Below are 57,671 nucleotides of genomic sequence, written 5' to 3' on the forward strand. Positions count from 1 at the left end.
TTCCTCAATATGGGCTGCAACTATTTTTTCTCGGAGATCCACTGAATATGCTTTCATGACAGTATTATCTTTATTATTACTAACTGTACCTCATAACTTCGGAAACTGCTGTATAATATTTTAATCTGATAAAATTTCTGATGAATAAAGATTTAGTGTAACTGGAATCTGCTGGACTTGGGAAGATAAAAGGTCTTAACCAAGATGCTTTAAAAATCCTCAATAACCTTTAATAAATTATGATTCATCAAAAACTACCTAATAATTGGCAAGAAAGGGAAAAATTACGTAATAAAGGTCAATTCTGGACACCAGAATGGGTGACAAAAGCAATGGTTGCGTATATAGCACAAGACACAAATTTGATTTTTGATCCTGCTGCTGGTAAAGGGGCTTTTTTAAATGCCTTATTACAAATAAATCCCTCTATTAATTATTATGGAATTGATATAGACGAATATATTTTAAAAGATGAAATTTATCAAAAAAATAATTGCTTTGTAGAATTACGTGATTTCATCAAAAATCCTCCACAGAAAAAGTTTAACGCAATCATAGCTAATCCACCTTACATTAGACATCACCGCATTGATGAAAAGATGAAACAATTTCTCAGAGAGCTTTTTATAAATATTACAGGTTTTACAATTGATGGTAGAGCAGGTTATCATATTTACTTTTTTGTCCAAGCGTTAAATTTACTTAATAAAAATGGAAGACTAGCTTTTATTATGCCTGCTGATACTTGTGAAGGAATTTTTGCCCAAAAACTTTGGCAATGGATTACTAAAAATTATTCTCTTGAATGCGTTGTTACATTTCATGAAAATGCAACACCTTTCCCAAAGGTTGATACCAATGCGATTATCTTTTTTATCAAGAAATCTGAACCTATCCAGACAATTAAATGGATAAAGGCAAATGAAGCTAATGACGAACTTTTTAACTGTGTTAAATATGATTTTCAAGATACAAATTATATCACCCTGGAAATTAATAAGCGAGATTTAAAGGAAGCATTAACAACAGGTTTATCAAGACCAAAACAAAATAATTGTGATGTTAAATATCACCTTAATGACTTTGCAAAAGTAATCCGAGGTATTGCTACAGGAGCAAATGACTTCTTTTTGCTAACAACACAGCAGGTAAAAGAATTGGCAATTCCCCAAGAATTTCTTAAACTTGCAATTGGCCGGACAAAAGATGTAATAGGAGATAAACTAACGATTGAAGATATCAAAAAATTACAAGAAAATAATCGGCCGACAATTTTACTTTCAATAAATAGTGAGAATAATATTCCCGAACCAGTTACTAATTATCTTAAAAAAGGTGAAAAATTAGGTCTTCCTAACCGTCCTTTGCTGAAACAACGTAAATATTGGTATAGAATAGAATATAGAGAAGTGCCACCGATATTATTTGCTTATCTTGGTAGACGAAATTCTAGATTTATTAAAAATGAGGCTGGTGTTGTGCCATTAACAAGTTTTTTGTGCATTTATCCTATTTATTCTGATGAATTATATATTACTAATCTGTGTCAGGCTTTAAATGAGCCTGAGACCATTGAAAATCTCAGACTGGTAGGTAAAAGCTATGGTTCTGGAGCAATCAAAGTTGAGCCTCGTAACCTTGATAAAGTTTCCATACCAGAACATATAGTAGACAAATATAATTTAAACCGACAAAAATCTGAAAGCAAAACTCAGCAACTTGAACTATTGTGATAATTTACTGCCATCAGACTATCAAAAAATCTAAGAGTTTAACACAATTTATACGGTGATACCATTTTTCCAAAGCTCATCCTCACTTAGATCAATATCTTCATTCCACACAATCCCGTAGCCTCCTTGCTCAACCTGAAAGTTCTGGAAAAAAGCAAGTTGACGAAGTGGAGCAAATATCGGAAAGTACAGCACCATTCCTATAATTCAACAAGGTTGGTTACGAGAAACACTAACCCACCCTACGCAATAGCAGCGATAGCGAGCGAAGCGCGGCTGCTTGCAGATCGCTTTTTAGCAGACAAAATAAAGAATATTTTGGGTAGAAATATGAGAAAATAACGGTTGCTGTTTCTCACCATAATTCTTTTTAATTCTTCTTAATCTTGTTCAGAAATCATTTAGGATTCCTATAAGTCATCATTGTAGGTTCACTGAAGACAGAGACTCTAACTTTGGCATGAATATCCTAAAATTAGGATTAAATACCCTAGAGCGAGTCTATGAACGTATAATCTTGGTGGCTTTAGCCACTAAGAGTGTCAAAACCTTTGTCAGTTGTGAGTCATGGTATGCAAAAACAGAGATCGCTATTAGCATTAATTATAGTCTTGGTAATTGCCGCTATTACGGTAATTATCACAATTCCTGTACCCCTGGGACTAGATTTACGGGGCGGTTCCCAGCTTACCATTCAGGTAAAACCAACAGCGGAAATTCCCCAAATTACGGAAAGGGAATTGGAAGCTGTGAAAAAAGTGGTCGAAGGACGAATTAATGGTCTAGGTGTTTCTGAACCTGTAATTCAAACCGTGGGTACAGATAAAATTTTAGTACAATTACCTGGTGTCAATGACCCAGAACAAGCAGAACGAATATTAGGTGGTACAGCGCAGTTAGAGTTCCGTATCCAAAAACCAAATACAGAAGCTCAACTTATAGCTTTACAGGTAACAAAAAACGACCTAAAAATCAAGCGGGAAGAGTTGAAAAAGATTAAAGATCAAGCTGCGATTGATAAAAATAAAGAAGAGTTTGATAAAAATAATCAAGCGGTAGCAGAATTGTTTGAAAGTACCAACCCACCTCTTACTGGTAAATATCTCAAGGATGCCTATGGACAGCCCACTCAAGGCAACAATTGGGACGTGGCCATCCGTTTTGACCAAAAAGGTGGTGAACTCTTTGCAGGGCTGACAAAAGACCTGGCGGGAACTGGTCGCAGTATCGGTATTTTCCTCGATAATGAACTGATTAGTTCACCTACTGTGGGAGTAGAATTTGCTGCTACTGGGATTACAGGCGGTTCTGCGGTAATTACAGGTCGGTTTCAAGCCCAAGAAGCCAATGATTTAGGGGTACAGTTGCGCGGTGGTGCTTTACCTGTTCCTGTGGAAATTGCAGAAAGAAGAACGGTAGGCGCTACTCTAGGAAAAGATAGTATTCAAAGAAGCATATACGCTGGTATTGGTGGTCTGACCTTAGTATTAATATTTATGGTGTTGTACTACAGACTACCAGGAATGATCGCCAATGTATCACTATTAATTTACTCCCTACTCACTTGGGCTGCTTTCTGTTTACTGAGTGTCACCCTCACCTTACCCGGAATTGCGGGTTTTATTCTCAGTATCGGTATGGCTGTTGATGCTAATGTCTTGATTTTTGAACGCACTAGGGAAGAATTACAAGCTGGTAAATCTTTGTATCGTTCTGTAGAATCCGGTTTTTACCGCGCTTTTTCTAGTATCTTAGATAGTAATGTTACTACCTGGATTGCTTGTGCTGCTTTATTTTGGTTGGGTTCAGGACTAGTAAAAGGCTTCGCGCTCACATTAGCTTTAGGTGTAGCGGTAAGTATGTTTACCGCAATTACTTGTAGTCGCACATTGATGTTTTTAGTTATTTCCATTCCCTCTTTGCGGAACACCAAACTTTATGCTCCTAATGTGCCAGTAATAAATAAGACAGGAGTGGCACAATGAGATTAAATATTAACAAAGCACGGGGTACATGGTGGACTATTTCCTGTGTTATTATCCTCAGTGGAATTATTTCCATGGTGATATCTTCTTTAAATCCCAATATTAAAGCCCCTTTGCGTCCTAGTTTGGACTTTATTGGCGGTACAAGGTTGCAATTGGTGCGAGATTGTGGCAAAATTGGTAATTGTGATCAGCCCATAGATATCAATGTTGTGCGAGAGGTGGCTAGATCTCAGGGTCTTGGTGATAGTAGTATCCAATTAATCTCGGAAAATGGCCAGGAAAATGGTATCACTATCCGCACGAAAACACTCCCAGCCGAACAGCGTATCAATCTCCAAAATGCTCTCAGTGAAAAAATTGGCGCTTTCGACCCGCAAAAAAATCAAGATGACTCCGTTGGTGCAACTTTAGGAAAGGAGTTATTTACTTCCGGGGTCTTGGCTTTAATAGTTTCCTTTATAGGAATTACTATCTACATGGCTGTCAGATTTCAATGGGATTACGCTGTATTTGCCATTGTAGCCTTGTTTCACGACATTTTGATTACAACTGGGGTTTTCTCGATTTTAGGCTTGGTTTTCGGCGTTGAAGTAGATAGTCTGTTTATCGTGGCTTTGCTGACTATCACCGGTTTCTCTGTTAATGATACTGTTGTTATTTATGACCGGATTCGAGAAACGATTAAACTTCATCCTGAACAACCAATTGCTGATGTTGTTGATGATGCTGTTAACCAAACTTTAAGTAGGTCCATTAATACTACTTTAACAACTCTACTGACATTAACTGCCATCTTCTTCTTTGGTGGGGAAACACTGCATAATTTTTCTTTAGCCTTAATTGTGGGCTTTATTATGGGAGCTTATTCTAGTATTTTCATTGCTAGTACACTGCTGATCTGGTGGCGAGAACGTAGTCAAAATTACTCAGTCCAAACCCCTATCAGTTCCCCAGAAAGTTAAATTCATTGATCACTTGTTCCTAGTCGGAGACTGGGAACGAGATTAACGAGATTTTGTAGACACAAGTTATACCATTGCTATGGATAAACCTGAAGTACCATTTGAGGGGGAACAATTAGCCTTAGACCCTGATTTTGCTCAACAAATACACAAATTACATCTGCTAACAGTATATGGTAGATGGTTATTTGCTGGCTTTTTGTGGCTAACTATCGCGCCTTTTTGTTTGTGGGATTTACGGACAGAAATTTATTTATTGCAAGAATATTTTACCTGGGTAGGATTACGATACGCGCTGATTTTTCACCCTCTGTCTACTCTTGGTTTAAGCTTCTGTATTGCCATGACAACTTCTGTGTTAGTCTGGCAAAGTCGTAATATCCTTTGGGGATTACCATTAAAAGAACAGGAACATTTACAAAAGCAAGTTTATCACATTCGTCAACAAGGATCTACACATCCTCTATGGAAGTGGGTTTGTAAGTGAGTAGGTAATAGGTAATAGGTAATAGGTAATAGTAATGAAAGGGAGTTTTTTTAATTTTTAATTGAAATGTTGCATATACATATACAGCCTTAGTAATTTTTTGGAAAATATGTCATAACAGAAGCAAACATATTGTGATAATTGGATAATCATAGATGAAATATTCTCAAATTCAATTTAGTCAAAGTCTTGGTGATATTGATATTTGTAAACTTCAAGAATTGTTTGATATTGCTGCTTTTTGGGCAAAAGGACGAAATATAAAAGATTTGGCTATAGCTATTGCTAACAGTGAACCTGTTATTTCCGTGTGGGATAAAGAATTATTAATTGGCTTTGCTAGAGCGACCTCTGATGGCATCTATCGCGCTACAATTTGGGATGTTGTCATTCATCCAGATTATCAAGGTAATGGACTAGGGAGCAAGTTAATAGAAACCGTTTTAAATCATCCCCGAATGCAAAAAGTAGAGCGTGTATACTTAATGACTACTCACCAACAAAAATTTTATGAAAAGATTGGTTTTCAGGTGAATAAAACAACGACAATGGTTTTATAAAATCTTGACAATTACCACCTACGCAAAATACCTCTCAAACTTTCTTGTCTTCCTGTTCTTTACTCCTTTGTGGTTTATTATTCCCTAACTTATGCGTAAGTCCTCAGAATCTTGATAAATTAAACGATTTAAACCATGAATAATCATCCTTATGCCTGGATAAACGAATCTCTGTCCACTATTCACCAGGCTGACTGGTATCGTTCCGTAGAAACTATTCACAGCCGTCCTGGTGCAACAGTGTTATTATCTGGGCAAGAAGTGATTAATTTTGCTAGTAATGATTACTTAGGACTAGCAGGTGATCAACGTTTACAAACAGCCGCTATTAATGCTATTCAAGAATTTGGCACTGGTAGTACAGGTTCTAGATTACTCAGTGGCCATCGAGAATTACACAGAGAATTAGAACGGGAAATAGCATCTAGCAAACAAACCCAAGACGCATTAGTATTTAGCTCCGGTTATTTGGCAAATCTAGGTACAATTGCGGCTATAGTCGGTAAAAGAGACTTAATTTTAGCTGATCAATTTAACCATTCCAGCCTCAAAAAAGGGGCAATTCTCAGCGGTGCAACGGTGATTGAATATCCGCACAGTGGGATGGCAGCACTATTGCAAAATTTACAGCAATATCGAAAAAATTACCGACGCTGTTTAATAGTTACTGATAGCGTTTTTAGCATGGATGGTGATTTATGTCAATTACCCCAACTACTAGATTTAGCGACAGAATTTAGTTGTATGCTACTGCTAGACGAAGCTCATGCTACGGGAGTCATGGGTAAAACTGGTGCTGGGTGTGTAGAACATTTCGGATGTATAGGTAGAGAATTAATTCAAATTGGCACATTAAGTAAAGCTTTGGGGAGTTTGGGCGGCTATGTAGCCGGTAGCAGCGCCCTAATTGACTTTTTACGCAATCGCGCCCCTAGTTGGATTTATACCACTGCCCTTTCTCCCGCAGACACAGCCGCAGCCTTAGCGGCCATGAAAATAGTCCAACAAGAACCACAAAGGCGATCGCAATTGTGGCAAAATGTCAACTATTTAAAACAATTAATTGAAGATAATTTACCTAAATTAAAACTATTACCAACGGAATCAGCGATATTATGTTTTCAATTACCCAATGCAGCCGCAGCATTAACAGCAGGAAAGCTAATGCAAGCATCAGGAATTTTCGCCCCGGCCATTCGTCCTCCCACAGTGAGTACAAGTCGGATTAGAATATCTATGATGGCTACCCATGAGTTAGCACATATTCAGAAATTGGTAGAAGTGATCAAAACCATGGAACAATTAGCGTCAAAATATTGACCCCAAAGCCGTATCATATCTGAGTTTGTAGTTCATCAAATTGACGAAAAATCTGTAAATTTATATCACAGTTTTTGAACATCATCAACCCAAAGGAGAAAATAGTCAGGATAATTCAGAAACTACCATATCAAAAGTATTATCTACTATTAATTCCCCCGCAGCTTTAGAGCAAGCCATAAACGATATTATCACTAATTTAACCAAAACGGATAAAAAAAATCAGTTGATATTAGGATATTAAGCAGTAAATTTTTTCAACAATATGGTAAACCCATAACCGAGCAAATCAAACAATTACAAATTACTGGTAGTTTTGTTAAATTTTTACAATCTTGCAATTCTTTACAAATGCAGCAAGTAGGTAAAAAATGGCAAGTGAGTGTTAAAAAATAAATTTTTAATTTTACTTTTATTACCTTCATGTGGGTTAGGAATAATTACAGTCACACCCCCCCGTCGCATTTGTGGACATCTCCCACCAGCATAAGGAGTTTCAAAACCCAACTTACGCAAACCCTTGATCAAATAATTTGGACTAAGCGGGAAGGGTTTATTAGTAAAAATAAAGTGGTTATTGATATTGCTACTTGAGAAAAATCACACATCGCGCTAGTCTTCATTAGCGTCAACTGTAAAACTCAAACCATGACAAACCACCCCCAAATACCCCCCTGCACCTGGAAACGTCCCATTGGCCTAGGCTGGGATAAGCCCTACACCGTCCGTTATCCTAGTAATATAGATGATGGTCCCTGGCACGGAATGCCCCTTGGTGGCTTTGGTGCGGGGTGTATAGGCCGTTCCTCACGGGGAGACTTTAACCTGTGGCACATTGACGGAGGAGAACATACTTTCAAAACTGTTCCCGCTTGTCAATTTAGTATTTTTGAATCTGGCCAAGCCTACGCATTATCTACCCAACCTCCAGAAGATGATACACTACAATCTTGGCAATGGTATCCACCTTCCTCTGTGGACCAAGAGGGGTTAGGGGTGGGGGTGAAGTCAGGAACTTATCATGCACTTTATCCTCGCAGTTGGTTTGTTTATGAAAATGTCTTCAAAACTCAATTAACCTGTGAGCAATTTTCCCCAATTTGGGCAGATAATTATCAAGAAACTAGTTATCCTGTGGCGGTTTTTTTGTGGAAAGCGCACAACCCCACAAATGCACCAATCACTATTAGCATCATGCTAACTTGGGAAAATATGGTCGGTTGGTTTACTAATACTTTAAAATCTCCCGAAGTGCAAGTTAGAGATGATGGTAGTCCTGTTTATGAATATCAGCCAGCTTGGGGAAAAAGTCAAGGAAATTATAATTGTTTAGCAGAAGATGATCAATATTTTGGTTGTGTTTTCGGTCAAGTTTCTGATCATCAAACTGTTCAAGAAGGAGACGGAACTTGGTGTATTGCAACTGCAAAAAATTACCCGAAAAATAACCAGGTTGAAATATTTTATCATTCCCGTTTTAATTGTTTAGGTAATGGTGCTGATATTTGGCAAAGTTTCTCGGAAAATGGTTCTTTACCTAATTATATAGATGAAACTCCCGCAGATGAAAATTCTAGATTAGGCGCTGCAATTGCGGTGCGTTTGACTTTACAACCAGGAGAAACTTTAGAAGTTCCCTTTGTCCTCAGTTGGGATTTCCCGGTAACAGAATTTGCCGCAGGAGTGAACTATTTCCGCAGATATACAGACTTTTTTGGGTGTAATGGTGAGAATGCTTGGCAAATTGCTACTACTGCTTTTAAATCATATCATAATTGGCGATCGCTCATTCAAAATTGGCAAAATCCTATTTTAGAAAGACCAGATTTACCCAACTGGTTTAAAATGGCTTTGTTCAACGAACTCTATGATTTAACTAGTGGAGGAACTCTTTGGAATGCAGCCTCAGACATTGATCCCGTTGGTCAGTTTGCTGTGTTAGAATGTTTAGATTACCGTTGGTATGAAAGTCTAGATGTGCGGTTATATGGTTCTTTTGGTTTATTGATGTTATTTCCTGAACTGGAAAAATCAGTAATTCGCGCCTTTGCTAGAGCAATTCCCCAAAGTGATGATACAACTAGAATTATCGGTTATTATCTGACAATTAAATCCCAAAGTCCCCTGGCAGTTCGTAAAGTCGCAGGTGCGACACCTCACGATTTAGGCGCTCCCAATGAACACGTTTGGGAAAAAACCAATTACACTAGTTATCAAGATTGCAATCTTTGGAAAGATTTGGGTTGTGACTTTGTTTTACAGGTATATCGAGATTTTTTGTTGACAGGTGCTAATGATCTTGACTTTTTAGCAGATTGTTGGGATGCTATTGTGCAAACTCTCGATTATGTGAAAAAATTTGATCTAGATGGGGACAGTATACCGGAAAATTCTGGCGCACCTGACCAAACTTTTGATGATTGGCGCTTAAATGGTGTTAGTGCCTATTGTGGTGGTTTGTGGTTAGCTGCTTTGGAAGCTGCTATTGCTATCTCTAGGATTTTAACGAACCACAGAGGCACAGAGGTCACGGAGGTGGAGGTGCAAGGGTCAATTTATCAAGGTTGGTTAAATCAATCAAAGTCAGTATACCAAGAAAAGCTTTGGAATGGCAAGTATTACCGTTTAGATAGTGAAAGTGGTTCTGATGTGGTTATGGCTGATCAATTGTGTGGGCAATTTTACGCTCGTTTATTGAGTTTACCAGATATTGTCCCCAGCGATCGCGCTTTGTCTGCTCTGAAAACTGTCTATGATTCCTGTTTTCTCAAGTTCCAAAATGGTAAGTTTGGTGCTGCTAATGGTGTTCTTCCCAATGGTTTACCAGAAAATCCTCATTCTACACACCCTCTGGAGGTTTGGACTGGAATTAATTTTGGTCTAGCAGCCTTCTTAGTGCAAATGGACATGAAAAATGAAGCAATGCGCTTAACTGAGGCTGTGGTGAGGCAAATTTACGACAATGGTTTGCAATTTCGCACCCCGGAAGCTATCACCGCTAATGCTACTTTCCGCGCTAGTACCTATCTCCGCGCTATGGCTATTTGGGGAATTTATTTGCTGATGTGTTAATTTTAGTGTTTTTAGGACTTACGCACAATTCACGGAATTAGAAACCACGCAGACCCAAAGGAAACTAATAAAACAGAGTTTTTCGGAGATTTTGCGTAAGTCCTGATACTCTAATTCGTTGAAGCTCTTTTATTTTCCTGTTATTTCCGGAATTTAGTGAAAAAATCAGTAATGGTAAGAGTTAAGGAATTTTAATCTGAAAACCTATGTTGGAAAATCTGTCTCTTTTCCCTAATTAAATCAGGGTTTGCTCAAAAGATCTCAAACCTTTATCTTCTCTCCTACTCTAGTGTGTCCTCTGTCCTCCTGGGTTCTTTTCAAGTATAATTTTCTTGATTTTCACTCCCAAAGCCACTGAAAAATCAGAAATCAGTAATTGTGTTTTACAGAGTTTGTGCCTATAATGGCTCATTCGAGCGATGATCTGTCAAAGTACATTTTTTACCCAGGTTCGCAAAAAATAATCACCAATTCCCTACTTTATTTCGGGTTATGGGAGATAAAAAGATTGAAGTTATCTACTTAAAAAAACTCTCTCCTCTAGTTGGAAATAAATTCAGAATTTATCAGTAGACTTCAATTATCTAAAAATATACCTAGTTGCACGTTAGATAAATAAGGCTAGGACAGCAGCAGCTTTATCAATCTATTTGGTCAGGTTGGCCAGGTTCAAATGCAGCTGGTGTCTATGACTCCCATTTTCAGTTATAAGTTCCCGGTTAGTTTCAAGATCATGAAAATTTTGATCTTGATTTAGCTTTTACTGAGTGCAGCGTATATCACCCTGCAATTCTTGTCCCGTGACTGAAAAATTTATAGAAACTTCAACAGCCTTGGGAGTTACACCTTAACCTCTTCATTGTTATTTGTCAAGCAATTACCTCATAAATTTTTGGGGAATTTGCCAAAAATATCTCAGTTAGTAATTCATTTTGTGGGCTGAAAAGTAGCACTTTATACAGTAAATTACACAAAATTTAATTTCTTAAAAATTATTTAGCCATAGGATCTCAGTCATGACTCTATACCGATGTATTCACATCGTCTAGAATAATCAGTGGTAGCTGACAATCAATAATGATAGTTATTTTTCCGAAATCAGCTTAATTAATATTACTGTAGTCTTAGTTGTACTCATAATTTCTATATATAATTAGGAAACTGATTCTTTAATCAAAGAGCAATATTGTCTAATAAATAAATAGCTATCAACCAAGAAACAAGTTAATAGTTAAATGTTCATGTTGTACAGTTTTTGCTATACACATTTAGCTCAAATGTATTCTTTGTATATAAGTAAACACATTGGTAATTTGAGTAAATATCCAAAACCAGGGGATTAACAATTAAATATATCGCCAATTATTGAATTATTTTTTAGTTCGTATTTAGTCCTATATCGATCAAAATTTATCATAACAAAATAACGCAAACTCCTTATAAGATAAGGTTTATAGCTCATAAAATTGTGTTACATATATCGGATATTTTTGAATAAAAATTATTTTTTTATCAAAACATAGCCTGAACTACTAATTATATACTAGGAGCATATCTGAATGTAATTGATATTTTTTTTGCATTGTACAACGATAATAACAGCTACTATTGAGATTAAAGTGGGGGGTGACACCCCTCATTTTTTCCCCAGCAGGGTCGAAACTTAAACCTGCACAAGAGATAGGTAAATCTCTAGATAACTTGAGTAAAGTTAACTTAAATTTTGCCAGTTTGGCAGATGACATTAGCGACAAAAAATAGTATAAATAAAAATGTGGCTTTTGAAATTGACAAATCAATGATTTTCCTGATTCCATTCAGCAATTGTCAGCCTCTACTGAAAATTTGCGAAGTTAATGGTAAAACTTATACAGCAGTGACCAGGGAAAAGCAGAAGATTGAGCCTTGGAAGTTTCAACAGCGCACAACGGTACAGAGACTTGATTATTTTTAATCAAGTTTTCAATTACAGGTCAGGTTATGAAAAAAATCATCAGGTCTAATGCAATTTTTAGCTCATTTAAACGTATAAAATTAGAGATGCATCTCTCTCAATCACACACCCATCAGGTATCAGTTTTTGTAATTACCATACTGTTAAAAAAGGTTGTTACTTTTTTAAGCATCTACCAGCAATTGATTACCTATAGATTCCGGTCCTTCCGCCACCAGCAACTTAGCTGAGGCTGTTTATCAAGTGCAATGCAGAAACTGGACTAATTTACTCAATTTAAAGACAACTAAGATGATGAATCAAGATATTGCTGGTAGTAGTAACAACTCAGAACCAAAAATCCATCCTGAACAGTTAGACCAGGTAGTCGAGGCGATTTTAGCAGGGAAGTATTCCTGGGCTTGCGTTTTAATGTTGCGGTTCATTGGTTATAATCCCATGCACTATATTCCTTATCGCACTTATAACCGCATATTGAAAGAAAATGCCCGCACAAATAGGTCAAACTTACAAAATCATGAAGGTCTGAAAATTGCTAAACCAACCACAGAGAAAAAGTCCGAAAGCAATCTTACCTCTACCTGTTTAAACAAGATTAAAGATATAGCTTATCTAGAAGTGGGAGGTAAGCAAAAAGCAGAAGCACGCGCTAATACTAGGGAAAAAAAGTCGGCATAGTTACTGTCCATAGTGTAATTGCTCGTTACTCAGTGCAAGTTAATTTGAAATGTGAGTAACTGCAATTACTAAATCCCTTGTAAATATGTGCCAGAATGGCAAATATATACTGATAACATCTTAATAAATTAATGGTTCATGGGGGGACAAATTGCATTTTCCCAAAAAACTGTTTGTGTCTATAATGAAACACATAAGCTGATTCTTTGTAGCACTTATGTCTCTCAAGAATTAAATAAATCAGGATTGACGTAATTGGCGTGCATCATACTTCTTGAAAGCTGTTAATAAGCAGATATTTAATAATTGATGCACCCTAGGCAGACACAGCTATACAATTGAATGGAAATTCATATAAATTTCATGTAAAGATATCATGAAGTTTAGATGAAAATTTGATTTTTTATATAAATTTTAAAAGAAGATATAGCAGAATTTAAAAATAACAATCAAAGCTTTGTCACTTTTTTATCTAGGCTGAATGGTTAACGCTACGCTATCCGACAGATAATTTCATATTTAAGAAAATCTGCTGATGAGAATTTTCTGATTTTAGGCTAGTGTAAGAGATAGATTATATCCTTGCCTTTCAGGCTGCAATATTTGGAACAGATGTTCCATAATTTTCGGAGAATTAAAACCGCATGAATTTAAATATTTTCGGGTTGATTGATAAATTTAAATACCAGTATTTATGAATATCCTTAAATCTAATAAGTGGATTTTTGAGATTATTCACTAATGCCAATAAATTTAGCATTAGGGATAGAAATTACAGAAGTTTATTTGTAGGTGTTTTACTAGATAATGCTGTTTATTGGGGGAGAAAACAGCTATGGCTGATAGATACTGGAAATTAAAGGAATACTCAGGAAACATCCTACAGACTAAATACTGAATATCCGTGAAAATTTTTGCATCTTAAGTAATAGATGCAGAAGATAGATTTGCCGAAATTTGAAAGTAGAAGAGAACTGGTAAGAATTATGTCATCTTATTCTCATCAAGATCAAGTTGTTAATATTTACGATACCTATGAAAGTAAGTTTTTAACACCTTTTCAACGGAAGGCGTTGCTAAAAAACTTACAAAATAATTCACAACCAGAATATCGGCGACGCATTGAGATTATGCTGTTAGCAGATATGGGGAAATCGCAAACTCATATTTGTGAAATCATAGGTTGTTCTCAGGAAATGGCCAGGTATTGGATAGGTATTGCTGAGGCCGGTATGGCGCATAAATGGAATCATCACCCATTAGGTAGACCTAAGATTGTTAATCATCAATATGTTGAAAGATTGAAAGAATTAGTTAATTGCAGTCCTCGTGAATATGGCTATGCTTTTAGTGATTGGACGGCTCAATGGTTGAGCAAACATTTAGCAAAAGAGTTAGGAATTAAAATTAGCGATCGCCATATTAACCGCCTACTTAAGCAAATGGGACTTTCCACTAAACGTAAAAATTCCCCATTGATAACTTCTGAGAATGAGGATGTGGCAATTACAATTAGTGATTTGTATTCTTCACCTGAACCCAGTTTTCATTGGTCATTTAATTTAATTCAGTCCAATAAATAATATTTATTTTTTTGGAGGTTAGGCAATGGTATCAGTCTTTTCTGATGAACAGTTAGCTAAACATATTAGGGAAGCCTTGGGTGATTCTCTATCAAATCAAATAGTTGTAGATTGTATTAAGGTTTTAGAAATTATTGAACCACCGACAGCAAAACAATTTTGGCAAGGGACAACAGCAAAGCCGGGAATTTATATTGTACTAACAGGTAAGGTGAGATTACTTGATAGTGCTAATAATTTAATTACTACTCTTGTTCCTGGTTCATCATTTGGGGAGTTGACTTTATTTCCAGAACAAGAGTTTAGTAATTATGTTGCTAGAGCTTCAGTGAATTTAAAAATTGCCTATCTTCCTCAGAAGATGGTGAAAAAAGTCATGGAAGAATTTCCTAGTGTTTATAATTGTTTGCTGAATAAAGCACAACTAATTAACACGCCTCGATCTTCAGAGATTCCTATTACTCAAACCCAGAAATTAGCCAAAAGTTCCAATCTTACCCAACTGACAATTGCCCCACTTACACCAACAAAAAAGCGTCCTCAATCCTTTCCGATTCCTACTGTAACTGCTGGAAATTGGTGGCGTAAATTTACCAAACGCTATCCATTTTTTGAACAACAAAGTGCTGCTGATTGTGGTGCTGCTTGTTTAGTAATGATTGGTCGTTATTGGGGGAAAAACTTCAGTATTAATCGCCTGCGGGATTTGGCTAATGTTAACCGTAGTGGTGCATCTATACGAAGTTTAAGTGCGGCGGCGGAAAGTCTTGGTTTTGCTACTCGTCCAGTGAAGGCCAGCTTAGATAAATTTACTCAACAACCTTTACCAGCCATTGCTCATTGGGATGGTAAACATTACATTGTTGTCTATGAAATTACCAAAAAACAGGTAATTATTGCTGATCCTGCTATTGGTCAACGCTCCTTGACTATTAATCAATTTAAAGCAGGTTGGACTGGTTACGCTTTATTATTAGAACCCACAGCTTCACTCAAAAAAACACCAGAAGCTAATACGCCATTTTGGCAGTTATTGGATTTAGTTAAACCTCATTTTCAAGTCCTCTTAGAGGTATTTATTGCTTCGGTATTAATTCAGGTGTTTGGATTAGTTACACCCCTATTTACTCAACTTTTATTAGACAGAGTCATTGTTCAAGGTAGTGCCTTAACCTTAAATACTGTAGGATTTGGATTATTGATTTTTGGGTTGTTTCGCGTCGCAATTAATGGATTAAGACAATATTTACTTGACCACACAGCCAACCGAATTAGCGTTGCTTTAATGGTGGGATTTATCAAACATACATTTGCTTTACCTCTGTCATTTTTTGAGTCTCGATATGTTGGTGATATTGTTTCCCGTGTCCAAGAAAATCAAAAAATTCAGCGTTTTCTTACCGGTGAAGCTTTATCTATTGGCTTAGATTTATTAACTGTCGTTATTTATGTAGGATTAATGTTTTGGTACAGTCCACCAATGGCAGGAATGACATTAGCAATTGTCCCGCCATTTGTGTTATTAACATTATTTGCAACGCCGTTTTTACGTCGAATTAGTCGGGAGGTATTTGCCGCAGGAACGTTAGAAAATAGCTATTTAATTCAAAGCTTGACGGGGATTTCCTCCATTCGCTCAATGGCAATTGAACAGACGGTGCGTTGGCGTTGGGAAGAATTGCTGAATAATTTAATTAAAAAGAATTTTAGCGGTCAAGTAGTTAGTAATCAATTGCAATTAGTTAGCTCTACCATTCAATCTTTAGCCAGTACAGGATTATTATGGTTTGGGGCTGGGTTAGTAATTCAAAACCAACTTACTATTGGTCAATTAGTTGCTTTTAATATGCTTCTAGGGAATATTATTCAGCCTTTCCAACGGTTAATTATCTTGTGGAATCAATTACAAGAAGTAATTGTTGCAACAGAACGAATTAATGATGTATTAGAAGCAGAACCAGAAGAAGATTTAGAATATAAACCTCGGCAAGATTTACCAAGATTAATCGGCAAAATTCGTTTTAATAACGTTACATTTCGTTATCATTCTGAGAGTGAAATTAACATTCTAGAAAATCTCAGTTTTGAAATTTTACCTGAGCAAACTGTAGCAGTTGTAGGGCGCAGCGGTTCAGGGAAAACCACCCTTTCTAAATTGATTTTGGGTTTATATCCACCGACAGATGGAAGAGTTTTAATTGACAATCAAGATGTGACTAGTATTTCCTTGCATTCTCTGCGATCGCAAATTGGAGTTGTTGATCAAGATACATTTTTATTTGGAGGAACAATTCGGGAAAATATCAGTATTGCCCATCCTGAAGCCTCTTTAGAAGAGATTATAGAAGCAGCCCAATTTGCAGGGGCAGATGAGTTTATTAAAAGGATGCCAATGGGCTATGAAACACAAATTGGTGAAGGTGGAGGAATGTTATCAGGAGGACAACGCCAACGGTTAGCAATTGCCCGCGCCTTATTAGGAAATCCCAGGCTTTTAATATTAGATGAAGCAACCAGTCACCTTGATTCTGAATCTGAACGCATTATTCAAAACAACCTCAAAAAAATTCTGAAAGGACGCACAAGTATAATTATTGCTCACCGTCTTTCTACAGTTCGCCATGCTGATCTAATTTTAGTTTTAGATCGTGGTGTTTTAGTAGAAAGTGGTACTCACGACGAATTAATTACCAAAAAAGGACATTATTTTTATCTCAATCAACAACAATTAGCACAAACAAATTAATTGTTTTAATTGTTTAATTGCCAACCTACCCCTGACTTTTTCAAAAAGGCAGGGATCTATAACTACAAAAATAGAGAACTGTAAAATTATTTATGCCTCAGTCAGTTTATACACAAACAACAACTACTATAAATCAGCAGAATCAAACCGAATATACTGATTTTATCCCAGATCAAAATCAAAATCAGACATTAGCTAAAACCCAGGATTGGTTTTATGGTACAGAAGAATTATTAGATGCTTTACCAAAGGTCTGGACTCGTTCAATGTTGTATTTGCTGGTCAGTTTTGCAGCAATTATTTTACCTTGGGCAATGTTAACTAAAGTTGATGAAACTGGAAATGCTATTGGACGAATAGAACCGAAAGGCGCAACACAAAAATTAGATAGTGCAGTAACTGGTACTATTGTTTATGTTAATGTTAAAGAAGGTGCAATAGTTAAATCTGGACAGGTTTTAGTAAAAATGGAATCTGATATTTTACAAACAGAAATACAACAAGCAAGAGATAAATTAGAAGGTTTAAAAAACCGCCAATCTCAAATAGAAATATTAAAAAATCAAGTCTTAATGACCATTAATATTCAACGTCAGCAAAACCAATATCAATCATTAGAAAAAATGGCGCAAGTTAATCAAGCTAGACAAACATTTGAAACTAAAAAAAGTGCTTATAATTTCCAAAATCTCGAGAAAATAGCACAAATTGATCAGATAAAACAGAATATAAAATCTACTCAAAGTAACTATAGGTTGGTTACAAGTCGCTTAGGTCGAGATCTTTCGGAAGTTGCCCGTTATCATCTACTTTTAAAGGAAGGTGTAATTCCTCAAACTAAAGTAGTAGAATTAGAAAAAATTGCTGAAGAAAGTCAACGGTTGCAAGAAGAAGCAAAATATAATATTCAAACAGCACGGTTAAGATTAAAAGAGCAAGAAAGTAGTTATCAGTCCCTTATGAATCAATTTAAATCAGATATTGAACAAGCAAGATTGCGATTAGAACAAGAAGAAAGTAGTTATAAAAGTGCTATTCAAGGAGGAGAATTAGCATTATTAAAAAGTCAAGAACAATTTAAAGACCTACAAAATCAAATTACTTCCCTTCAATCAGAAATTATGCAAACAGAAGGACAGATAATCTCCCTAAATTTACAACTAAAACAGCGAATTATCCGCTCTCCTATTGATGGAACAATTTTTGAACTACCCATTAAAAAACCTGGATCTGTAGTCCAAATAGGACAAATGATTGCTCAAATTGCACCCAAAAATGCAGCCTTAATTTTAAAGGCACATATGCCCAGTCAACATAGTGGTTTTGTTAAAGTAGGAATGCCGGTAAAAATTAAATTTGATGCTTATCCTTTCCAAGAATATGGAATTTCATCAGGGCGAATTACTTGGATTTCACCTAACTCTAAAATTCAGGAAAATAGTTCCAATCGTGTAGAAACTTATGAATTAGATATTGCTTTAGAAAATCCTTATATTCAAGTTGGTAACAAAGAGATTCCTCTCACCCCTGGACAAACAGCAAGTGCTGAAGTAATTATCCGTCAACGTCGAGTTATTGACTTTATAATAGATCCATTTAAGAAGTTACAAAAGAACGGTTTAGAGCTTTAACTGGAATCAGCATTAAAGACATAATTCAGGGAATTATGTCTAATAAAAAAAGACTTTAATATGCAACTTTTATATAATTAATGAGAAAATAATGTAAAAATATAAGAGTCAAATAAAGTTAAGATTTGGAGAATTATACAATGAAAGGAATAGTAATTAGTAACTTATTTCTTCCGCACTTAGAAAGCTTTTTTTATGATTTAAAAAAAATAGAATCAAGCATTGTATTAGGGGGATTATTTTGGGGCGATTATCCTAATTGGGGAGGGACTCCTAATGTTTTTGTCATGACCACTTATGATGGTTTAAATACCATATCAACAACTTATGAAGGAGCAGGGAATTTTCATGATAATAAATTCCATACGATAGATTATGCGAGGACAGTTAATGCTTGGGTATATCATTAATGATTTCACCAGATTTAAAGGTGCAATCAGGGAAACTGTTCACTTTTGATAATAAAATAAGCTCATGGCTACAATCATAATTTCTGACTTAAAACCTATTGAAAAAAAGACGTTTTTATCTGACTTAAATTCAGAGGAAATTACACAAATATCAGGTAGTATTTTTCTGCCTTTAGGGGATCGTCCTGCTGTTCAATTATCAACAGTTTATGATGGAATAAACAATCGTCAAACAACATATGAAGGTCCATTTGGTTTCCATGATAACAAGATTTTTGCTATTGACTTTTCCAAAATATCTGCCTATTTAGTGATTTGAATATTTACCAAATAATTTGTAAACTATGGGATTCCTGAGTTCTTTAAGAATTCAGGAATCTGGTTCTGACAATCTAATTGACAAAATTCATGAAATTATGTCTTAAAAAAAGACTTTAATATGCAACTATTAGAATTTTTGTGAGGGAATAATGTAATGATAAAGGAAGCAGTTAATTATTGAAGCAAATTCAGATAGAAGTTTGTCACAATTGCAAAACTATTCATGTTTTGATTAGGAAATAATATCATGGCTACAATCATAATTTCTGACTTAAAATCTGTTGATAAAAATACATTCTTGTACGACTTAACTTCAGAAGAAATACAACAAATAGTAGATACTGATATTCTCCCTTTATCGGGTGGTTTTGATCTTAATTTTCTGTTAACCACCATTCAGGACGTTATAACTAACCAGACATCAAGCGAGAATGGGCTATTTGCTTCTCTTGCCCGTAATAACAAAATTTTTAGTCTTGATTTTTCAAATCCATCTCTTTATTTAGTTACCAGATAACTCGATCACAATCATGTCCCCGGATTCTTAGATAATTCGGGGGTGTAAGTTTGATAATTATGCTTGTATGAATTATCAAAAATGCTAAAAGTACCATTAGATAGAGATAAGATAATAATATCTTAGGTAAATATGATAGATACGTCAATACTTTATTTAAGTAAGGACAAATAAATTCTCAATAAATTTAGTAAATTGAGGAATTAAATCATGTCAGATATTTTAAAAATATCCCAAGAAGATATTATTTATCACATCAAAATATCCTGCCAAATACCTAGTTTGTTAGAAGCGATCGCCGCCAGGAAAGTTATTACTGAAACTGCTGAAAAAGTAGGTATTACCATTGAGATAGCAGAATTGCAAAAGTCCGCAGATAATTTACGATTAGCTAATAGACTTATTAAAGCTGAAGAAACCTGGGAATGGTTACAAAAACATTATCTTTCCTTAGATAATTTTGAAGAAATAGCACACTTAAACATCCTATCCACAAAATTAGCTCATCATTTATTTGCTGATAAAGTTGAACCATTCTTTTATGCTCACCAAGTGGATTACACCTCAGCAGTTACTTATGAAGTGATATTAGATGACGAGGACTTAGCTCTAGAAATATTTTATGCCCTTCAAGAAGGTGAAATTAGTTTCTCAGAAATTGCTCGTCAATATATCCAAAATCCCGAAATCAGACGTGCTGGGGGATATCAAGGTATTCGTAAACGTAGTGATTTTAGACCAGAGATTTCCGCTCTAGTATTTGCAGCTAATCCCCCACAAATTATCAAGCCAATAATTACACCCAAAGGATCGCATATCATTGTAGTTGAAGAAATAATTGAACCCGAATTAAATGAACAAATACGTGAAAAAATTCTCGGCGATTTATTTACTAATTGGTTAAAAGAGCAAGTTAATAAATTAGAGATTATCGCTAAATTAGAAAATGATATCAATTTTTCCTCTCCTCCAGTAGAAATATTGAATAAAGCCAGTTAAAATAGAAGAGATTTATATCCCTGGCTTTTTAAAGAAGTCAGGGATCTTGTGAGCAGAGAATATTCAAAACAAAAAATTATATATCTAATGGGGCATAGATATCTTCTGAATGTCTATTAAGATAAGGATATTGTAATTTAATTTTTTGTCCTAGAAATTGTTCAAAAATAGCTGTTATTCGACTTTCTGAATCATTTTTACCTGCTTGCCAAGCAGCAATTAAACCATTAGCAATAATTTGACAACGATGAGTACCAAAACTTTCTTTTTCACCAAATTTATCTTCCGGTTCTTCAGCACAACTTAGTCCTGGTGCTAGTGGCTTAGTAAATAACGGTACTTGTGGAGAAAAAATCTCTTGATTTGCTAAATATACCTTTTGTAATATAGGGTAAATAGTCTGATATTCATGTTTATTGAAATAAAGAACTGCCGAGTCATAACGTCTATATTCATCAGGATGATATAGGGCTTTAAATGAGAAAGCAACTGGAAGATTATTCAGTTCTGTAGTTATATTTTCCATCACTGATACTGCACCTTCGGGTGATACATTAAAGTAAATTCTCAGAATATCTTGATTATGTTCAGTTCCTAAATTAGATGCTGCCATATAAAATCCATTTTGAACTAAATTCTTTGGCATTTTGATCGCTACTAAGTTACCGACAGTAGCAGACTTATCAACTTCTGACAAGTACAAATCACGCTCAATATGTAAAGTTAAACCATTTTTGTGGACTGCCAAAGATCCATCTTCTTCTTCATTAACCACTAACCAATATTGACTCCAATAGCCTATACCTTTATTACTTGTATGTAGCCGTTCATAAAAAGCCAAATCTATGCCAAACAAGCTATTATTACTGAGGTTATTTATCTGCGAATCAGCGGTAGAAAAATCATTCCAAGAACCGTTATAATAAGCACTATAAAGAAAATTACGCAATTGGATACTCAAATGTTTATGTTGAATATCCAAGGGTAAGTCTTTAAAGCGAGAGATTACCGACTCTGGCAATTCTAACAACTTGTATTCTGGATGTTTAATTGAATAAAATGATTCAATTTCCAGATAATCAGCTATGTTTTGTAATGCGGCTTGTAATTCCGGTGGAAGTGCAAACAATTGATGATATAGAGAATCTAATACTTGCATATAGTCTTTCCTTTTCTAGGCAAGAGATAAATGTTTAGAATTTATTATTGAAAAGTTTGTTCCCAAAATGGTGGGAATAGATGCTTGGGGGCGACATAATAAACTCTTAGCAACTTGGAGCATACAGATACTAGAATTATCAAATATTTTTTCATGTTGAACTCTAGCTTGAATAGCTCTAATTAATGCTAAACCGCTAAATTGCATGACTAATTGGCAGAAGTCTGGACGAGTTTCTAAAATTGCTGGAAAGGTATTTAAGTAACTACTAACTAATGTTGATAAAGAAGGTTGAATCATTGATAAGGGAGTAGCAGCTAAACGCAAACATTCTTCAATGGATATGCTTTTACTAGGCACTATGCTATACAACCAAATTTGTAAATAACTAGCAATTATTGTGCCTAAATCATTAGCAGGATCTCCCCAATTACCTCTTTCCCAATCAATCAATCTAATGATATTTTGATTTTCTACTAGTTTCTGCTCAATTTCTGTTTCCCAATTCAAAAATAAAAGAATATTATTAAGCTTGAGATCATTATGAGTAAGACAACAAGGAGTAAAAGCCTGACTCAATTCTTTAATTGCTTTTCCTAAATTATCATAACGTTGATAGAGAGAAAAAAACTTTAAACCATCAGCAGGAACTTGACCAAATACTTGCGGGGTAATTCTATCTAATCCTTTGGTAATATTTTGCTGCTGGAGAGAATTTTCTAGAAATTCTCGATAGTTTTTGTTATTTATAGTTAAGCAATGCACCATTGCCAAAGTTGTACCAATTAACTGGGAAATCTCCACAGGAAATATCTTATCTTCCGCGTAAAATTCTGCTAGATCTTGATATTGATTTAGGTAATTAAAAATAATGATGGAGTTTTCTAAGTCAAAATGAATTACTTCCGAAAAAGATGATTGTAAATGCTTAATTTCTGGGAATTGTTGACAAAAATCATGAATTTTCCATTCATCTATAAATTCACCCAAGGTTTTACCATTTCGATCATGACGTTCTTGTTTTACTAGGAGTTGACGACCATCTGCTAAACTGATTAATAAGTTAAAGTTTTTAGCAGGTTTTAGCTCTATTTTAGTGATTGAATTATCTTGTGGATGACAAATTTCGTGTTCAATTAAGTAATCAAACACATTGCTAGAACTGATGATAAATGGCATAATTGCTGATGATAATATGTGAAAAAAGTCAATGATATCCGAAATAAACTAGTTGTATTATTTCAAAGATCACAAAAAGTTTCTCACTTTGTTTGTTAAGAATAAAATGCTATCTATAGCAAAAATTGCTAACATAAATTCTAGCCCCTTAACACCGTAATAAAATATTTGATTCATATCATTATCCCCACCGCCAAAAGAAGATGATAATTCCATATTATTCATATCCTTAATAAACTCTATTTCCTGGGAGATAGGTAGATCATAAATTCTAATGGTTGCCATTCACTACCTTGAGAAAAATTAAATTCTAATTTTTGTAAATTGTAAATTAATCTGCCCGCAGATCAAAATATCAACACCAATCTGATTAACTATCCAGAATTATTAGTAATAGATTGTTTCTTTTACTTTTTCATTCTGGATAGGTATTAGCAATCCTGACAGAAATTATAAACATCTATATCGGTGTTCACAATTCCTTGAGGATTGCTAAATCAGCCTTGCGAACTACAAAGCTAAGGAATTAGTAGTAGTGGTGGCTGTTGGAGTGGCTATGACTAAAAGATTGAGCTATACTCTTAATACTAGCGATCGCATAGCCACCAACTAAGTATTCAAGGTATTTCACACCAAAATCGCCATATGCCCCAAAGCCGCTATGATGACTATCACTACCACCACCATGTACTGCTACAGAACTTGCATCATTGAGGTCATTAAGATAGCTTTCGGAATCTTGGAATAATTCAGAACCAGTTACATTTAATTGGGAAAGAGTAATACTTGCCATAACTTCCTTGTTTTTGTTTGTAAATGGGACTTGTGAGACAGTTAAGTTTGTGTTTTCTTAACTGTTACCCCTATTTTTATTTAAGAAAAATAGAAAAATCAAGGCTTTGAACCTAGTAAAAAAGACACAAATAGATGAATTTTGTCTTTTATTAAAAGTTAACTTCCTAGTTTAAGCTACAGGCTATTTTAGGTTTATGAACTACACCCTTACACACTCCCCGGTATTTTTGTGCCTGATAAAGTTGAAATCTACTGTAATTAAATAAGAAAATCGTGGATCTTCAGATTAAAACATCTGAAAATACACGAAAGCAAGGAAAATATTCAATTTACAACAGCATCTTTTAAAAAGTAAAGTTAACTCCCAGACTATCTGTTGTATCTTGGAGGGTTATTTTCCATTGCGCTATACTACTGTTTATTTCTTTGATCATGGTGGAAAAATCATTAGTATTGGTAGTAGTATTGTTGCTGTTGGTCATGTTATATCTTGCCATTTCTCTTCTGGTCATGTAACCACCGTTGATATTTTTCATTTCCCAAGGTGTTAGTTCATCTAGAATCGCTTCTGAAATCGTCGTTCCTAATTCGGAAACTATGATTTTCATTATTGTTTGACCTCCTTAAATACTTTATTCCCTGGAATAAAACCATCAATTTATCCCCTATTTATATTTTGGAATAGTAACTAGCAAAATAAGTGATTTTAAGCTAATTTATTAGACAGAATTAAGGGTGTTTTGTCCATGAAAACAAAAAAGCAAAAGAAGTTTTATCTAACTTCCTTTGCCTTATATAGTTTAAAAATATCAACCTCTATCGCCAGTTAGAAATTTCTAACTTTACTAATTAACCAACAAATGCTAAACGAGGTGCAACTTCAGCAGGACGTTCTACACCTTTGAGGTAAGCAAGAACAGTATCAGCATCAGATACTTCAAAGGGGTCTGTACCACAGTTGTCTTCAAAACCAGGTTCAACGAACATTTTTTCAATTTCGCCGTTATTAACAACCATTGCATAACGCCAAGAACGCATTCCGAAACCGATGTTAGATTTATCAACTAACATTCCCATTTTCCGGGTAAATTCTCCACTGCCATCGGGTAACAAAAAGACATTTTTAGCACCTTGTTGTTTACCCCATTGGAACATAACAAATGCGTCATTAACTGACAAACAAATGATCTGATCAACACCTTGCGCTTTAAATTCTGCAAAGAGTTCTTCGTAACGAGGTAAATGGGTGGAAGAACAGGTGGGGGTGAACGCACCAGGAAGGGCAAATAATACTACTTTTTTACCACCAAAAATCTCTTCAGTGGTTACATCTTGCCAACGGTAAGGATTGGGTCCAGGTACAGATTCATCCCGAACACGAGTCTTGAATACTACATTTGGAACGTGAGTAATAGCAGTCATAAATACCTCTTTTTTAGATGGAAGATTTTAACTCGTGTCTTTAGCCTATAAATCAGAATAATTCTGATTTAGGAATTTGTCAATAGTTATAAATACTTATTTTATAATGTATTTTTAAAAAGACTTTAATTCTGAAAAAGGAAAAGTTATAATAGGGGTTTATATCTTTATATAATCCAGTAAATCCTATGCAGCAAAAAGCTAATGATATTATCAAAACCCTGAAAAGTAGAGGGTTGAGAGTCACACCCCAAAGATTTGGGGTTTATGCCAACCTATTAGCAAGGGAAGATCATCCTACAGTTGATCAAATTTTGAGAGACTTAAACCAGGAAGCGCCGACTTCTTCCCAAGCTACGGTGTACGCGGCGCTTCAAGCACTGCGTGAGGCGGGTTTAGTGCGAGAAGTGCTATTACAAGAGGGAATATCTCGTTATGATGCCAATGTAGCGCCCCATCATCATTTTCGCTGTACCTGTTGTGGTGCGATTGAAGACATTAACTGGAATGTTTTCCCCGGTATTGATGTCAGTCAACTGCGGGAGGGGTTAACAGTAGAAAGGTATGAAGTGACAGTTGAGGGAATCTGCGATATCTGCGGTAATCAAACTTAATCCGATCACTAAGTATAATTACATCAGATTGTGAGTAAATGAAGTCCAAAATAATCAAACCCCTGTGGTGCGGGCATCTTGCCCGCTACAGGTCTACCTTATGGGTCTGGAGGGAGAAACTAATCCTTAATTAACCCCTGCAAAATCGTCTGTAAATCCTGGGTCAAATCACTTACACCCTTTCTTAAAGCTTGTTTATTCCCTTGACAATTTTCCCATCTTTCATTAATATTAATCGCTTCCCCGACAGAAATCATGGCTTGTTTCCAACCTAAACGCGGCCTGCCTGGTAAGGTAGAATCTTTAATGCGAGACAACATATCAAACATTAATAAAATCGTTTCTGCAAATCTTTCTGGGGTTGGTTTTTCTAGAATATAATTAGCAGTGACCGCGACGAAACTTTCAGCAAGTCTCATGTGTTGCATTTTCAAATCTGCTTCTTGGGCTACCCAATCAGCTAGACCACGTTGGAAAGGTGATAAACTTTGAATATCAGCGATATCATCCCGATAAATATAATTCCAACCAGCATCTTCTAAACGGCGACATCTATCAATAAAATTACCTTGAGGCTGGATATTAAAATACTGTTCTGCAATTTTTAAAGCTGTATCCATCAATCGGTGTAATCTAGTAATTAAAATTTCATTTTTGGGAATTTCGCAAGTTATAATTTCTGGAAATTCTTGATGATAAAAACGCCGATAAAATTCCTCCATTTCCGAAATTAGATATTCAGATAAATCCACCACCCGCTGATATAAAATTTCTTCCCTTTCCTGGCCAATTTCACTAGTTTTCCTAACAGGTAAACCGCTATCAAGTTCTAATTTAGATAATAGCCAATCTATTCTTTTCCAAGGTGGGTTCACATAGCTATATTGAATCCCAATCGGAATAATAAAAACCTGTTCTTCACGGTTAGCTTTTTTTAGATCTTCTACACACCAAAAACCCAACTGGGCTACACCAGGTTCTAAGGGACTGACTATACTACTGTGTCCATTTGTACCACCTTCAGGAGCGATCGCTATGGGCATCTCTGCGGTTGCAAATAATTCTCTTGCCTTACTAATAGCCGTCCTATCTATGCGTTTACCCCTACGAATAGGTATACCACCAAGTCTAGAAAATAACCATCCCAACCAATTTCCTGCCCAGATTGTCATCCCCCGTTCATACATAAAATAGCTGTGAAGTGGATATTTGAGCTTAATACCTTTTTTTCGCGCCACTTTAGGGACAATCCGTGATAACAAATATGACATAGATAGAGGATCTTCTACCTCCGGGTGACGAAAAGCAATTAAAAATCGGACTTTACCAGCCTGAAATTCATGGTATAATTCAGCTAGGACTTCGGCATTTTTAGCTTCAATATTCACAATACCCGCAGGTAGCCAGGGTCTAGTTCTCACCCGCAAAATCAAGGGCAAAAACCAAGATATAATTTTTACAACCAATGGATTATGAAATTGGGGAATAAACTTGAGCGGTGGTTGGGTAGAATGAATAGATTTAGGCAAGTTGTTCTCCTGTGGTGTAGCGAAGAAAGCAATTAGAAATCGCGTCTACACAGACAAAACCTGTCCACCCAGGTGGACTTAGCCTGTGTAGTAGCGTTCCCCTGTAGCGAAGCCATATTACCATATTATATTCGTCCAATATTTCTCAAACACCCTCCCATCAAATTATGACACCAGACTGGCGGAAATTTGCCCCCGCAACCCAGCGCAACCGCGAACCCATTCTAGAAGTGCTTTTACAAATATTACCTCAAAATGGGACAATACTCGAAGTAGCCAGCGGCACAGGTGAACACGCTGTATTTTTTTCCCAACATTTAGCACCCCGGCAATGGCTACCATCTGACCCCAACCCAGAACTGCGTGCTAGTATTAGAGCATGGGCTGAATATCTCCCCTGTGATTATCTTAAGCCACCCCTAGATTTAGATGCCAATGCACCAATATGGCCTGTAGAAAAACAGCCATTGCCAGAACCGCCCATTTCTGCTATAGTAAACATTAACATGATTCATATTTCTCCTTGGTCTGCTTGTTTAGGACTAATGGCAGGGGCTGGGAGAATTTTGCCACCAGGTGGTATACTTTACTTATATGGTCCCTATAAACAAAATGGAGAACATACAGCGCCCAGTAACACTGCTTTTGACGAGTCTTTACAAGCACAAGATCCAGCTTGGGGAGTCCGTAATTTAGAGGATGTGGTTAAATCTGCTGAAGCACAAAATCTGATATTGCACCAAACTCACCCCATGCCAGCAAATAACCTTTCCCTAATATTTAAACATAATTAGGGCTTGCTGAATTAAAATATGAAACCGGAAAATATGACTACGCCACGCAATCTATCAACCTTGAATCTTTGCGCCTTTGCGCCTTTGCGTGAGACATATTTACATAATTTCGCAAATAAATGGAGGTTAGCGGACTCGAACCGCTGACATCCTGCTTGCAAAGCAGGCGCTCTACCAACTGAGCTAAACCCCCAAGCTCTGTTTTTAATACAAAGAATGCAATAATTATATAACTACACCATTGTAAACTCTTATGATTATTTTGTCAATACCATGAACCAAGAAAATTTTGTAGTTGTTGCTGCATTGTATAAGTTTGTTAGTTTACCTGATTATAACCAACTGCAAACACCCTTATTAAATTGTTGTCAGTTACAGGATATCAAGGGAACTATATTACTCGCTCCCGAAGGAATTAATGGTACAATTGCTGGTTCTCGTCAGGGAATTGATACAGTTTTAGCTTTTCTCCGTCATGACTCGCGGTTTACAGATTTAGAATATAAAGAATCTTATGCCGAAATTCCCCCTTTTGAGCGGCTGAAAATCCGCTTGAAAAAAGAAATTGTGACTTTGGGAATACCAGAAGTTAACCCGAATGAAAAAGTGGGAACTTATGTCACACCTCAAGAATGGAATGATTTAATTTCTCACCCCGAAGTCACTGTTATTGATACTCGCAACGATTACGAGGTCACGATTGGGACTTTTAAGGGTGCTGAAAATCCCCAAACTCAGACATTCCGAGATTTTCCCGAATATGTAGAAAAACATCTTGATGCCAGTAAACATAAAAAAGTGGCTTTATTTTGTACTGGAGGTATTCGCTGTGAAAAAGCATCATCTTATTTACTTTCTCACGGCTTTGAAGAAGTTTATCACCTCAAAGGCGGCATTCTCAAATATTTAGAAGAAGTCCCCCAGGAAGAAAGTTTATGGGAAGGAGAATGTTTTGTTTTTGACGAAAGAGTTGCTGTCAGTCATGGCTTAAAACCGGGAAGTCATGAATTATGCTTTTGTTGTGGAAACCCCATTTCCGACGAAGATAAATCATCATCTGAATATGAAGCGGGAATTTCTTGCCCCCACTGCTTCCACAGTCTAACACCGGACAAAAGAAAACGACAACAAGAAAAATGGAAACAATACCAACTTACAAATTCAACCCACACCTAACTTTTAGATTTTTGCCCGAAACAAAATCAATATCTAGCAAAAACCCTAAGATCCAAAAGTAATCATTACAATATATGAAGATATAAATCCTTGGAGAACAATTTGTGGTAGCTAATCTTGCCCGTACTCAAACCAAAACCAATCAAAAATTGGGTAACTTTACACAAAGACACATTGGACTAAACCCTGATGATATTCAGCAAATGCTTGATACATTAGGCCTTTCCCACCTTGATGACTTAATTGATAAAACAGTACCACAGGCAATTCGTTTTCAGCAAGAGTTGAAATTACCACCAGCACAAAGCGAATATGCAGCATTGGCCAAATTAAAGCAAATAGCCGATAAAAATCAGGTTTATCGCTCATTTATCGGCACAGGGTATTATGATTGTATCACCCCGGCGGTCATTCAACGCAACATCTTAGAAAATCCCGGTTGGTATACAGCATACACCCCTTATCAGCCAGAAATTGCCCAAGGACGTTTAGAAGCGTTGTTAAATTTCCAAACCATGATCATTGACTTGACCGGTTTAGAAATTGCTAACGCTTCTTTACTTGATGAAGCCACAGCAGCCGCAGAAGCAATGAGTATGAGTTATGGTGTGTGCAAAAATAAATCCCATAACTACTTTGTATCCCGTGAATGTCATCCTCAAACCATTGATGTATTGCAAACACGCGCTAAACCTTTAGGCATAAACATCATTATCGGTGATCATCAAACCTTTGATTTTACCGAAACTATCTTTGGTGCAGTTCTGCAATATCCCGCAACTGATGGTACAATTTACGACTACCGCAACTTTATAGAAAAGTCCCATGCTCAGGGTGCATTGGTGACAATAGCCGCAGATCCTTTAAGTTTAACATTACTCACACCCCCCGGTGAATTAGGGGCTGATATTGCCGTAGGTAGTACCCAACGCTTCGGTATTCCCCTGGGATTTGGGGGACCACACGCTGCTTATTTTGCCACCAAGGAAGAGTATAAACGCTTAGTTCCAGGGCGCATTGTGGGAGTATCAAAAGATATTCATGGTAAACCTGCCTACCGTTTAGCCTTACAAACCCGTGAGCAGCATATCCGCAGAGATAAAGCCACCAGTAATATCTGCACAGCCCAAGTTTTATTGGCAGTGATGGCGAGTATGTATGCAGTTTATCATGGACCTGATGGACTCAGAGAAATTGCCCAAAATATTCATCAATTAACCGCAACTTTAGGCGCAGGACTGAAAAAGTTAGGTTATAAAATCACTTCGGAAAACTTCTTTGATACCTTGCGAGTAGAATTAGGAAATACCAAATTATCAGCAATTCTCGACGCTGCGAATGAGAGAAATATCAACTTGAGAATTTTTGATAATTCCACCGTGGGTATTTCCTTAGATGAAACTACCACAGAAACAGATTTAATTGACCTTTGGCAAATTTTCGCAGGTACAGATAACTTACCTTTCAGTGAAACAGAACTTAATTCTCTTACCAATTACCAATTACCCATTACCCATTACCCATTATCACGAGAAAGTAAATATCTCACCCACCCAGTTTTCAATCGTTACCATTCAGAAACCGAGTTATTACGTTATTTACATCAACTAGAAAACAAGGATTTATCATTAACCACCTCAATGATTCCCTTGGGTTCTTGTACCATGAAATTAAATGCAACTTCCGAAATGATTCCCGTAACTTGGGAACAATTCGGCAAAATTCACCCTTTCGCGCCAATTTCCCAAACCAGAGGTTATCAAATCCTGTTCCAACAACTAGAAACATGGTTATCAGAAATTACAGGTTTTGCAGGAATTTCCTTACAACCCAATGCAGGTTCTCAAGGAGAATATGCAGGACTTTTAGTAATTCATGAATATCATCAAAGTCGCGGTGAAGGACACAGAAACGTTTGTTTAATTCCCCAATCTGCACACGGTACAAATCCCGCGAGTGCGGTAATGTGTGGAATGAAAGTAGTGGGAATTGCTTGTGATGATCATGGTAATATTGATGTTGAAGATTTAAAAGCCAAAGCTGAAAAACATAGTCATGAATTAGCAGCTTTAATGGTGACATATCCATCAACCCATGGCGTATTTGAAGAAGCAATTCAAGAAATTTGTGCAGTAATTCATTCTCACGGTGGACAAGTTTACATGGACGGCGCTAATATGAATGCCCAAGTGGGTATTTGTCGTCCTGGTGATTTTGGTGCAGATGTCTGTCATTTGAACTTACACAAAACCTTCTGTATTCCCCATGGTGGTGGTGGTCCCGGTATGGGTCCCATTGGTGTCGCTTCCCACCTTGTCCCCTTTTTACCAGGACATTTTGTGACGACAATACAGGAAAATAATCCAAAATCCAAAATCCAAAATCCAAAATTCACCGGTGCTGTTTCCGCTGCACCTTGGGGTAGTGCGAGTATTTTGGTAATTTCCTGGATGTATATTATCATGATGGGTGCAGATGGGTTGACGGAAGCAACCAAAATCGCCATTTTGAATGCTAATTACATGGCTAAGAAATTAGAGTCATATTATCCGGTTTTGTATCAGGGAAAAAATGGTTTAGTGGCACATGAATGTATTTTAGATTTGCGAAGTTTGAAGAAATCAGCGCAGATTGAAATTGATGATGTTGCGAAGCGGTTAATGGATTATGGTTTTCATGCACCTACCGTTTCTTGGCCTGTTGCTGGGACAATTATGGTAGAACCAACGGAAAGTGAATCTAAACAGGAATTAGATAGATTTTGTGATGCTTTGATTGCGATTCGTGAGGAAGTTGCGGCAATTGAATCTGGTAAAATGGATATTCACGATAATCTTTTGAAAAATGCCCCTCACACTGCGGAAAGTTTGATTATTGGTGAATGGAATCATCCCTATTCCCGTGAACAAGCTGCTTATCCTGCAAGTTGGAGTAAGGAATATAAGTTCTGGCCAAGTGTGGGGAGAATTGATGCGGCTTTTGGGGATAGGAATTTTGTTTGTTCTTGTTTACCGATGGAGGCTTATAGTTAGTTAATTGTAGGGTGCGTTAATGAAATGTAACGCACCATTTTGATTGTGAATAAGGTGCGTTACGCTGGCGCTAACGCACCCTACAAACTACGGACTAATATTTCCACTATACCATTCAGCTATATCTGGATGTTTTCCGTCTTTAACAGCTTTAAAAAATTCCCCAAATTCCTCTTGAGTCATTTCTACATTTTGAATTGTTCCGTCTTTATATGTGATTGTAACTATCATCATCTTCTCCTATCAATAGGTTTTTACAGTATATAATATATCTGACTAATAGTTTAAATGTCTACCGTTACAGTAGAGTTAACCTCAGTAATGTATTATACATGAGCGAGCATAATGCCTACCCCACAGACTCGATTTTAGTCAGAAATCAATTTTTACAAATTTCCAACGTCATTATTTATTGAATATCCAGAATTATGACTCCATATTCACCTAAAACACCTATTGAGTTTCTCAAATACTGTTCATTGTATAATCCAATGATTGATGTGAATGAACAAGTTATTAGAAGTGTCACTAATCTTCAGCTAGATAGAGAAAGTTGGTTTGAAGGATTTTCTGGTTACATACTTATGGAGCAATTAGGTGTATCCCCGGAAAAAATAAAATCTTACGTTAGATGTGGAGTTAATTTAGCAGCAGATAAAAAATACCAAAATCGTAATCTCCAGGACATAAAATTTTTGTCATCAAAAAATTATTATTTTGAAAGTTTGATATATATTTACTATGAATTGGTAGATAGTAGCTTTCAATGGTTATCAATTAAATTGTTGCAAAATAGATTTGGCTGTTATCGCCAATTTTGGGGCGTAGGTAAGTCTATTAGTGATGCTGATCATCAGTTAATGAATGATTATCATAATTACCTGAAAGAAAGAGATGAAAAAATACTTTGGTGTTTAACTAAAGGCATTCCTCTCAATGGCAATGATTTTATCAATATTCTGAAAAAGAATAATTTAGATGCTCATGAAAAGAAAGTTAGAATTAAATACCACTCTGATCAGGCTGGGATAACTTCTGCATCATATTCAATTGTATATCAAGGAGATGGAGTTAATTATCAAGTAGATGTTAATTTAGAGGATGACAATGTTGAATGGAGTATTGAAAGATATATTCCCGTAGAAATTTATGTTTCTGCGGAAACTTTTGAAGAAGCTATTCAGCTATACGATGAAGAATATAATAGCTTACGAGCAGACCCAGAAGAATGGGCAAAAGCTGTAAGAACAACTGAACTTAAAATAGAAAGAGAAATGCTTGATGCTGCAAGGGAAGACGGAGAAGCAACTTTTAATTGGCTAGTTTCAGAGTTTGGTGATGATATTTTTCCAGATAGGGATTAAATCGAGATTTAGAATTTTATCAAGGTGACTAGATCCCCGACTTCTTTTTTAATCTTCTAAATGAATTATAGACTAATGTGAGAAGTCGGGGATCTGAATTTTCAAGCAAATCAAATGTATCTCTGTTTACTCTATATCAGAAATACGATGAAACTCCACTTTTAAAAGAGAAAAGGAAACTCCGGTTTACAGTGATCAATAATTCTTTTATGTATTACATTATCATCTTCGTCATGAAGAGCAAGAGTTAAATAATAATTTTTGCCTTCATATTTGGCGTATATAATCCATTCACCTGTTAATTTTTGTTCATCTGCTCTTTTTTTCATTCCTCCTTCTGTTAATTCATAGACTAAGTTCATAACCATATCTTCTGTAATAACGTCAGAATTGCTAGAATCAAATACTTGATTTATGATATTGCTCACATTTGAATTTGTGCGATCAATACCTAAATGTAGGCATAGATTTTTAACAATAAATTCAGGCATAAAAAAATGCTTGTGCCAAAGACCTTTTAATGGTAAATGTTTGTATTGAGTTGGAATTTTTGTAGATGATAAATCAGATGCTTTCCCTTCTAAAATTTCAATTTCTTGAAGTATTAAATCAGAATTTCCAGTTTCGTCGTCTATCAATTGCAGTTGATTTATTAAAAGCTTACTAAGACAATAATCTTCAAACTGAGCTAATCTGATCATTTTCCCAATATCTCCTAAAACAATAGATGTCTTTCTATTATACTAGGTATCGCTCATCTTCTAGCTTAGATTAAGGAACGCAACCCAACATAATGAAAATATCCGATTCATATTTTTTGTCAGAATCAGGATGTCCAGGATTTGAGGATTTACAGGATTGTTATTTGTAAGTTGTTGGTGGGATGCTGAAATTGTAATTGTCTGAATCAGGATGTCCAGGATTTTAGGATGTACAGGATTGTTATTGATGAATTATCTGTGAATATTGAAAGATGATAATTACAATCACAGGATATTATCTATCATCCAAAAATTGCCATTTTTCTTAAACAATAAAAAAAGGTTCTACCGCTCTCCTTATGGAAGAGAATATTAATTTAATTTTTGTAGGTTGGGTTGAACGAAGTGAAACCCAACATTCGCGGGAGGATAGTAAGAGGTGTTGGGTTTCGTGCCTCAACCCAACCTACAATAAATGTTGTGTTACATAAAGGGAACGGTAGAGCCTAAAAAAATTACATCCTGTATATCCTTTCATCCTAGATATCCTGATTCTGACACAAAAATGCTCAAAAATCTCAAATTTAACTGAATCTCAATCAACCCAATTAACAACTTTTATCCCAGGTATTTGTTGAAAATGACGCAGGTTTCTTGTTACTAAGATAGCACGATTTACTAAGGTAATACTAGCAATTAATAAATCAGCTTGTCCTATTTTACGCAGTTTAGAAATAGCACGTAACCCGTTAAACTCGTCTGCTGCTAACTGATTAATAGGAATAATTGGTAGTTGATTTAAAAGTTCTTCTGTACGAAATAATAACTCCTGTGCTTTTATTAATTTTTCTCCTGTATCAGCTTTGAGAACATAATCAATTCTTCCCCGCAAAACCTCAATTTTAGTAATGATAGTAATTGCAATTAAATCATCCTCTACAGTATTTAATTGCTTAACTACATTACTGTTTCCCGCGTGTAGATGCGTTAGAGTATCAGTATCAAGTAAGTACATTAAATCTCTTCATCCTCATCAACTTCTGCTCTTCCTCTTGCTTCATAAATAGATGCTCTTAAATCAGCTAATGAATCATCATCAGCAAAAGTGCCAGCTTGTTGAATGAGAATATATCGGTGAGATGGAGAACTTAACCATTCATCAATTGCAACTTTTAAAAATCTCCAGTTATTCTCTATTTTTTGTCCAGGAATATTCCCCAGTAATGTTTGACGAATTACCGCTTCTTGAGGTAAACGCAAATATTCGGCAACTTCATCAATTGTGAGAACTTCTGGTAATGTTATTTGACTCATAAGGATTGCCACAACCTTGTATTTTTGTTAATGTTTATAGTTAATATTTCAAGTCAAAATGTTGATTTTTTGGCAAAATCATCAAAAGACCGAAATCTTCCTGCTTCAAAATCATCTAATCCTTGCTGAATACCGTGAATAGCTGCTTGTGAGTCTTCTAATTCCCAGTCTAGGATATTTTTTAATAATTCAGCCGCAACTAAACTGATATCTTTTCCTTGTTGGGTTGCTTTTTCAAGTAGTCTTGCTTCTAGTTCTGGAGTTAGGGAAATAGCGATCGCCATAACTGTATATTTTGGTGAAAGTTTATAAATATTATAACATCCTGTAAATCCTAAAATCCTGGATATCCTGATTCAGACAAAAAATACCCTCAAAATCCCCACTTCAAATAAACAACCACATCCTGTAAATCCTAAAATCCTGGTTATCCTGATTCAGACAAAAAAAATCCTCAAAATCCCCACTTCAAATAAACAACAACATCCTGTAAATCCTTAAATCCTGGTTATCCTGATTCAGAAAATATCTCATCAAAAATGCGATATTATTCTTTTTCAAATTCATCAGGAACTTCACTTATAGTCTGCTGTGCTGCATGACGAATATGAAGAACGCGAACTATAGAAATTTCTTCCCCTTCTATAATTGTGAAAATTATCCTGTATGCGTTGCGTCCTTTTCCATAAATTATCTGCCGAATTTCTTGACTAAAATAATCATTTTCTCTAGCTAAAGAACATCGTTTTGGCATTTTTGCGATCGCTTGACAATTAAGACAGTCGCTACTTATTTCCCTAATACGCCTAGTGTTGCTAGGTTGGTGGGTGGGGATGAGGGGATAAATAATACGTCAATATGAAATCCCCAAAGCCTAATAAATTGGTTGTTTATTTTTTGATAAGTTATATTAGCGATCGCTACTACACAAAAAAAGTTTATTTACGTGGAATTATGTAAATATAACCAGCATTAAATGTAATTTAATTACCAATTTGTACTAATTTGATAATTTTATTTCCTATTCATAATAGATATCAAAATCCCATGTCGAGGACTAAACAATAAAGCCAAGGTAAATAAACCAGAAACCACTAATACAATAGCCGGACCAGAAGGTAAATTATAAAAGTAGCTAAGATACATTCCGCTAATACTAGAAATTACCCCAATTACCGCCCCTAAAATCATCACTTGATGTAAACGTTTGACTAATAAAAAAGCAGTTGCACCAGGAGTAATTAAAAGTGATAATACTAATATTACTCCCACAGCTTTCATACTGGCAACAATTGTCAAAGCAATTAACAACATTAAACCAAAATTTAAACGATTAACTGGTAAACCAGCAGCTTGCGCTCCTAAAGGATCAAATGTGTAAAATAACAGTTCTTTATATAATAAGAAAACTACCATTAAAACAATAGCTGCAATAATAGCTGTATCCCTGACTTCATCAACAGTTACCCCTAAAATATTACCAAAAAGAAAGTGATTCAAATCAATTTTATTATCCTTTTGAATGACTGTAATTAAAGTAACTCCCAGAGCAAAAAAAGCAGAAAAAACTATGCCCATAGCAGCATCTTCTTTAATGGGAGATCGGGTTTTAATTAAGGCTATGGCCATGGTACTCAAAACTCCCGCAATAAACGCCCCGACAAAGATATTAGCACCAATCATGAAGGCTATAGCTAGTCCTGGTAATACTGAATGACTAATAGCATCTCCCAGTAATGCTAGGCGTTGTACCATTAAATAACTACCGACTATAGCACACAATAATCCTACTAGTATGGCGATGATTAAGGAACGTTGCATAAAGCCATATTGCAACGGTTCAATTAGTGTTTGCAACATAGATGAAAATGAACCACGAAGGCACAAAGAACGCGAAGGAAGAAAGGAAGAGAAGATATAGCGGTATTTATTTGTATGAAATAAATAGATCATAGTCCCCTCCTCGCTTGCGGGGAGGGGGTTGGGGGTGAGGTTCTTCATTAGCAGTTATTATGCTGCTTCAGCAAAGTACATGACTTTTCCGCTATAAGCCCGATTTAAGTTATTTTCTGTTAAGACTTGTTGGCGTGAACCGGTGGCGATTAATTCACAATTTAGTAAGATTAAATCATCAAAATGGGTAATAGATTCACCTAAGTCATGATTAACTACTAAGACGATTTTATTGGCTTTTGCTAGTTCTTGAAGGATTGCAAATATGATAGTTTGGGTTTTTTGATCAATACCTACAAATGGCTCATCAAAACAGAAAATTTCGGCTTCTTGAGTTAAAGCCCTGGCTAAAAATACCCGTTGTTGTTGTCCTCCTGAAAGTTCACCAATGGGACGATTTTTTAATGCTTCTATTCCCACTTTTGTTAATGCTTGTGTGGCTATTTGGCGGCTGACTGTAGAGAAACTACGTAACCATCCTGTTTTTTTAATACGCCCCATCATGACTACATCCCATACGGTGGCGGGGTAATTCCAGTCAATTTGGCTACGTTGGGGTACATAAGCAATTTTCTCTAGTTGCTGGGTTAAGGGCTGATTTTGGTATATAACTTGACCGTTAGTGATGGGAACTAATCCTAAAATAGCTTTCATTAATGTACTTTTACCTGCACCATTGGGTCCAAAAATACCTGTTATCTTTCCTGGTTTAATTGTGCAGTTAATGTTTCTTAATGCTTCCTGTGTCCGATAATTTACATTTAGATGGGTGATGTTGATTTGTGTAAGTATATTTGCTGAATTTTTGGTAGATAGACTAGATTTTCGGTAATCAGAAATGTTTTGCATAACTTTGATTAAGATAGTTATTTTTTGAGTTTACTATAAAAATGAGAAAAATATGAGAATATCTATAATTATCTATAATTAGAAGTAATCACTGAGGTAAATGAAACTAATGCTTAATACAATGTATGACTTATTACTAAAATCCCTCTCCAAACCTCTCCGCTGTGAGGAGAGAGGCTTTTATTCTTACTCCCCTTCCCTGGGAGGGAAGGGGTTGGGGGTTAGGTTCTCTTTACTTAATCCCCTTTGTCTAGGAATGTTAGTATCTTTGGCTGTCATGGGTTGTACTCCCAATTCTTCACACGGAGGAAATAATCGGCCGCAGGTTGTAGCGACGAGTACCATTATTGCAGATTTAGCTGAAGAAATTGGCGGAGAAAAATTACAAATTACGGGAATTTTGAAACCTGGTGCAGATCCTCATGTGTATGAACCAGTACCCGCAGATAGTCGAATTTTGGAAAAAGCTAATTTGATTTTGTACAACGGTTACAATTTAGAACCGGGAATTATTAAGTTAATGAATGCGACTGGAGACAAAGCGAAAAAGTTGGCTGTGGGGGAAGTTGTCAAATCTTTAAAATTAGATAAAGGTAAGGGGAAAATTGTTCCAGATCCTCATGTTTGGGGTAGTGCAGAAAATGTTATATTGATGGTGAAAGCGATGAAAAATAGTTTAATCGCTTTGTCACCAGCAGATAAAAATAAGTTGACTGAAAATGCAGATAAGTTAATTGATGAATTACAACAATTACATCTTTGGATTTTACAACAAATCCAAACTATTCCCCCAAAAAACCGTAAATTAATTACTACTCATGATGCTTTTCAATATTATGGAAATGCTTATAAAATAACAATTGCTGGAACTTTAATCGGGATTAGTACGGAGGAACAACCAAGCGCCCAAACGGTGAGAAAATTAGTAGAATCAGTGAAAAAAATAGGTGTCCCAGCGATATTTGCGGAAACAACAATTAACCCAGCTTTAATTAAAACAGTTGCGGAAGAAGCAGGGGTAAAATTAGCACCAACTGCACTTTATTCTGATTCCATTGGGGTAAAAGGTAGTAATAGTGATACTTATATAAAAATGATGGTTGCAAATACCCGCGCTATTGTTGAAGCTTTGGGTGGGAAATATACACCTTTTCAATTAAAGAGTAAAAAATAAGAATTAGATTCCCAAATTCTCTAAGAATTTGGGAATCTTGTTGGTCATTCAACTTTCCCCTTTCCCTAACTAACAAACTTGTTGACGAGTTGCTTCTGTGTCTATGGGTTTAATCAGAAAAATCTTGAACATATACCAAAAAATCATCAAGACTAAGGGGATTTTTTGGAAATATTTGATAATTCCCCAATCGTTGATTTTGTTGAGATCAATTATTTTCTGATTATACAATGCACATTGTTCTAAATACCAGAAGAAATAGGGATGATTGGTATTTAAAATAATCGGAAATGCTTTAGCTGCGGTTTTGTTAGTTTCTTCAATTACCTGATTATTGTATTTACGAGGATGAATACCTAATATTTCATAGAAATTACCTCTTTCAAATACTGTCATGGTGTGAGTTGCAAAAACGGTTATTAAGAAAAACCGCACCCATAACCGAGATTTCCAATTATTCCATAATTGAGGTTGAGAACGTAACAAAGCTTTGAAAAAATCACCGTGTCTATTCTCATCTTGACACCAACTTTCAAACTTCCGAAATAGAGGATAAAATTGGTATTCGGGATTTTTTTCCATGTGACGATATACTAAAATATAACGCCAATAACCTATTTTCTCCGATAGATAAACCGTGTAAATAACCCACTCTATAGGGAAAAATGTATAGGTGCGATTTTTAGTCAGATAACTTAAGTCAAGGGAAAGGTTAAAATCAGCCATTGACTTATTTAAAAACCCCGCATGACGGGCTTCGTCTCGCGCTAAATAAGCAAATGCTTCTGATAATAAAGGGTTATTATCCTTGAGACGACGGGATAATTCTTTAAACAGTAAAAACCCGGAAAATTCTGAAGTACAAGAACGTTCTAAAAAGTCAATAAAAGCCAGTCGTTTTTCACCAACAATGTGATCCCAACCTTGCTTAAATTCATCATCTCGTATAAAGTGATGACGATTATAATCTGCTTTGAGTTCCTCAATTACAGCCCTTAATTCTGTTTCATACCCCGAAATATCCATTTTGGCCACTGTGTCAAAATCAGTGGTATAAAACCTGGGTGTTAATAGTGTTTCTTGAACGGGTGTTTTTACCCCCGATTTCGGTAACTCAACTGGGGGTTTATCCAACGACTTAACCATAGGTATTCGCTTTACTATTGTCTGCCTTAAAATTATATAAGCATGAATATTTGTTATTAGTCATCAGTTAAATTATTGAAACTAATTTTTACAAAAATACTGAATTATCTAGAATTTTCTTATAGTTTAAATACCTATTTACTAAACAAATATATTTAGGAAACTATAAATAAATATAAATACTTTTATAGTTATACCAAGAATAATAGTTAAATAATTTCAGGAGTGGTAAAAATAGCCGAAATTACTATTGATAGTAATTTATGCTGGAGATTTGTGCTGGATAAATTATGCTGATAACTCTATTCACATACAATAGCAATTTTCTGTAATTATATCGGCTGTGAACTGATAAACGAGTCGCTAAAATTTGGAAAAGAACACTACAGACATCAACAAGAGGGAAGAAACAATGAGTAATAATTTAGCAATGAAACTGCGTGTGGGAACGCAACAAGCGCATACAAATTCCGAAAATGTCGGTTTCATGAAATGCTTTATCAAAGGAGTTGTAGACAAAAATTGTTTTATTCAGTTGTTGAGTAATTTCTATTTTGTTTATAGTGAACTAGAAGCAGCAATTGAGAAACATAAACAACATCCTGTAATTAGTTTAATTTATTTTCCCGAACTAAATCGCCAATCTTCCCTAAAACAAGATATGTTATTTTATCATGGGAATCAATGGCAAGAAACTATTAAACCTTCACCTGCTACTCAAACTTATCTTGCGCGTATTCAACAAATTTCTACCCATGAACCCGCACTATTATTAGCTCATTCCTATACTCGTTATTTGGGTGATCTTTCCGGTGGCCAAATGCTCCAGAAAATTGCTCAGTCAGCCTTAAAACTGTCTGGATATACAGGAACTTCCTTTTACAATTTTGAGCAAATTCCCGACAAACAGGCCTTTAAAGAAAAGTATCGTCAAGCCTTAGATAAACTCCCCATTGATGATACCACCGTCGACAAAATTGTCGCAGAAGCTAACCATGCTTTCAAATTAAATATGCAAATACTTCAAGAGTTAGAAAGGATTTTAATAGAGACTATTGGTAAAGACACTTACAATAGTTTAATTTGAGTCTCTGCATAATTGACAAAGATATAATTCATCACTCAATTAATTTTGAACATGATGAATTATATAAACAGGACTTACGCAAAATATCTCTCAAACCCTCTTTTCTTCGTTCTCTTCGTTCCTATCCCTGACGGGACGCTCCGCGAACGTGGTTCATTATTCCGTGACTTGTGCGTAAGTCCTAATAAAGATGCTCAAAAAGATGCAAACATCTTATTTATTCTCTTCCTCTATGTTCTCTGTGTCTGAAGTGGTTCATTAAAAACATAATGCTCACCACAAACAAATAGCATAAATATATTCTATTTGTGAATAGCTAAATCCTAAATTACAACATTAAATCGAAGTTGGGAAAATCAATTGTGATTATTTCCAATCATCACACAAATTCACTGGAGACTATAATGGTTTTTCTATTACCTGGTGTTAAGTTTGATTTTGATCTAATTCAAAAGTATGATACTCGCGCTCCTAGATACACAAGTTATCCCCCAGCGACGGAATTAACAGAGACTTTCACAGCGGAAAATTTCCAAACTGCAATTACCGCTTCTAATCAAAGAAAAACTCCCCTGTCTTTGTATTTCCATATTCCTTTTTGTCAAAGTGCTTGTTATTTCTGCGGTTGTAATACCGTAATTACTAATAACAAGAACATGGCTATACCGTATCTGGAACATTTAGAACAGGAAATCAAAAATACCTCAGCTTTAATTGATAAAAATAGACAAGTTTTACAAATCCATTGGGGTGGAGGAACACCGAATTATTTAGAACTTGAACAAGTGGAATCTCTCTGGAAAAATATTACTCGTAATTTCCAAATTGCGGAAAATGCAGAAGTTTCTATCGAAATTAATCCCCGTTATGTGAATAGGGAATATATCTTATTTTTGAGAGATATTGGCTTTAATCGCATTAGTTTTGGGATTCAAGATTTTCACCCAGAAGTACAAAAAGCAGTGAATCGAATTCAACCAGAATCACTACTCTTTGATGTCATGAGTTGGATTAAGGAGGCTAATTTTGATAGTGTGAATGTAGACTTAATTTATGGTTTACCTTATCAAACTTTGGCAACTTTTCGGGAAACATTACACAAGACAATGGCTTTAGATGCTGATAGAATTGTCGTCTTTAATTTTGCTTATGTACCTTGGATTAAACCTGTACAAAAAATGATTCCCCAAGCAGCATTACCCGGAGCAGAAGAAAAGTTAAATATCCTGAAAATGACAATTGAGGAATTAACTAATCATGAGTATCTCTTTATTGGGATGGATCATTTTGCCAAAAATAACAATGAATTAGCGATCGCTCAACGTCATGGTACACTAAAACGTAATTTCCAAGGTTATACTACCCATGCGGAAACTGAATTATTTGGTTTTGGGGCTACATCTATTAGTATGTTGGAAGATGCTTATGCTCAAAATCACAAGGAATTAAAGGATTATTACCAAGCAGTTGCAGCAGGTGTAATTCCTATTAGTAAAGGTATTCAATTAACCCAAGATGACATTATTAGACGGGATGTAATTATGTCAATTATGTCTCATTTTCATCTCAACAAATTGGAGATTGAACAGAAATATCATCTTGATTTTAATAAATATTTCTGCTACGAATTGCAAGAATTACAACCCCTAGAAAATGATGGATTAGTCAATGTATTCACTGATGAGATCCATATTACTGATATTGGTAGATTGTTGGTGAGAAATATTGCTGTTATTTTCGATACTCATACAAGAAGTAGAGAAACAAAATTCTCTCGCGCTATTTAATTTTATTAATACAAATTGGTATGTAATTATGATTTATTAATAAGTTGTAATTACATACCTTTTGATTGATACAGGTTATGTCATTAGATAGAAATAAATAATATTAAGCCTTGATAAATTTGACATGAGTTGAATTTTTTGAGGAAGCAATCAATGAATATTATTACTTGGATAATTTTGGGATTATTAGCGGGTGTAATTGCTAAATCTATCTATCCTGGTTATCAAGGTGGAGGAATGATATCTACGATGATATTAGGTATTGCTGGTGCCTTTATTGGTGGGACTTTATTCACTCTCATTCGCACAGGAACTTTACAACTTACATCTGCATCTTTAAGTATTCCTGGAGTGATAGTAGCAGTTATTGGGGCGATCATTGCTATTTATTTATGGGGATTATGGCAAAGGGGTAGTAGGGTATAATAGTTAGCTATTGATATAGCATTAATTAAACTCTTTTTCATTAAAATAAAATGTTGGGTTGACACAGGAAAACCCAACATCATATTCATTAGGACTTACGCAAGTGTCACACTAAAAATCTGTTTCAGGGTGCTTTACTACTGCATAAATCCTGCAAATAAACAGATTGTTGATATCTGACGCACCCTACCAATGTGCCAGTTGCGTAAGTCCTGATATGATGTGCAGTTAAATAAAAATAAATTAAAATAATATTTATTGTATAGAATATTAAAATATGAACAATCATCTAACTCCCTAAAAATTCAAGAAAGTAATTTAGGTATTATTGTTGAGTATTGACTAACCATAAATTAAGTAGGGTGCAAACTACATGGGACAAGGTTTTTTACAAATTGCTTTAACGCTATGTATTGTAGTATTTATTACTCCAAAACTAGGAAAATACATAGCCAGTGTTTTCTTGGGAGAAAGGACAATCCTTGATCCTGTAATGAAGCCCCTAGAGGCAATAATTTATATTTTAGGGGGTGTGGGCAAAAAAAATGATATGACAGGTTGGCAATATATCCGCGCATTACTATACAGTAACTTAGTCATGGGTGGTATAGTTTATGCTATTCTCTATTATCAAAAACTTTTGCCTTGGAATCCCAATGAATTAGGGAGAATAAGATGGGATTTATTATTACATACCACAATTTCCTTCCTAACCAACACCGACCAACAACATTACGCACCGGAAAATACCTTTAGTTATTTTAGCCAAACATCGGCTTTAGGCTTTTTGATGTTTACTTCAGCGGCTAGTGGGTTGGTAGTGGGAATTGCTTTTATCCGGGGGTTAACGGGCAGAAAACTGGGGAATTTTTACGTTGATTTTATCCAGGCTATCACTAGAATACTACTACCTTTATCAATAATTGGGGCGATCGCTCTAATTATCACAGGTGTACCCCAAACCCTAGCCGGAACGCTGGAGGTAGAAACCTTAGAAGGAAGAATTCAGTATATAGCTAGAGGTCCAGTAGCCTCCTGGGAGATTATAAAAATGTTAGGGGAAAATGGCGGCGGTTTTTTTGCAGCTAATTCCGCTCACCCTTTTGAAAATCCCAATGGTGCTTCTAATTTAATAGAAATTATCGCTATGCTGGCTATTCCCACATCTTTAATTTATACCTATGGAGTATTTGCTAACAACCTGAAACAAAGTTGGTTATTATATTGGATGGTGTTTATAATCTTTGTTGTTCTTATTGGCGTTACAGCCACAGGAGAATTACAAGGAAACCCACTGATTAACAACGCTTTAAGACTAGAATTACCAAATTTAGAAGGTAAAGAAGTCAGATTTGATTGGGCGCAGAGCGCATTATGGGCAGTTACAACCACTGCTACCATGTCCGGTGCTGTGAATGCAATGCACGATTCTCTTATGCCCAATGGGACATTTTCTAGCTTATTCAACCTATTTTTACAAATAATTTGGGGTGGACAGGGAATAGGAACTGCTTATCTCTTCATTTATCTAATTCTCACAGTTTTTCTGACTGGTTTAATGGTAGGGCGTACCCCAGAAATTTTTGGGCGCAAAATTGAAAAACGGGAAATTGTTCTTGCTAGTGTGGTGCTATTAATTCACCCGATAATGGTTTTAATTCCTAGCGCTGTGGCTTTAGCTTATCCTATATCTCTATCGGGCATTAGTAACCCTGGTTTTCATGGTATTTCCCAAGTGGTTTATGAATACGCTTCAGCAGCAGCTAATAATGGTTCTGGTTTAGAGGGATTAAATGACGGTACATTATGGTGGAATTTAAGTACAACTGCCAGTATTTTTGCGGGACGTTATATACCAATTATTGCTCTACTACTATTAGCTGATAGTATGTCTGAAAAACAAGCAAGTCCAGAAAGCAAGGGAACTTTGAGAACTGATTCTTTGTTATTTACCAGTATTACTGCTGGTGTCACTTTGGTTTTAGGAATCTTGACATTTTTCCCCGTTTTGGCTTTGGGACCGATCGCTGAAGGGTTTAAACTCGCTGCTGGTAGTTAATATAGCTAAGATGCTGCTAGTAGTTAATATAGCTAAGATATAGCCAGGACTTACGCAAAATATCTCTCAAATCCTCATTTCTCCGTGACTTCTGTGCCTGGAGTGGTTCGTTATTCCATGAATCTTGCGTAAGTTCTAATAGCCTTTCTCAGTCTAGTGAGGTACAGAGATAAGAAATTAAACGCAGATAAACGCAGATAAACGCAGATAAATCTGTACCTCTGTGGACTAGGAAATGCTATAAGAAGATGAAGATAATTTTCCCTCTTCGTTTTTTGTTTCTTCTTCCTGACTCGGTAACTTCTAAAAAATTACTTATATATGAACTCAAACGGAACTAATTCTCACTCTAAAGCCCCCCGTCCTCGTTATCGCCGTCAAAAACACAGAAAAGCGCGGATAACGAACAAAGGACTTTATATTCGAGCCATTAGGGATGCTTTTATGAAATTGCATCCTCGATATGCTATCAAAAATCCGGTGATGTTTTTGGTATGGGTAGGAACAATTATCACCTTTTCTGTGACGATTTATCCCCAATTATTTGGACCGATAAACCAAAAAAACCCCTATTTATTTAATGGGCTGTTAACGGGAATTTTGCTGTTTACGATTCTATTTAGTAACTTTGCTGAAGCTGTAGCGGAGGGAAGGGGGAAAGCCCAAGCTGATACTTTACGTTCAACGCAGTCAGCTACTAACGCCAAAAAGATTGGTGTTGACGGCACAATTATAGAAGTTCCGGCCACGAGTTTAAACCGGGGGGATACTATCCACGTCGTATCAGGTGATATCATTCCTGCGGACGGTGAAGTGATCATGGGTGTCGCGTCTGTGGATGAATCAGCGATTACTGGCGAATCTGCTCCTGTTCTCAAAGAATCAGGTTCGGATGTTGCCAGTTCCGTTACAGGAGGTACACGCATTATATCCGATGAACTGATTATTCGTGTTACGGCTGAAGCTGGTAAAGGCTTTATTGACCGGATGATTGCTTTAGTAGAAGGAGCAGAGCGCACTAAAACGCCTAATGAAATTGCTTTAACAGTATTATTAGCGGTTCTGAGCTTGGTATTTCTATTTGTAGTGGCAACTCTTCCTGCCTTTGCTTACTATGTAAATAGTCCTGTTAGTGTACCGGTTCTCATTGCTCTGCTAGTAGCACTTATACCCACAACTATCGGCGGTTTACTGAGTACCATTGGTATTGCAGGTATGGATAGGGTAGCTCAATTTAACGTCATTGCTACCTCTGGAAGAGCCATAGAAGCCTGTGGAGATATAAGTACCCTAGTTCTTGACAAAACTGGGACAATCACCCTGGGAAACCGTTTAGCAGAGGAGTTTATTCCTATCAATGGCCACTCAGTTATAGAAATTGCTAATGTAGCTTTGGCAGCTAGTATCTTTGATGATACTCCAGAAGGTAAATCTATTGTTCGACTGGCAGAAAGGTTAGGTGCAAATTTTGATTTAGACCGTAAACAAGCCCAGGGAATAGAATTTTCGGCCAAAACTCGCATGAGTGGTACTAATTTACCTGGTGGTAGGGAAGTAAGAAAAGGTTCGGTAGAAGCAATTAAAGGCTTTATCCTATCGCGTCATGGACGGAATAATCCAGAATTAGATGTTGCTTATGAGCAAGTTTCTCGTCAAGGTGGTACACCCTTAGCGGTTTGTCTTGATCATGAAATTTACGGTGTTATCTATCTCAAAGATATTGTTAAACCGGGTATCCGTGAACGATTTGACCAACTCCGACGTATGGGGGTACGAACAATCATGCTCACGGGAGATAATCGTATTACTGCTTCTGTAATTGCTCAAGAAGCGGGAGTAGACGAATTTATCGCTGAAGCTACCCCAGAAGATAAAATTACTGTGATTCAACGGGAACAGGCTGAGGGTAAAATAGTAGCGATGACGGGAGATGGAACTAATGACGCTCCCGCTTTAGCACAGGCTAATGTAGGTGTGGCCATGAATACGGGAACACAAGCCGCCAAAGAAGCCGCCAATATGGTAGATTTAGATTCCGATCCTACCAAATTAATTGATATTGTTAGTATTGGTAAGCAGTTGTTAATTACCCGTGGAGCATTGACAACCTTTTCTATTGCAAATGATATTGCTAAATATTTTGCGATTATTCCCGTACTTTTCACTGCTGCTAAATTAGAAAGTCTGAATATTATGAAGTTAACTAGTGTTAATTCGGCTATTCTGTCCGCATTAATTTACAATGCTTTAATTATTCCCGCTTTGATTCCCCTAGCATTAAAAGGTATTCAATTTCGACCTTTGACAGCTAATCAACTTTTGCAACGAAATATTTTAATTTATGGCTTAGGTGGGGTAATTGCGCCATTTATTGCGATTAAGTTCATAGATATGATGATTACATTTGTCGGTTTAGCTTAAATTAAATTATTAAATTAAGCGGTTAATTATTCTTGAGATATCACTATTGTATAATCCAGTTTAATCAAGGATAATTGTAGGTTGGGTAGAGCGACAGCGAAACCCAACACATTCATGAAGTTCTTGGGTTTTGTTCCTCAACCCAACCTACACAATTTAACAGAATTGTTGTATAATCTGCATTTCTTAAACCTGATCTGATCAAACTGATAAAATTTATGAGATTATCCAGATTTAAATCCCAATTACCCATCATTATTTTTCTGGTGATGTGTTTAAATTTATTGATTGCTCCAGTGGTTTATGCTAATAGTGGTGGTAGCTTAGATAAAGTTTCTGCTTGGGCAATTGGTATTTTAGGTTTTACGACTTTAATGTTAGTAGTTTATTTGTTTATAGTCATTTTTCAGCCAGAACGCTTTTAATAATTTACCAATTAAAACAAGTTTAAATAAAATTAAAGATGAAATTATGTCTATTTTTAGAGAAATTTTCAGAGCGGTCAGAATTACTCTGGTAATTTGGTTATTAACGGCAATTATATATCCCCTGTTTATATTGCTAGTAGGCCAGTCAATTTTTCCATTTTCAGCTAATGGTAGTATCATATCAAATGTCAATGCTCAACCCATTGGTTCAACTTTAATTGGTCAAGGATTTACCTCAGACCGTTATTTTCATGGTCGTCCTAGTGCTGTTAGATATAGCCAAGGTCAAAAAGCTGAACCTACTGGTATTTCTGGAGGTAGTAATTTTGCTCCTACTAATCCTCAACTCCAGGAACGCATTCTCAAACAAGCTGAAGAATTGCAAAATGAAAATAAACAAGCTGTGGCTGATTTGATTTATACATCAGCTTCAGGTTTAGATCCCCATATTTCTTTGAAAGCAGCACGAGAACAAATAGCAAGAGTAGCACAGGCACGGGGGATAAAGGAAGATGAGATCATCCCGTTAATTACCAGATATATTGATGGCAGATTTTTGGGGATTTTCGGTGAACCTGGGGTAAATATTTTACGTTTAAATTATGCCCTGGATTTACAAGAGATCAATCGTGAACAAAATTAGTTGTTGGTCGGTTGTCAATTAGTCATTTTTTTTTGACATGGGTAATGGGGATGAATTACACTGCTATTGATATCCATAAAAGTATTTGAGTCAATGCACCCGACTCGTGTTATCGGTTTAATGAGTGGTACATCTGTAGATGGTATAGATACCGCTTTAGTGGAAATTTCTGGCAGGGATTTGGATCTGAAGGTGGAGTTGATAGCGGGGGAAACATATCCCTATCCCCCGCGACTCAGAGAACAAATTCTAGAACTTGGCGCTGGCGCTGCTGTATCAATGGCAGAATTAGCTACCATAGATGATGCTATATCCCGGACTTTTGCTGAAGCTGCCCAATTTATCCAAGTTGGTCATCAAGCAGCTACTCTGATCGGTTCTCATGGTCAAACTGTTTACCATCGTCCCCGTCAAGAAGCAGGGGAACTGGGTTATAGTTTGCAACTGGGACGGGGATCATTAATTGCCCATTTAACTGGTATTACTACTGTCAGTAATTTCCGAACTGCTGATATTGCAGTTAGTGGCCATGGTGCGCCCCTTGTTCCTAGAGTTGATGCCTATTTACTGGGTGATGCACAGGAGGAACGTTGTATACAAAATATTGGCGGTATCGGTAATGTAACTTACCTACCAGCAGTCAGTGATAATTGGTTGTCCCAAATTCGCGGTTGGGATACAGGTCCAGGTAATAGTCTATTGGATTTGGCTGTACAACATTTTACCAATGGGGCTAAAACCTATGATGAAAATGGTGATTGGGCAGCTAGTGGTACACCATGTTATCCATTGGTAGAAAAATGGCTCAGTCATGAGTATTTTCACTTACCACCTCCTAAATCTACTGGACGTGAGTTATTTGGTGTTGCTTATTTACATCAATGTTTAGAAGATGCTCAAGGCTACCAGTTCAGTACATGGCCTGCGGATTTTTTGGCAACCATTACAGAACTGACGGCGGTTTCTATTGTTCACAATTATGACACTTTTCTACCAAGAAGACCACATCAGGTGTTATTATGTGGTGGTGGTAGTCGTAATATTTACTTAAAACGGCGGTTAGAGTTGTTACTGGGGAAAGTTCCAGTTTCTACTACGGATAAGCTTGGTATGAGCGCTTCCTTTAAGGAGGCGATCGCTTTTGCGGTTTTAGCATACTGGCGCAGTATCGGTATTCCTGGTAACTTACCTTCTGTGACAGGAGCATCTCAGGAGGTGCTGTTAGGGGAAATTCACGGTAATTATCGCTAATTATCCCTAATTTCAGGCTATATCCCCGGATTTTTCTCTAGGCCATGCTAGAACCTGAGTCTAGACCCCACTGTTGTTTAAGCAGTTCTTGATAAGTTGCTTCACGCACCATCATTTGCCTATACAGCTTAACTAAAAAGTCTTGAGCTTGTTCATGGCTCATCTGTTGGACTTGTGTAGCAAAGGAGCAAATGCTAAATTGCTGTTCCAAGGACAGTTCAATTGGTTGATTCATAATGAACTCCAAAACAAACAACGTATAAAAACGACATTGACAACAGAATTGAAGAGTTAGGAGTCAGTAGTAAACAGTAAAACGGGCTTTTACTTGTTACTTAGGTTCTGTACTGCTTTTGTCTGCAATTTGCTATGTCACATAAACATCCGTAGAAGTGATTTCTGGATTTTGGTTAACATTTGTTTCTCTATATTAAGAAATATAACAAATGTTTGACAGTTTGCCCATCTTTTGAAATTTATTTCTCACTAGAGGTAACTAATTGGGTTTTCATCTAGATGCTGTAGACAGTTGACATGATATTTGCTGTTTATTTAGACATAATACCCGGTGGAATATGTCAGTTGGGGTAATTAGAAAAATTTAAACTCCTATGATATTTGGAGGGTAGAAATATTTTTAGCAAGTTATTGATAGGAAAAATGCTCAAATTGAACAAAATGTTAAGTATATTTAGGACTTGCAGAAGAAACAGAAAACCTGGATAATTATAGCACTTCCAGGTGTCCTGTGGTACAAAACTAACCCACTCTAAGACCAAAAGTTTATCTTTTGTCTCATTTAATACTTTTGAAACATCCTCTAAGATAGAAATCAAAAAATTTAGAAAAACTCAGTCATATGGTTAAAATAATTTCTCGCAAATATGTCGGTCAAGCCACTGTTTATGATATTGGTGTAGAAAGTGACCACAATTTTGTGATCAAAAATGGTTTTGTCGCTGCTAATTGTTTCAATAAATCTCACTCCACTGCTTACGCTTACGTAACTTACCAAACATCATATTTAAAAGCAAATTATCCATTGGAATATATGGCCGCGCTGTTAACCGCTAACAGTGGTGATACTGACAAAGTACGGAAGTATCTTGATAATTGCTCTAATATGGGTATCACTATTGATCCACCAGATGTGAATCGCTCTGGTCTAGATTTTACACCAGTAGATGGCAAAATTTTATTTGGATTTTCGGCGGTGCGAAATGTGGGACAAAATGCGATCGCTTCTATTTTAGAAGCAAGAGAACAATCAGGGGAATTAGTCCCATTTCAATCTCTCGCGGATTTTTGCGACCGTGTTGATTTACGAGCTATGAACCGGCGCACTTTAGAATCACTGATTAATTGCGGTGCTTTTGATAAAATTGAACCTAATCGCAACCAATTAATCCATGATTCTGAATTAGTTTATGAGTGGGCCCAATCCCGTGCTAAAGATAAGGCTAGTGGACAGGGAAGCATCTTTGATTTATTAGGAAGTGGATTTGCAGGTAATAATAATCAGCTACAGAAAAACTCTTTTGAATCTGCACCGAAAGCTCCTCCTGTCAATGATTTACCACCTCAAGAAAAGTTACGAATGGAAAAGGAATTATTAGGATTTTATTTATCAGACCATCCTCTCAAATCTATCAGACAATCATCATCTATCCTTGCACCAATTAATTTAGCACAACTGGGCCAACAAAAGGATGATTCTATACTTTGTGCGGTAGTAATGTTGAATAATGTTAAAAAAGTAATGACAAAAAAAGGTGAACCAATGGCAATTTTGCAAGTTGAAGATTTATCTGCTACTACAGAAGCTATTGTTTTTCCTAAAACTTATGAACGCATTAGTTCTATACTAGCAGTTGATGCTAGATTAATTATTTGGGGTAAGGTAGATCGTCGTGATGAACAAAGTCAATTTATTCTGGAAGATGCAGAAACTGTAGAAATGGTAAAAATGATTTTAGTGGAACTTAGTCCACAACAAGCGGGGACTATTGAAGAACAACATCGTCTAAATACAATTCTCAAAGCCCAAGCTGGAGATAAGGATAATAAATCAAAAGTACCAGTAATTGGCATTGTTCAAGCAGGAAATCATCGAGAAATTGTCCGGTTTGGTAGACAGTTTTGGGTACAAGATTCAGGAACAGCACTGCAAGCATTACAAAGTGCTAAATTTCACGCTGATATTAAACAATTGACCAGTGGTTAAGCATGAATACAAAGATGGCACATTTTTAAGACTTACCCAAAAACTCTCTCAATTTTCTATTTCTTTATGTATGTAATATCTTTCTTTAAGAGACTCTACTGATTAGCATGGTCTGTTAATAGGACTCTTATGTTTTCTGCTGCTTTATTAATTTGATACCTTATTTAATTTTAGTATATACTTACAATCAAATATAAATATTTACTATTAAATAATGAATACAATCTTATGCCATTGTAATGTGATCTTATGCTATTGTAATGCGATCTTAGATTATTGTCAGGCAAACTTGTACCTTAGTTGTATTTAAAGATAAAGCAATTGTTAAAACAGTTAGGATATAGATTAACAATTAAACTTAATCCACAAAAAATTTTTACTCATGATTTGTAACTTATAACTTCTGACTTAGTGACTTTTATTGTATGATTTTGACAGTGAAATTGTGAAAAAAGCGATTTGTTTGTCAATGCAAACCGCCTTAATTGCTGCTAAATATGTAATATTGCTATTAATTCTCCTTCTTTTCCTGAAAAAACTTTTGGTAGATAGTTTTAGTATCTTCTTCATCAACAGAAGTAGCTATCATTTGATAATCAACCAGGTTATCCACAAAAGGAACAGATACCTTAAATGTACCATCAGCATTGAGTTTGATATTTTGACCATCAATAGTGACAATTGCATCTTGTTTTGTTGCACCATAAATAACTAATTCCGTGTCAACAACAAACCAAAAGTCTGTACTGGGAGTACCAAAGACGTGAACTGTAGCAGAACGCGCCAAACATATCCACTGGTAATTATTAATTAAATAACCAATTTCTGTCATGTAATCACGTTCACCTTTGGGAATAGGTATATAACAATCATGGATTGCAGTTTCACATTCATATTGTTGCACCAATTCAGGAAGCTGATAGCTAAGGTCAAGATGAGTAACATCATAGAGACGTACAGCTAAAGTGATAAATCGTTGATTTTGTAATATCTGTTGATGATTTATAGCTTGTTTTAGCTTATCGCTATCAGAAATATACCAAGATACATAAGCCCATTTGGGAGTGCGGGGTGTGAAGACAATTCTGGTATTTTCACTCGCATTGATTTGATTAATAGTAGTCCAAGCTTCTATTTCTGCATCTAACCCCATTGCGATGTCTTCATCTGTGGTTGTAGGATGGAATGAAGTCGCTAATATCTCTTCTACTATCTCAGATGTATTAAGTTGAATGTCATTGGTTATCGAATTTAAAGCCTCTTCCAGATTCAATGGTAAATCAGACAGTAAATTTTGATCCTGTGGTAGTTGCTTAATAGGTGTAGGGGATATACCGAGTAATTCTGATAAAGATATATTGTTATCTTTCTTAAATGGTTTAGGAGGCGTATCGAGTAATTCTGATAAAGATATGATCTTAGGATCAGATTCAGATTCAGATTCAGATATTGGTGTTGGTGATTCAGGTGCTTCTAGCAGAGAATTGGTAAATTCATCTGTAGGTATATCTGCATCAATTAGGTTGTGATGAATATTGGGGATTTGTGGATAATGATTATTAACGACAATGACAGGAGCTTCTGTATCCCACATTATGCTACTATAGTCCGAATCAAGTTGATTAATTTCCTTAATTTCCTTTGCCTGATTGATTGAGGAAATTGTCTGTGGTAGATCTATAACAGCTAGATTACTTGCGGGTGTTACTTCTGGGGAGATTTCCTCTTGGAAGTGATTATCATTGAATCCATTGTGATTGTTAGTTGTGGTTGGTGTAGCTATCTCACCAAGGGTCTCCTCTGCTGCTTCCCCAAAGAGACACGTTTCAGGTATCGTCTCTGAATCTGATATATCTGAAGCTGAGATAGAATCTGTTTTTGAATTTAGGGACTGCTTTTTTCTTCTCCACCACAAAGGTAAACAGCTAGTTAAACCAGCAATTAAAAATAAGGGTAATAGCAGGAAGAACCCCAGATTTTTGGTGATCATTGAGGGCTGACTAAAGGGATTTACCAACTGTATTTCACCACCAATTCTGAGAGGCTGTTGTGTAACTCGGATTTCTGGAATAGTTGATAAAGATGGATTTTGATTAACTGTAGAGGTTGCTGTTGGGCTTACAGTAGAAGTTGTGGTAGGAGTTGCGCTAGGGGTAACATTAGCAAGGTAAAAAGCAGGAGAATGATTCTGAGACTTGGAGTGGACTGGTGCGGAAATCAAGAGATTTGCTACTGTGGAACTGGCAGTTATGGACATTAATAAAGCCAGATTGATAATTACGTTGTCTTTTTTTTGTTCTTGCCACATATATCCGTGATTAAGATAAAATAAATGGACCATTGACAAATACTGAAAATATTTTTTTTGATTGAGCAGACAGGCTAATTATACAACTTCAGTCATTTTTATCTGTAATAACACAAGTGATGAGAATAAAAAAGGAGTTAGAAGTTGGCGGTCGGCTTCCAACCCGTCCCGGAAATTTATTTCCGGTCTGATAGTTAAGGTGCTTTAAGATGCACTACAGGGGTTTCTGCTCGAGGTACATCCTAAGCCCCCTCCTCGCAGCCCCCTCAATCCCCCCGCTGCGGGGGGAAGAAAAGGATAAACTTTTGATATTGGAGGGGGTTGGGGGTGGGGTTCTTGTACCTCATAACATCGGGAAGTGCTGTATTTTAAAATAAAAATCAGAATTTATTTTCTCAGGCTAGGCACGCCCCAGGCATCGCTCTTTTCCCTACGTAATTACACGCTCAAGGATGGTGCTAAGGCTAAAGTTTTTGTCGGATCGCCAAGGAGTACGTGATCGCATAGGGTAAATAGTTCTACCTCGGTTTGCGTCTGTCGCATCAGTCGGAGAAAATGACCTTCGGTATCAACACTCAAGGCAATATAGTTAAGGAACATTTTTATGTAGCCTATACGCGATCGCTCTGGTATAGTTGAAGCGGTAGGAGTTTGCCATAAACGGTCAATATAGTCGCGTACCTCCACTAAAGGAATGGGTGTGATCTGCTCTCCTTGCAAAACCTGGCGAATTTGATGAAAAAGCCAAGGATTCCCAATAGCCCACCGTCCCACCATCACCCCTGCTGCGCCGGTTTGAGAAAGCACTTCAACAGCAGTTGTTGCTGAGTTGATATTACCATTAGCCAGCACTGGACAATGGACGCGTTTGACAGCCTCCGCGATTAAATCATATTTGACAGCGCCGTGGTACATATCTTTGACCGTGCGACCATGTAAACTTAGCAAGTCAATGCTGTGACTGTTGATTATATCTAGTATTTGGTAAAAGTTATTTGTATTTTCAAAGCCTACGCGCATCTTCACAGTCAAAGGGCGATCGTTCACAGCAGAACGCAGTTCACCTAAAATCCGCTCTACTTTTTCCGGTTCTCGCAGCAACCCACCCCCAACATTTTTGCGATAGATTCTTGGTGCTGGACAGCCCATATTCAAGTCTACTCCAGCAATATTATAGCGACAGAGTTCCTTTGCTGTTCGAACTAAGTCGGGAATGCTTTCGCCAATCATTTGTGCAAAAACAGGGCGATCAGTATCATTTTCGGTGATTGCTGCGAGAATGTGAGGATTGAGACGGGAAGTATCATTGACGCGAAAATACTCAGTGAAGAAGTAGTCAGGACTGCCGTAGTGAGCAATAACCTTCATAAACCACTTGTTGGTAACATCCTGCATGGGCGCAAGAGCGGTGAGGGGTAGACATGGATGAAGGGATTGGGGAAGCGATACCTGGGACTTAGAGATGAAAACTGTTGCCATAAATTAGATTGTTGTTACAGTTTTTGTTACAAACGGGACTTATACAGGGGATATGGAATAAACGAACTACTCCAGGGACGGAGAACACAGAGAAATGGAGATTTAGGGAGGGATATTTTGCGTAAGTCCTGTAACAGTTAACAGTTAAACTAGATCCCGAATTTTTCAAGAAGTCGGGAATCTAAAAATTACGGTTTTAGTAATAGATAAAATAATTGTCCATTGCTGACTGTCACCCCCGCTCTTTCTCCCGCAGCTTCACCTGTTCCTAAAAAGTAATCTACCCTCCCTGCTCCTTTAATTGCGCCCCCTGTATCTTGATCTAAAACGTAACGACTCACCAGCCGATATTCGATTTTATTACTATTATTAATATAGGGAAAAGGAGCGCGAATT

At 36.3% G+C, this 57,671-nt stretch carries 52 protein-coding genes and 1 tRNA gene (1 of these 53 running past the window's edge); 31 read left to right on the forward strand and 22 right to left on the reverse strand.

Going from position 1 to position 57,671, the window contains the following annotated elements; all coding sequences use genetic code 11:
• The first annotated feature begins 239 nt into the window (after window positions 1-239).
• The 7 genes from H6G25_RS08785 (at window position 240) to H6G25_RS08820 (ending at window position 10,122) form a co-directional block, all read left to right on the forward strand.
• Complete coding sequence (locus tag H6G25_RS08785; RefSeq protein WP_190392145.1) at window positions 240-1,733, forward strand: N-6 DNA methylase; 1,494 nt, start codon at window positions 240-242, stop codon at window positions 1,731-1,733.
• Window positions 1,734-2,305: 572 nt separating this feature from the next.
• Complete coding sequence (gene secD, locus H6G25_RS08795) at window positions 2,306-3,718, forward strand: protein translocase subunit SecD (RefSeq protein WP_190392253.1); 1,413 nt, start codon at window positions 2,306-2,308, stop codon at window positions 3,716-3,718.
• Window positions 3,715-4,683, forward strand: coding sequence for a protein translocase subunit SecF (gene secF / locus H6G25_RS08800; protein ID WP_190392147.1), 969 nt, complete (start codon window positions 3,715-3,717; stop codon window positions 4,681-4,683). The genes secD and secF overlap by 4 nt, the downstream gene beginning before the upstream one ends.
• Before the next feature lie 79 nt (window positions 4,684-4,762).
• Window positions 4,763-5,170: a hypothetical protein gene (locus H6G25_RS08805; protein WP_190392148.1), complete on the forward strand. Its 408-nt coding sequence runs from the start codon at window positions 4,763-4,765 to the stop codon at window positions 5,168-5,170.
• A gap of 155 nt (window positions 5,171-5,325) precedes the next feature.
• Window positions 5,326-5,730, forward strand: a complete 405-nt coding sequence (locus tag H6G25_RS08810) for a GNAT family N-acetyltransferase (protein WP_190392149.1) — start codon at window positions 5,326-5,328, stop codon at window positions 5,728-5,730.
• Between the two features lie 135 nt (window positions 5,731-5,865).
• Window positions 5,866-7,050: an 8-amino-7-oxononanoate synthase gene (gene bioF, locus H6G25_RS08815; protein ID WP_190392150.1), complete on the forward strand. Its 1,185-nt coding sequence runs from the start codon at window positions 5,866-5,868 to the stop codon at window positions 7,048-7,050.
• A 648-nt stretch (window positions 7,051-7,698) separates the two neighbouring features.
• Window positions 7,699-10,122 carry a GH116 family glycosyl hydrolase gene (locus H6G25_RS08820; protein ID WP_190392151.1) on the forward strand — a complete coding sequence of 808 codons (2,424 nt, stop codon included), beginning with the start codon at window positions 7,699-7,701 and terminating at the stop codon, window positions 10,120-10,122.
• 1,532 nt (window positions 10,123-11,654) lie between these two features.
• Here H6G25_RS08820 and H6G25_RS20925 read toward each other — a convergent pair.
• Window positions 11,655-11,867, reverse strand: a complete 213-nt coding sequence (locus tag H6G25_RS20925; RefSeq protein ID WP_206754774.1) for a hypothetical protein — start codon at window positions 11,865-11,867, stop codon at window positions 11,655-11,657.
• Between H6G25_RS20925 and H6G25_RS08825 the strand changes: the two genes are divergently transcribed.
• The 9 genes from H6G25_RS08825 (at window position 11,861) to H6G25_RS08865 (ending at window position 20,961) form a co-directional block, all read left to right on the forward strand.
• On the forward strand, window positions 11,861-12,076 hold the full coding sequence (locus H6G25_RS08825) for a hypothetical protein (protein ID WP_206754775.1): 216 nt from the start codon (window positions 11,861-11,863) through the stop codon (window positions 12,074-12,076). The genes H6G25_RS20925 and H6G25_RS08825 overlap by 7 nt on opposite strands.
• A 291-nt stretch (window positions 12,077-12,367) precedes the next feature.
• Window positions 12,368-12,754 (forward strand): HetP family heterocyst commitment protein, encoded by a 387-nt coding sequence (locus H6G25_RS08830; protein ID WP_242034912.1) that lies wholly within the window; start codon window positions 12,368-12,370, stop codon window positions 12,752-12,754.
• A 986-nt stretch (window positions 12,755-13,740) separates the two neighbouring features.
• Window positions 13,741-14,337 carry a helix-turn-helix domain-containing protein gene (locus H6G25_RS08835; protein WP_190392153.1) on the forward strand — a complete coding sequence of 199 codons (597 nt, stop codon included), beginning with the start codon at window positions 13,741-13,743 and terminating at the stop codon, window positions 14,335-14,337.
• Between the two features lie 25 nt (window positions 14,338-14,362).
• Window positions 14,363-17,083 (forward strand): peptidase domain-containing ABC transporter, encoded by a 2,721-nt coding sequence (locus H6G25_RS08840; protein ID WP_190392154.1) that lies wholly within the window; start codon window positions 14,363-14,365, stop codon window positions 17,081-17,083.
• A 92-nt stretch (window positions 17,084-17,175) separates the two neighbouring features.
• A complete protein-coding gene (locus H6G25_RS08845) occupies window positions 17,176-18,714 on the forward strand; it encodes an HlyD family efflux transporter periplasmic adaptor subunit (RefSeq protein ID WP_190392155.1) in 1,539 nt (512 codons plus the stop codon).
• 140 nt (window positions 18,715-18,854) lie between these two features.
• Window positions 18,855-19,124: a hypothetical protein gene (locus H6G25_RS08850; protein ID WP_190392156.1), complete on the forward strand. Its 270-nt coding sequence runs from the start codon at window positions 18,855-18,857 to the stop codon at window positions 19,122-19,124.
• 64 nt (window positions 19,125-19,188) lie between these two features.
• Entirely contained in the window at window positions 19,189-19,443 is a 255-nt protein-coding gene (locus tag H6G25_RS08855; RefSeq protein WP_190392157.1) for a hypothetical protein, read from the forward strand.
• A gap of 249 nt (window positions 19,444-19,692) precedes the next feature.
• The gene (locus H6G25_RS08860) at window positions 19,693-19,962 is read left to right on the forward strand and encodes a hypothetical protein (RefSeq protein WP_190392158.1); all 270 of its coding nucleotides are present in this window, start codon (window positions 19,693-19,695) and stop codon (window positions 19,960-19,962) included.
• Between the two features lie 210 nt (window positions 19,963-20,172).
• Window positions 20,173-20,961 (forward strand): peptidylprolyl isomerase, encoded by a 789-nt coding sequence (locus H6G25_RS08865; protein WP_190392159.1) that lies wholly within the window; start codon window positions 20,173-20,175, stop codon window positions 20,959-20,961.
• Between the two features lie 76 nt (window positions 20,962-21,037).
• On the opposite strand, the gene H6G25_RS08870 is transcribed toward H6G25_RS08865, so the two are convergent.
• The 6 genes from H6G25_RS08870 to H6G25_RS08895 form a co-directional block, all read right to left on the reverse strand.
• A complete protein-coding gene (locus H6G25_RS08870; RefSeq protein ID WP_190392160.1) occupies window positions 21,038-22,120 on the reverse strand; it encodes a T3SS effector HopA1 family protein in 1,083 nt (360 codons plus the stop codon).
• A gap of 15 nt (window positions 22,121-22,135) precedes the next feature.
• Window positions 22,136-23,299 carry an aminoglycoside phosphotransferase family protein gene (locus H6G25_RS08875; protein ID WP_190392161.1) on the reverse strand — a complete coding sequence of 388 codons (1,164 nt, stop codon included), beginning with the start codon at window positions 23,297-23,299 and terminating at the stop codon, window positions 22,136-22,138.
• A 69-nt stretch (window positions 23,300-23,368) separates the two neighbouring features.
• Window positions 23,369-23,584: a hypothetical protein gene (locus tag H6G25_RS08880; RefSeq protein ID WP_190392162.1), complete on the reverse strand. Its 216-nt coding sequence runs from the start codon at window positions 23,582-23,584 to the stop codon at window positions 23,369-23,371.
• 241 nt (window positions 23,585-23,825) lie between these two features.
• A complete protein-coding gene (locus H6G25_RS08885) occupies window positions 23,826-24,092 on the reverse strand; it encodes a hypothetical protein (protein WP_190392163.1) in 267 nt (88 codons plus the stop codon).
• A 346-nt stretch (window positions 24,093-24,438) separates the two neighbouring features.
• On the reverse strand, window positions 24,439-24,702 hold the full coding sequence (locus tag H6G25_RS08890; protein WP_190392164.1) for a hypothetical protein: 264 nt from the start codon (window positions 24,700-24,702) through the stop codon (window positions 24,439-24,441).
• A 241-nt stretch (window positions 24,703-24,943) separates the two neighbouring features.
• Complete coding sequence (locus H6G25_RS08895) at window positions 24,944-25,516, reverse strand: peroxiredoxin (RefSeq protein ID WP_190392165.1); 573 nt, start codon at window positions 25,514-25,516, stop codon at window positions 24,944-24,946.
• A gap of 188 nt (window positions 25,517-25,704) precedes the next feature.
• On the opposite strand from H6G25_RS08895, the gene H6G25_RS08900 reads away from it, so the two are divergent.
• Window positions 25,705-26,130, forward strand: a complete 426-nt coding sequence (locus H6G25_RS08900) for a Fur family transcriptional regulator (protein ID WP_190392166.1) — start codon at window positions 25,705-25,707, stop codon at window positions 26,128-26,130.
• A gap of 119 nt (window positions 26,131-26,249) precedes the next feature.
• Here the strand turns inward: H6G25_RS08900 and H6G25_RS08905 are convergent, their stop codons facing one another.
• Window positions 26,250-27,659, reverse strand: coding sequence for a 1-acyl-sn-glycerol-3-phosphate acyltransferase (locus tag H6G25_RS08905; RefSeq protein ID WP_190392167.1), 1,410 nt, complete (start codon window positions 27,657-27,659; stop codon window positions 26,250-26,252).
• Between the two features lie 164 nt (window positions 27,660-27,823).
• On the opposite strand from H6G25_RS08905, the gene H6G25_RS08910 reads away from it, so the two are divergent.
• Window positions 27,824-28,453, forward strand: a complete 630-nt coding sequence (locus tag H6G25_RS08910) for a DUF938 domain-containing protein (RefSeq protein ID WP_190392255.1) — start codon at window positions 27,824-27,826, stop codon at window positions 28,451-28,453.
• A gap of 120 nt (window positions 28,454-28,573) precedes the next feature.
• Here the strand turns inward: H6G25_RS08910 and H6G25_RS08915 are convergent.
• A tRNA-Ala gene (locus tag H6G25_RS08915) sits at window positions 28,574-28,646 on the reverse strand.
• 80 nt (window positions 28,647-28,726) lie between these two features.
• On the opposite strand from H6G25_RS08915, the gene H6G25_RS08920 reads away from it, so the two are divergent.
• Both H6G25_RS08920 and gcvP read left to right on the forward strand, forming a co-directional pair.
• Window positions 28,727-29,629: a rhodanese-related sulfurtransferase gene (locus tag H6G25_RS08920; RefSeq protein ID WP_190392168.1), complete on the forward strand. Its 903-nt coding sequence runs from the start codon at window positions 28,727-28,729 to the stop codon at window positions 29,627-29,629.
• Between the two features lie 104 nt (window positions 29,630-29,733).
• Entirely contained in the window at window positions 29,734-32,661 is a 2,928-nt protein-coding gene (gene gcvP, locus H6G25_RS08925; RefSeq protein ID WP_190392169.1) for an aminomethyl-transferring glycine dehydrogenase, read from the forward strand.
• 87 nt (window positions 32,662-32,748) lie between these two features.
• Here the strand turns inward: gcvP and H6G25_RS08930 are convergent, their stop codons facing one another.
• Entirely contained in the window at window positions 32,749-32,895 is a 147-nt protein-coding gene (locus tag H6G25_RS08930; RefSeq protein WP_190392170.1) for a hypothetical protein, read from the reverse strand.
• A 266-nt stretch (window positions 32,896-33,161) separates the two neighbouring features.
• Here H6G25_RS08930 and H6G25_RS08935 point away from each other — a divergent pair, with 266 nt between their 5' ends.
• Window positions 33,162-34,025, forward strand: a complete 864-nt coding sequence (locus tag H6G25_RS08935; RefSeq protein WP_190392171.1) for a hypothetical protein — start codon at window positions 33,162-33,164, stop codon at window positions 34,023-34,025.
• 161 nt (window positions 34,026-34,186) lie between these two features.
• Here the strand turns inward: H6G25_RS08935 and H6G25_RS08940 are convergent, their stop codons facing one another.
• The 7 genes from H6G25_RS08940 to H6G25_RS08970 all read right to left on the reverse strand — a co-directional run bounded on the left by H6G25_RS08940 (window position 34,187) and on the right by H6G25_RS08970 (window position 38,842).
• Entirely contained in the window at window positions 34,187-34,726 is a 540-nt protein-coding gene (locus H6G25_RS08940; protein ID WP_190392172.1) for a hypothetical protein, read from the reverse strand.
• Between the two features lie 595 nt (window positions 34,727-35,321).
• Complete coding sequence (locus H6G25_RS08945) at window positions 35,322-35,741, reverse strand: type II toxin-antitoxin system VapC family toxin (RefSeq protein WP_190392173.1); 420 nt, start codon at window positions 35,739-35,741, stop codon at window positions 35,322-35,324.
• Window positions 35,741-36,040: a helix-turn-helix domain-containing protein gene (locus H6G25_RS08950; RefSeq protein WP_028083851.1), complete on the reverse strand. Its 300-nt coding sequence runs from the start codon at window positions 36,038-36,040 to the stop codon at window positions 35,741-35,743. The genes H6G25_RS08945 and H6G25_RS08950 overlap by 1 nt, the downstream gene beginning before the upstream one ends.
• A gap of 53 nt (window positions 36,041-36,093) precedes the next feature.
• A complete protein-coding gene (locus tag H6G25_RS08955) occupies window positions 36,094-36,324 on the reverse strand; it encodes a hypothetical protein (RefSeq protein WP_028083852.1) in 231 nt (76 codons plus the stop codon).
• Between the two features lie 263 nt (window positions 36,325-36,587).
• Window positions 36,588-36,842 (reverse strand): type II toxin-antitoxin system RelE/ParE family toxin, encoded by a 255-nt coding sequence (locus H6G25_RS08960; RefSeq protein ID WP_347239154.1) that lies wholly within the window; start codon window positions 36,840-36,842, stop codon window positions 36,588-36,590.
• A gap of 212 nt (window positions 36,843-37,054) precedes the next feature.
• Window positions 37,055-37,900: a metal ABC transporter permease gene (locus tag H6G25_RS08965; protein WP_190392175.1), complete on the reverse strand. Its 846-nt coding sequence runs from the start codon at window positions 37,898-37,900 to the stop codon at window positions 37,055-37,057.
• 150 nt (window positions 37,901-38,050) lie between these two features.
• Window positions 38,051-38,842: a metal ABC transporter ATP-binding protein gene (locus H6G25_RS08970; protein WP_190392176.1), complete on the reverse strand. Its 792-nt coding sequence runs from the start codon at window positions 38,840-38,842 to the stop codon at window positions 38,051-38,053.
• A gap of 256 nt (window positions 38,843-39,098) precedes the next feature.
• Between H6G25_RS08970 and H6G25_RS08975 the strand changes: the two genes are divergently transcribed.
• Window positions 39,099-40,016 (forward strand): zinc ABC transporter substrate-binding protein, encoded by a 918-nt coding sequence (locus tag H6G25_RS08975; protein ID WP_242034913.1) that lies wholly within the window; start codon window positions 39,099-39,101, stop codon window positions 40,014-40,016.
• A gap of 69 nt (window positions 40,017-40,085) precedes the next feature.
• On the opposite strand, the gene acsF is transcribed toward H6G25_RS08975, so the two are convergent.
• Window positions 40,086-41,162 (reverse strand): magnesium-protoporphyrin IX monomethyl ester (oxidative) cyclase, encoded by a 1,077-nt coding sequence (acsF, locus tag H6G25_RS08980; protein WP_190392177.1) that lies wholly within the window; start codon window positions 41,160-41,162, stop codon window positions 40,086-40,088.
• A 412-nt stretch (window positions 41,163-41,574) separates the two neighbouring features.
• Between acsF and H6G25_RS08985 the strand changes: the two genes are divergently transcribed.
• From H6G25_RS08985 to H6G25_RS09020, 8 genes are all read left to right on the forward strand, one after another.
• Entirely contained in the window at window positions 41,575-42,249 is a 675-nt protein-coding gene (locus H6G25_RS08985; RefSeq protein WP_190392178.1) for a heme oxygenase (biliverdin-producing), read from the forward strand.
• Window positions 42,250-42,653: 404 nt separating this feature from the next.
• Entirely contained in the window at window positions 42,654-44,036 is a 1,383-nt protein-coding gene (gene hemN / locus H6G25_RS08990; protein WP_190392179.1) for an oxygen-independent coproporphyrinogen III oxidase, read from the forward strand.
• A 153-nt stretch (window positions 44,037-44,189) separates the two neighbouring features.
• A complete protein-coding gene (locus H6G25_RS08995) occupies window positions 44,190-44,462 on the forward strand; it encodes a GlsB/YeaQ/YmgE family stress response membrane protein (RefSeq protein WP_190392180.1) in 273 nt (90 codons plus the stop codon).
• Between the two features lie 373 nt (window positions 44,463-44,835).
• Window positions 44,836-46,521: a potassium-transporting ATPase subunit KdpA gene (kdpA, locus tag H6G25_RS09000; RefSeq protein ID WP_190392181.1), complete on the forward strand. Its 1,686-nt coding sequence runs from the start codon at window positions 44,836-44,838 to the stop codon at window positions 46,519-46,521.
• Between the two features lie 321 nt (window positions 46,522-46,842).
• Window positions 46,843-48,942: a potassium-transporting ATPase subunit KdpB gene (kdpB, locus tag H6G25_RS09005; protein WP_190392182.1), complete on the forward strand. Its 2,100-nt coding sequence runs from the start codon at window positions 46,843-46,845 to the stop codon at window positions 48,940-48,942.
• Between the two features lie 218 nt (window positions 48,943-49,160).
• Window positions 49,161-49,367 (forward strand): potassium-transporting ATPase subunit F, encoded by a 207-nt coding sequence (locus H6G25_RS09010; RefSeq protein WP_190392183.1) that lies wholly within the window; start codon window positions 49,161-49,163, stop codon window positions 49,365-49,367.
• Between the two features lie 46 nt (window positions 49,368-49,413).
• Window positions 49,414-50,013, forward strand: a complete 600-nt coding sequence (kdpC, locus tag H6G25_RS09015) for a K(+)-transporting ATPase subunit C (RefSeq protein ID WP_190392184.1) — start codon at window positions 49,414-49,416, stop codon at window positions 50,011-50,013.
• Between the two features lie 93 nt (window positions 50,014-50,106).
• On the forward strand, window positions 50,107-51,264 hold the full coding sequence (locus tag H6G25_RS09020; protein WP_190392185.1) for an anhydro-N-acetylmuramic acid kinase: 1,158 nt from the start codon (window positions 50,107-50,109) through the stop codon (window positions 51,262-51,264).
• 37 nt (window positions 51,265-51,301) lie between these two features.
• On the opposite strand, the gene H6G25_RS09025 is transcribed toward H6G25_RS09020, so the two are convergent.
• Entirely contained in the window at window positions 51,302-51,499 is a 198-nt protein-coding gene (locus H6G25_RS09025) for an NblA/ycf18 family protein (protein ID WP_028083489.1), read from the reverse strand.
• A gap of 624 nt (window positions 51,500-52,123) precedes the next feature.
• Between H6G25_RS09025 and H6G25_RS09030 the strand changes: the two genes are divergently transcribed.
• The gene (locus H6G25_RS09030; RefSeq protein ID WP_190392186.1) at window positions 52,124-53,488 is read left to right on the forward strand and encodes an OB-fold nucleic acid binding domain-containing protein; all 1,365 of its coding nucleotides are present in this window, start codon (window positions 52,124-52,126) and stop codon (window positions 53,486-53,488) included.
• Between the two features lie 511 nt (window positions 53,489-53,999).
• Here H6G25_RS09030 and H6G25_RS09035 read toward each other — a convergent pair.
• The 3 genes from H6G25_RS09035 to H6G25_RS09045 all read right to left on the reverse strand — a co-directional run.
• Window positions 54,000-55,829 (reverse strand): DUF4912 domain-containing protein, encoded by a 1,830-nt coding sequence (locus tag H6G25_RS09035; RefSeq protein ID WP_190392187.1) that lies wholly within the window; start codon window positions 55,827-55,829, stop codon window positions 54,000-54,002.
• Between the two features lie 405 nt (window positions 55,830-56,234).
• The gene (locus tag H6G25_RS09040; protein WP_190392188.1) at window positions 56,235-57,275 is read right to left on the reverse strand and encodes a tRNA-dihydrouridine synthase family protein; all 1,041 of its coding nucleotides are present in this window, start codon (window positions 57,273-57,275) and stop codon (window positions 56,235-56,237) included.
• A gap of 188 nt (window positions 57,276-57,463) precedes the next feature.
• Window positions 57,464-57,671: the 3' portion of a murein transglycosylase A gene (locus tag H6G25_RS09045; RefSeq protein ID WP_190392189.1), read on the reverse strand. 1,025 nt of this gene lie beyond the right edge of the window; the window shows 208 of its 1,233 coding nt (coding positions 1,026-1,233); its start codon lies off the right edge, out of view; the stop codon is at window positions 57,464-57,466.

The sequence above is a fragment of the Dolichospermum sp. FACHB-1091 genome, from assembly GCF_014697585.1.
GTDB lineage: Bacteria > Cyanobacteriota > Cyanobacteriia > Cyanobacteriales > Nostocaceae > Dolichospermum.

Coding starts and splice junctions, on each gene's coding strand:
- H6G25_RS09025 (WP_028083489.1), bottom strand. CDS start 51,499: ATGAATCAACCAATTGAACTGTCCTTGGAACAGCAATTTAGCATTTGC.
- H6G25_RS08885 (WP_190392163.1), bottom strand. CDS start 24,092: ATGGCAAGTATTACTCTTTCCCAATTAAATGTAACTGGTTCTGAATTA.
- H6G25_RS08970 (WP_190392176.1), bottom strand. CDS start 38,842: ATGCAAAACATTTCTGATTACCGAAAATCTAGTCTATCTACCAAAAAT.
- kdpC (WP_190392184.1), top strand. CDS start 49,414: ATGTCTATTTTTAGAGAAATTTTCAGAGCGGTCAGAATTACTCTGGTA.
- H6G25_RS08805 (WP_190392148.1), top strand. CDS start 4,763: ATGGATAAACCTGAAGTACCATTTGAGGGGGAACAATTAGCCTTAGAC.
- H6G25_RS09035 (WP_190392187.1), bottom strand. CDS start 55,829: ATGGTCCATTTATTTTATCTTAATCACGGATATATGTGGCAAGAACAA.
- H6G25_RS08985 (WP_190392178.1), top strand. CDS start 41,575: ATGAGTAATAATTTAGCAATGAAACTGCGTGTGGGAACGCAACAAGCG.
- secD (WP_190392253.1), top strand. CDS start 2,306: ATGCAAAAACAGAGATCGCTATTAGCATTAATTATAGTCTTGGTAATT.
- H6G25_RS20925 (WP_206754774.1), bottom strand. CDS start 11,867: ATGTCATCTGCCAAACTGGCAAAATTTAAGTTAACTTTACTCAAGTTA.
- H6G25_RS08865 (WP_190392159.1), top strand. CDS start 20,173: ATGTCAGATATTTTAAAAATATCCCAAGAAGATATTATTTATCACATC.
- H6G25_RS08995 (WP_190392180.1), top strand. CDS start 44,190: ATGAATATTATTACTTGGATAATTTTGGGATTATTAGCGGGTGTAATT.
- H6G25_RS08870 (WP_190392160.1), bottom strand. CDS start 22,120: ATGCAAGTATTAGATTCTCTATATCATCAATTGTTTGCACTTCCACCG.
- H6G25_RS08930 (WP_190392170.1), bottom strand. CDS start 32,895: ATGATGATAGTTACAATCACATATAAAGACGGAACAATTCAAAATGTA.
- H6G25_RS08855 (WP_190392157.1), top strand. CDS start 19,189: ATGGCTACAATCATAATTTCTGACTTAAAACCTATTGAAAAAAAGACG.
- H6G25_RS08880 (WP_190392162.1), bottom strand. CDS start 23,584: ATGGCAACCATTAGAATTTATGATCTACCTATCTCCCAGGAAATAGAG.
- H6G25_RS08810 (WP_190392149.1), top strand. CDS start 5,326: ATGAAATATTCTCAAATTCAATTTAGTCAAAGTCTTGGTGATATTGAT.
- H6G25_RS09040 (WP_190392188.1), bottom strand. CDS start 57,275: ATGGCAACAGTTTTCATCTCTAAGTCCCAGGTATCGCTTCCCCAATCC.
- H6G25_RS08940 (WP_190392172.1), bottom strand. CDS start 34,726: ATGATCAGATTAGCTCAGTTTGAAGATTATTGTCTTAGTAAGCTTTTA.
- H6G25_RS08955 (WP_028083852.1), bottom strand. CDS start 36,324: ATGGCGATCGCTATTTCCCTAACTCCAGAACTAGAAGCAAGACTACTT.
- H6G25_RS09010 (WP_190392183.1), top strand. CDS start 49,161: ATGAGATTATCCAGATTTAAATCCCAATTACCCATCATTATTTTTCTG.
- H6G25_RS08860 (WP_190392158.1), top strand. CDS start 19,693: ATGGCTACAATCATAATTTCTGACTTAAAATCTGTTGATAAAAATACA.
- H6G25_RS08975 (WP_242034913.1), top strand. CDS start 39,099: ATGTTAGTATCTTTGGCTGTCATGGGTTGTACTCCCAATTCTTCACAC.
- hemN (WP_190392179.1), top strand. CDS start 42,654: ATGGTTTTTCTATTACCTGGTGTTAAGTTTGATTTTGATCTAATTCAA.
- H6G25_RS08835 (WP_190392153.1), top strand. CDS start 13,741: ATGTCATCTTATTCTCATCAAGATCAAGTTGTTAATATTTACGATACC.
- H6G25_RS08900 (WP_190392166.1), top strand. CDS start 25,705: ATGCAGCAAAAAGCTAATGATATTATCAAAACCCTGAAAAGTAGAGGG.
- H6G25_RS08820 (WP_190392151.1), top strand. CDS start 7,699: ATGACAAACCACCCCCAAATACCCCCCTGCACCTGGAAACGTCCCATT.
- H6G25_RS08890 (WP_190392164.1), bottom strand. CDS start 24,702: ATGAAAATCATAGTTTCCGAATTAGGAACGACGATTTCAGAAGCGATT.
- H6G25_RS09020 (WP_190392185.1), top strand. CDS start 50,107: ATGCACCCGACTCGTGTTATCGGTTTAATGAGTGGTACATCTGTAGAT.
- H6G25_RS08830 (WP_242034912.1), top strand. CDS start 12,368: ATGATGAATCAAGATATTGCTGGTAGTAGTAACAACTCAGAACCAAAA.
- H6G25_RS08895 (WP_190392165.1), bottom strand. CDS start 25,516: ATGACTGCTATTACTCACGTTCCAAATGTAGTATTCAAGACTCGTGTT.
- H6G25_RS08785 (WP_190392145.1), top strand. CDS start 240: ATGATTCATCAAAAACTACCTAATAATTGGCAAGAAAGGGAAAAATTA.
- H6G25_RS08920 (WP_190392168.1), top strand. CDS start 28,727: ATGAACCAAGAAAATTTTGTAGTTGTTGCTGCATTGTATAAGTTTGTT.
- H6G25_RS08950 (WP_028083851.1), bottom strand. CDS start 36,040: ATGAGTCAAATAACATTACCAGAAGTTCTCACAATTGATGAAGTTGCC.
- H6G25_RS08840 (WP_190392154.1), top strand. CDS start 14,363: ATGGTATCAGTCTTTTCTGATGAACAGTTAGCTAAACATATTAGGGAA.
- kdpA (WP_190392181.1), top strand. CDS start 44,836: ATGGGACAAGGTTTTTTACAAATTGCTTTAACGCTATGTATTGTAGTA.
- acsF (WP_190392177.1), bottom strand. CDS start 41,162: ATGGTTAAGTCGTTGGATAAACCCCCAGTTGAGTTACCGAAATCGGGG.
- H6G25_RS08825 (WP_206754775.1), top strand. CDS start 11,861: ATGACATTAGCGACAAAAAATAGTATAAATAAAAATGTGGCTTTTGAA.
- bioF (WP_190392150.1), top strand. CDS start 5,866: ATGAATAATCATCCTTATGCCTGGATAAACGAATCTCTGTCCACTATT.
- H6G25_RS09030 (WP_190392186.1), top strand. CDS start 52,124: ATGGTTAAAATAATTTCTCGCAAATATGTCGGTCAAGCCACTGTTTAT.
- H6G25_RS08965 (WP_190392175.1), bottom strand. CDS start 37,900: ATGTTGCAAACACTAATTGAACCGTTGCAATATGGCTTTATGCAACGT.
- H6G25_RS08845 (WP_190392155.1), top strand. CDS start 17,176: ATGCCTCAGTCAGTTTATACACAAACAACAACTACTATAAATCAGCAG.
- H6G25_RS08945 (WP_190392173.1), bottom strand. CDS start 35,741: ATGTACTTACTTGATACTGATACTCTAACGCATCTACACGCGGGAAAC.
- secF (WP_190392147.1), top strand. CDS start 3,715: ATGAGATTAAATATTAACAAAGCACGGGGTACATGGTGGACTATTTCC.
- H6G25_RS08875 (WP_190392161.1), bottom strand. CDS start 23,299: ATGCCATTTATCATCAGTTCTAGCAATGTGTTTGATTACTTAATTGAA.
- H6G25_RS08850 (WP_190392156.1), top strand. CDS start 18,855: ATGAAAGGAATAGTAATTAGTAACTTATTTCTTCCGCACTTAGAAAGC.
- kdpB (WP_190392182.1), top strand. CDS start 46,843: ATGAACTCAAACGGAACTAATTCTCACTCTAAAGCCCCCCGTCCTCGT.